Source organism: Alkalibacillus haloalkaliphilus, assembly GCF_007991275.1.
GTDB classification, from domain to species: domain Bacteria; phylum Bacillota; class Bacilli; order Bacillales; family Alkalibacillaceae; genus Alkalibacillus; species Alkalibacillus haloalkaliphilus.
This window is the reverse complement of record NZ_BJYA01000001.1, coordinates 1-57,671: the sequence shown is the minus strand read 5'-3', so window position 1 is coordinate 57,671 and position 57,671 is coordinate 1. Positions and strand designations below refer to the sequence as shown.

Below are 57,671 nucleotides of genomic sequence, written 5' to 3'. Positions count from 1 at the left end.
ACATTGCAAGAAATAGAGAACTATATAGACCAAATGGTTGCAAAGCAGGAGGGAAATTCATGAGAGTAATTATCGCATCAGACCACGGTGGCATTAATTTACGTAACGAAATCACATCACTATTAGAAGAGATGAACATTAACTATGAAGATATCGGTTGTAGTTGTGAAGGATCGGTCGATTACCCAGATTACGGTATTCCAGCAGCTGAACGCGTAGCAGACGGTGAATTTGACTACGGTATTTTAGTTTGCGGAACAGGGATCGGCATGACGATCTCAGCTAATAAAGTAAAAGGTGTCCGCTGCGCTTTAGTACATGATGTCTTCAGCGCAAAAGCTACACGTCAACACAATGATGCCAACGTGATCGCTCTAGGCGAACGCGTTATTGGACCAGGCTTAGCGCGCGAAATCATTTCAACTTTCTTAAATGAAGAGTATGAAGGTGGACGTCACGCTAATCGTGTTGCCAAAATTAAAGCATACGAAGAACAATAATGATGATCGAATCGTCGGATGAAAAGTCCGGCGATTTTTTATAGTGCGCTATTGGAAGATACTGGTTTATCAGCGAAAAGTTTGTTATTCCGGCGATTTTCTCGATAATCCGGCGAAAAATTCATTATTCCGGCGAAAATCAAAATAATCCGGCGAACTCACCTCATAATCCGGCGAACGCCGGAAAACCCAACGCACAGACCAACTCTGGATAATTTTTTCAACAGTCCAAGCAGAAAGCATATACCTATATGCGTCTTTTTGTTATACTTTAAATAGATGTTTTCCTCGCAAATTGGAGGGGTGATCATGACATTACAAAAGCTACAACAAGACTTCCAAACGATCATGACCGATTGGAAGCAATCTAATGTCGTTAAAAGCGGACAAGTAATGGTCGTCGGCTGTTCAACGAGTGAGATTGCAGGTGAAACAATTGGCTCAGCGGGAAGTACAGAAATTGCCGAAGTGTTGCACACACAGTTGAAAGCGTTTCAACAAGAAACGGGCGTACATGTTGTCTATCAATGTTGTGAACATTTAAATCGCGCTATTGTTATGGAGCCAGCGTTACAACAAAAGTTAGGCATAGATGAAGTAAGTGCCGTGCCACACCCAGCTGCAGGAGGGTCTATGGCAGCCTATGCTTATAAAAAAATGGACGACACTGTCTTAGTGGAACACATAAAAGCAGACTTAGGCATGGATATTGGCGACACGTTAATTGGCATGCATTTAAAACACGTCGCAGTCCCATTGCGTTTTTCTAAAAAATCACTCGGTGATGCACACGTAACATTTGCTTACACGCGCCCGAAATTAATCGGTGGAAACCGCGCGATCTACCAATAAACTAATAACCTAGTAAACGTGCCATTTGGCTCAATATAAATACATAGGGAGGCTTTACATATGACACATTTGCACAACCAATTAAACGAAGTAGACCCAGAAATGCTAGAAGCGATTAATAAAGAGAAAAATCGTCAAAACGACAAAATTGAACTCATTGCTTCTGAGAACTTTGTATCTGAAGCGGTTATGGAAGCAGCAGGCTCTGTTTTAACGAATAAGTACGCTGAAGGTTATCCTTCTCGTCGTTATTACGGCGGTTGTGAGTATGTCGACATTGCTGAAGACTTAGCGCGTGACCGTGCCAAAGAATTATTTGGAGCAGATCATGCAAACGTACAGCCTCACTCTGGTGCGCAAGCGAATATGGCTGTATACTTCGCTGCCCTTAAGCCAGGCGACACTATTTTAGGCATGAACTTAAACCACGGTGGCCACTTAACACACGGTAGCCCAGTGAACTTCAGTGGTAAGCTATACAACGTTGTCGATTACGGTGTTGAGGAAAGCACTGAAACGATCGACTACGATGCTGTTTTAGCAAAAGCTAAAGAAGTTGAACCGAAAATGATCGTCGCTGGTGCATCAGCATACCCTCGCGAAATTGATTTTAAAAAGTTCCGCGAAATTGCTGATGAAGTAGGCGCGTACCTTTTAGTTGATATGGCACACATTGCAGGTTTAGTTGCTGCTGGCTTACATCAAAGCCCAGTACCACACGCACATTTTGTAACGACGACAACACACAAAACATTACGCGGCCCACGCGGTGGCTTAATTTTATGCCAAGAAGAATTCAAGAAAAAGATCGACAGTAACGTATTCCCAGGCATGCAAGGTGGTCCACTAATGCATGTCATCGCAGCAAAAGGTGTAGCGTTTAAAGAAGCGTTAGACTCGTCATTTAAAGACTACTCACAAAAAGTGATCGACAACGCTAAACGTCTTGGCGAATCACTGAAAAAAGAAGGCATTCGTTTAGTATCTGATGGCACAGACAACCATCTATTATTACTAGACGTTCGTCCATTAAATTTAACAGGAAAAGTAGCAGAAGCGGCACTTGATGAAGTCGGTGTCACAACGAATAAAAACACAATCCCATTTGATCCTGAAAGCCCGTTTGTCACAAGTGGTGTTCGTATCGGTACAGCAGCTGTTACATCACGTGGTTTTGGCGACGCAGAAATGGATGAAATTGCATCAATCATTGCCTTTACATTAAACAATCATGAAGACGAAGCTAAATTAGAAGAAGCTAAAGCACGCGTTCAAGCGCTAGCTGACAAGTTCCCAATGTATAAGTAACATAAAAAGTGGTGAGTCAAATCACCACTTTTTGTGTGCTTACATTTAAATAATTTAGCTTATATTAAAAATATAAGTTGCATATAGCGACAGTTTTCGCTACAATTCAAGAGATATTTTAAAAAGGAGCTGTTCGTTTTGGGTAAAGTTTACGTATTTGATCATCCTTTAATTCAACACAAAATCACATACATTCGTGACAAAAATACTGGTACAAAAGCATTCCGCGAGCTCGTCGATGAAGTATCAGCATTAATGATGTTTGAAATTACACGCGAGCTACCACTAGAAGAAGTTGAAGTAGAGACACCAGTCGCTACAGCAAAATCAAAAGTTCTAGCAGGTAAAAAGCTAGGAATCATCCCAATCCTACGCGCCGGATTAGGTATGGTTGACGGCATCGTTGATTTAGTCCCAGCAGCAAAAATTGGCCACGTTGGACTTTACCGCGACCCAGAAACGCTAATGCCAGTTGAATACTACATCAAGTTACCTTCTGACATTCATGAACGTGAATTAATCGTGACAGACCCAATGCTAGCAACAGGTGGTTCAGCAATCGAAGCGATCCACTCATTGAAAAAACGCGGCGCAACACAAATTAGCCTCATGTGCTTAATCGCAGCACCAGAAGGCGTTGAAGCCGTACAAGAAGCACACCCTGACATCGACATTTACGTAGCAGGCTTAGATGAAAAACTAAACGAAAAAGGTTACATCATCCCAGGCCTAGGCGACGCAGGAGACCGCCTATTTGGAACGAAGTAATTTTTTTAAAAAAAGCAGTAGCCATGAGCTGCTGCTTTTCTGTTTGGGAGGGTAATTGTCGGACGAGTCCCACTTAATGTCGGACGAAGCGTCATAATTGTCGAACGAGCTCCACTTAATGTCGGACGAAGCGTCATAATTGTCGGACGCACCCCACTTAATGTCGGACAAAGCGTCATAATTGTTGGACGACCACCACTTAATGTCGGACAAAGCCGTATAATTGTCGGACAAACTCCACTTAATACCGAACACCCCCAACTTCTCTCCCACCCGCACGCATTATTTTCCTTTTTATGTATAAACTAACGAAAATCGGAGGGATTCACATGCGTCTAATCATTTCACTCACGTTTTTCATATTGCTCCTCACTCAAATCACTTACCAAACCCACGCCGACTCAGACGTTTGGATCGTCGAACTTGATGAGAAGCTAGAAGTCGTTGTCGAAAATATTGAGCGTGACTATCCTTTTGTTGAGATTTTATATACATATGACACATTGCTTCAAGCAGTTGCTGTAAAAGGTGCTGAGCGCCATATGGAAGACTTACACCAAGAAGAATGGGTACAAACTTACTCAAAAGCAAGCACATACACCGCACCGCAAATTCAAAACACGACAAGTCCAACACAAATGCCTGACTACCACGATCACCAGCATCCGTACACAGGAAAAGGAGTCAAAATTGGCGTAATCGACACGGGGATTGACTACAACCACCCAGACCTCACCGAAAATTACAAAGGTGGGTTTGACGCAGTCGATTTTGACGGCGACCCGATGGAGACAACGGCAGATGAAGGGATGCCGACGAATCACGGGACTCATGTAGCAGGCATTATCGCGGCTAATGGAAGTTTGCGTGGTGTGGCGCCAGACGCTGAGATTTATGCATACAGAGCGCTTGGCCCAGGAGGTTCAGGTACGTCGGCACAAGTGTTAGCGGCATTAGAACAAGCGGTGAAAGACGGCATGGACATTATAAACTTATCATTAGGCACAGACGTGAACAGCCCCGATTACCCGATGGCTCAAGCTGTTAATAAAGCATTCGAATTAGGTGCAGTCATTGTCGCCGCTAATGGCAATAGCGGGCCAGAAGATTGGACAGTAGCATCCCCTGCAACGGCTAAAAACGCTATTTCCGTAGGTGCTGCTTACACAGAAATCGAGCTACCCTTTATAGAAGTTTTCGATGAAGAGCCAATCCCAATCAGGTCAATCCCGTACAGTGAACCATGGGATTTCACCCAACCTCATCCAATTGAACACATTGCAACGTTAGAACAACTACCATCATCGATTCATGACCGAATCATCATCATCGAGAAGAAGCATTACAAATATGGTGAAATAGTAAGTGAAGTGTCGCAAAAAGGTGCATCAGGAATCATCATATATAGTGATGAAGAAGATGATCCTAACACGTGGGACTGGATCCTCTCGCCATTACCTGTTGCCTATATAACAACAGAAGAAGCAGAAACCCTCACAACTAACGAAACATGGTTAGAGACAATCTATTTAAAAGATGAAAACAATATCGCCTCGTTTAGCGCGCGAGGCCCAGTAACAGCGGATTGGACGATTAAGCCTGATCTTGTAGCACCGGGTGTCGATATTGTTAGTACAGTGCCAGATGGGTATGCTGCGTTTCAAGGAACGAGTATGGCCGCACCTTATGTAGCTGGTGTTTTAGCTTTACTAAAAGAACAAGAACCGGACGCTAGCCCACAAACATTAAAAGAAAAATTACTTACAGCAACAGCACCATTTGAACAAGACCCAAGCAGTCAAGGAAGTGGTTTCATACAAATGGACAACCTTCCTGATCAAAACTACCGCATAGAAAATGAAGCAATTAATTTAGGTAAAGTCACTGATTCAACCGAAAACCATAAACATACAATAACGATTCATAACGAAGATGAAGCACCATTAAACGTCACTTGGAACATTCCAAGAAGACAAAGTGGCTTAAATTGGAATATACCGCTAACAACGACAGTAGAAGGCTTCTCAAAAGAGGATTTTGAAATCGCTATCAATTTTCAACAAAAAATATTAAAAAAGGGTGTTCATGAAGGGTATATTTCATTAAAATTGAATGGTGAGGATAAACAACTTCCTTACTTGTTTATTCATGATACAGCCGACTACCCAAAAATTACTGGACTAGAAGTCGAAGCACCGCCTTTCGACGAAGAAGAGCTGCAAATGAAACTATACGTAGCTGAAGATTTAAAAGCGCTTACAATTGAGCTCTTTGACCAAGACTTAATCAGTCAAGGTATCGTCTTAGAAAGTGAAAGTATTTCGCAAGGAACGTTTGAAAAGTCACTTAACAAGAAAGCCTTAGAGAGTGGTATTTACGAGGCAGTGATTGAGGTTGTCGACGATCAAAATAACACGTTATATGAGTCAAAACAAATAATGATTCCATAAGTCTATAATTTTGTCAAAAAGTTGCCTTAAAATCATCACAAAACCAATTGACTTATATAGGGTGCTATTGTATGCTATTTTAGTGTGGAATGATTAGGTTAAAAGGCGAAAAAAGTTGAAAAAAGTCACTTTTTTTGTTTATGAAAAATCATTCTAATCTTAGTGATTTTGTCTGAAATTCTGTGATAGGTAGGTAAAATATATGAATCATCCACTAAGAGGGATGGCGATTACAACCGCGATTCTTAGTCATTTATCAGGCGCTACAGTTGTTGGGATTTTACTCGGCAGGTGGCTTGATAGTTATTTTCAGACAAGTCCTCTTTTATTATTAGTAGGGTTATTTTTAGGATTAGCCGCTGGTGTATATGGAACAATTAAGCTAGTAACTAAGTTTTTAGGAGACGACGCATCATGACATATTACAAAATCATGGTCAACCGTCAACGAATGTGGATGCTCTTTCTGTTAGCTATATCAGTTCTAGGATGGGGCTTCACAGACTACGAATCAATCTTCGCAGGTCTGATTTTTGGACAAGTCGTTGGATTTTTTAACTTATACTTATTGCAAAAGAAGATTAACGTAGTTGGAGAAAAAGCGGCTAACAACCAAGCGGCGAAGTCGTTAGGAGCTTTATCAAGGTTCGCAGGAGCGATCTTGCTCGTTGTGGTTGTCTTAAGATTTCCCGAATATTTTCATTTAATCGCTGCCATTGTAGGTTTAATGACACCTTACATTGTCATTATGATAGATTTTATTTTCCATCACAAAGAGACTACCACTACGAAAAGGGGTGAATGATGTGGATCACGGTTCTCCTATGTACGAAGATGTCTTTGGGATAAGTTGGCTAGACTTTAACTTATCAAACGTCCTTATGACATTTGTTGCGTCTTTAGTTGTGTTTCTCATAGCAGTTCTTGCTAGTCGCAACTTGCAACGTAAGCCTACGGGGGTCCAAAACTTTATAGAATGGATCTTCGACTTCGTTAAAGGCATGATTTCGAGTGCTATGGATTGGAAAACTGGTAGACAGTTTCTTCCATTGGCAATCACACTACTCATGTACATCTTTATTGCCAATATTCTTGGTATTATGTTCATGGTAACCATCAATGGTGACCTATGGTGGAAGTCACCGACAGCTGACCCAGGAATCACGTTAACGCTGGCTGTAATGGTTGTAGCTTTAACACATTATTATGGAGTTAAGTTGAGAGGTACTAAAGGATACTTAAAGAACTTCTTTTCACCTATTCCAATTTTATTTCCATTAAAAATTGTAGAAGAATTTGCCATCACCTTAACGTTAGGTATGCGTTTATATGGTAACATTTTCGCTGGTGAGGTTTTATTAGCACTACTTGTAAGCTTCATGGCTTCAGGTATGTTAGAAGCAGCAGCAGGATTTATTCCAATGCTACTATGGCAAGGTTTCAAACTATTCATTAGTAGTATCCAAGCATTTATTTTTGTTATGTTAGCTATGGTTTATATGTCGCACAAAGTGATGGAAGACCATTAAGCTTATAGAAATTATTTAAACAAAATTTATTAGATACTTAGAGGAGGATTATAAAATGGAATTATTAGCAGCTGCAATTGCAGTAGGTTTAGCGGCACTTGGTGCAGGTATTGGTGTAGGTTTAATCGCAAGTCGTACAGTTGAGGGTATTTCACGTCAACCAGAACTACGTGGTGCTCTACAAACAACAATGTTCATCGGTGTTGCCCTAGTAGAAGCGGTACCGATTATCGCGGTAGTTATTGCATTCATGGTTATGTAATTAGTTTTCTATTACATGACATCAACATAATGGCGAAGTGACAATGAGAAACTTCGCCATTCCTTTATGTTAGTTTGTGCAAAATGAATAAAAGGAAACGTAACTTTCGCGAAAGAGCGTTAACATCGTTTTTCCTTTTAAGCCTTAAAGGGATGATTAGGCGAAAGGAGTGAAGGCTTTGTTAGACCCACGTTTATTTATTTTAAACGCAGAAATTGGATTTAATGCAGGCGATATGATCGTGCAACTAGTTATGTTCGTCATACTACTAGCACTAATTACGAAGTTCGCTTGGCGTCCATTAATGAACGTCATGCAAGAGCGTGAGGAACATGTCGCAAATGAAATAGATACAGCAGAAAAGAATAGACAAGAATCTGAACGTTTAATGAAAGAAGCGCAAGACGAGTTAAAAGGCACTCGTGAAAACGCTCAGAAGATCATCGATGACGCTCGTAAAACAGCTAAATCTGAAGAAGCAGAAATGATTCAAACTGCAAAATCAGAAGCAGAGCGCATTAAAGAAAGTGCACGCCAAGAAATCGAACAAGAAAAAGAGCGTGCTGTGCTAGCATTACAAGAGCAAGTTGGTACATTATCTGTACAAATTGCAAGCAAAGTAATCGAGAAAGAATTAACTGTGGATGAACAAGAGAAGCTAATTAACGAATACTTAGAAAAAGTAGGCGAGAGCAAATGAGTAATTCAACAGTAGCGAATCGATATGCAAATGCTTTGTTTGAAATTGGAACAGAAAAGTCTAACTTACCTCAGTTAGAAGAAGAGTTAAACACAGTTATTGAAGTGTTTACTAAAGACGAAGAGCTTAAAGCTTTCTTTGAGAATCCACGCGTTTCAAAAGATCAAAAGAAAAACTTCATCCGTGAAGTGTTCAAAAGCTTTTCTCAAGAGACAGTTAACTTATTACTTGTCTTAACGGATAAAAGCCGTATGAACTCATTAAAACAAATCGTAAAGTCTTTTGTGGACATGAAGAATGAAGCAAGAGGCATTGCAGAAGCTGATGTATATTCTGTTCGTGCTTTAACTGAAGATGAACAACAACAAATCCAAAATGTGTTTGCGAAAAAGTTAAACAAAAACACCCTTCGCATTAATAACATTATCGATCAAACGATCCTTGGTGGTTTAAAAGTTCGCGTTGGTAACCACATCTTTGATGGTACGGTTGCTACAAAACTTAAACGCATTGAACAGAGTGTCGTCTCTGCAAACAAGTAAAGATAGGGGTGAAATGGATGAGCATCAAAGCTGAAGAAATAAGCGCGCTTATTAAGCAGCAAATTGAAAACTATGACTCTGATATAGAAGTAAATGATGTCGGTACTGTAATCGAAATTGGTGACGGTATCGCACGTGTTCATGGTCTTGATAACGTTATGTCAGGTGAGCTTGTTGAATTCTCTAACGGTGTTATGGGAATGGCGCAAAACCTTGAAGAAAATAACGTTGGTGTGGTAATCCTAGGACCATTTACAGAAATTCGTGAAGGTGATGAAGTTCGCCGCACAGGTCGCATTATGCAAGTCCCTGTAGGTGATGAACTAATCGGACGTGTTGTTAACTCATTAGGTCAACCAGTTGACGGTAACGGCCCAATTGAATCAACTAATACTCGTCCAATCGAAGCGAAAGCACCTGGCGTAATGGATCGTAAATCAGTTGATGAACCATTACAAACAGGTATTAAAGTAATCGACTCAATGGTACCAATCGGTCGTGGTCAGCGTGAGCTAATCATTGGTGACCGTCAGACTGGTAAGACATCCATTGCAATCGATACAATTCTTAACCAAAAAGAAGAAGATGTAATTTGTATTTATGTAGCGATTGGTCAAAAAGACTCTACTGTAAGTGGTGTAGTTGAAACACTACGTCAGCGCGGAGCAATGGACTATACAATCGTTGTAAATGCTGGTGCATCTGAACCTGCTCCATTACTATACCTAGCTCCATATGCTGGTGTAACAATGGGTGAAGAGTTCATGTACAACGGTAAGCACGTATTAGTTGTATATGATGACTTATCTAAGCAAGCGGCTGCATACCGTGAGCTTTCATTACTACTACGTCGCCCACCAGGCCGTGAAGCATTCCCAGGGGATGTATTCTTCCTACACTCTCGTTTATTAGAGCGTGCAGCGAAGTTAAGTGACGAAAAAGGTGGCGGTTCTTTAACTGCACTACCTTTCGTTGAAACACAAGCTGGTGACATTGGTGCGTATATTCCAACAAACGTAATCTCAATTACAGACGGACAGATCTTCCTACAGTCTGATTTATTCCACTCAGGTGTACGTCCAGCGATCAACCCTGGTCTATCCGTATCACGTGTAGGTGGTTCAGCTCAGATTAAAGCGATGAAGAAAGTAGCAGGTACGCTGCGTCTAGACTTAGCATCATTCCGTGAGCTAGAGTCTTTCGCACAGTTCGGTTCTGACTTAGATAAGGCAACACAAGCTAAACTTGACCGTGGTCAACGTACAGTTGAGATCTTAAAGCAAGGTCTACACCAACCACAACGTGTTGAGTACCAAGTTGCGATTATTTATGCATTAGTTAACGGATTCCTAGACGACATTCCAGTAGAAGATGTTGTACGTTTTGAAGAAGAACTACATGCTTACTTAAAGCAACACGGTTCTGAAATTCTTAACCACATCCGTGAAACAGGTAAGTTACCTGAAACTGATGAATTTAACAAAGTAATTAGTGATTTCAAAAATACATTTGTCGTTTCTGAATAATAAAGAAACAAGTCTCTAGAAAAAGGTGGTGAGACGTTGTGGCATCTTTACGTGATCTAAAGGCGCGAATTAGTTCGACCTCGAACACGAAACAGATTACGAAAGCAATGGAAATGGTGTCAGCTTCGAAACTGAACAAAGCTGAAGACAACGCAAAAGCATTCGTTCCATACATGGAAAAGATTCAAGAAGTTGTTGCAAGTATTGCTTCAGGTAATATCGATGTTGACCACCCAATGCTTATTTCACGCCCTGTTAAAAAGACGGGATATATCGTAATCACTTCAGACCGTGGTCTTGCTGGTCCTTACAACACAAACGTGTTACGTAAGCTGTATCAGACAATTGAAGAGCGCCATCAATCAAAAGATGAATATGTCATAATCCCAATAGGTAAAGTTGGCCGAGATTTCTGTAAGAAGCGTGAATTACCAATCGCGCATGAAATTACAGGTTTACCAGACCAACCGAACTTTGCTGAGATTAAAGACATTGCAAACTATGCTGTAAACATGTTTTCTAGTGAAGAAGTTGATGAATTAAACCTATTCTACAACCACTTTATTAGTGCGATCAGTCAGGAAGTGACAGAGACGAAAGTTCTTCCACTTAATGATATTGATGTCGGTGAAAAACAAAGCAGCATGTACGAGTATGAGCCAAACCAAGAACAAATTTTAGAAACACTACTGCCACAATACGCTGAAAGCCTTGTGTATGGTGCCTTATTAGACGGTAAGGCAAGTGAACACGCATCAAGAATGACAGCAATGCGTAACGCTACTGACAATGCAGAAGATATCATCGACGAGCTAACACTTTCTTACAACCGTGCACGTCAGGCAGCCATTACTCAAGAAATTTCAGAGATTGTTAGTGGTGCAGCAGCACTTGAATAGAACGTTTTTGGATATGAGCAGTTAGGAGGGAAAAGGATGAGTAACGGACGTATAACACAGGTTATGGGACCGGTAGTAGACGTAAAATTCGAAAGCGGCCAGTTACCTGAAATTTATAACGCCCTAATCGTACAAGGTGAAAGTGAAACGGACTTAGTACTAGAAGTTGCTTTACACCTTGGCGACGATGCAGTTCGTACGATCGCGATGGACTCTACTGATGGTCTAGTCCGTGGTATGGAAGTAGAAAACACAGGTGCTCCAATCAGTGTACCTGTAGGTAATGACACTCTTGGTCGTGTGTTTAACGTAACAGGTGGACACATTGACTTAGCAGAGCCAGTATCAGAAGACACACGCCGTGATCCAATCCACCGTCAAGCTCCTAAGTTTGATGACTTAGCGACTGAAACAGAAATCCTTGAAACAGGTATTAAAGTTGTAGACTTATTAGCACCTTACGTAAAAGGTGGTAAGATTGGTCTATTCGGTGGTGCAGGTGTAGGTAAAACAGTACTAATCCAGGAGCTTATTAACAACATCGCTCAAGAGCACAGCGGGATCTCAGTATTCGCAGGTGTAGGTGAGCGTACACGTGAAGGTAACGACCTTTACTACGAAATGAGCGACTCTGGTGTTATTAAGCAGACAGCAATGGTATTCGGTCAGATGAACGAACCACCAGGTGCTCGTATGCGTGTAGCATTAACAGGTCTAACAATGGCAGAATACTTCCGTGATGAAGAAGGACAAGACGTACTTCTATTCATCGATAACATCTTCCGCTTTACTCAAGCGGGTACAGAAGTATCAGCCCTATTAGGTCGTATGCCATCAGCCGTTGGTTACCAGCCAACACTATCAACAGAGATGGGTCAATTACAGGAACGTATCACATCGACTAAAAAAGGTTCGATTACATCGATCCAAGCGGTATACGTACCTGCCGATGACTATACAGACCCGGCTCCTGCAACAACTTTCGCTCACTTAGACGCAACAACTAACTTAGAGCGTAAGTTATCAGAGCAAGGTATTTACCCAGCAGTAGACCCACTATCTTCAACATCTCGTGCACTAGACCCACACATCGTTGGTGATGAGCACTATGAAGTTGCGCGTGAAGTACAGAAAACGTTACAGCGTTATAAAGAATTACAAGATATCATTGCAATTTTAGGTATGGACGAACTAACAGAAGAAGATAAGCAAACTGTTAACCGCGCACGTCGTATTCAGTTCTTCTTATCTCAAAACTTCCACGTTGCTGAGCAGTTCACAGGCCAGCCTGGTTCATATGTACCTGTTAAAGAAACAGTTAACGGATTCAAAGAAATTCTTGACGGTAAGTATGACGACTTACCAGAAGATGCGTTCCGTCTAGTTGGACGTATTGAAGAAGTAGTTGAAAAAGCTAACCAAATGGAACAATAATGGGACTTTAAGCGGCAGCTTACTGTCGCTTAAATAGTGCCCAAGGAGGGGTAAGATTGAAAACACTAACTGTGAGTGTTGTCACTCCTGACGGCCCTGTACTAGAAGAGTCATATGATATGGTAAGTGTTAGAGCAGAAGGTGGCGAGCTGGGAATCTTACCAGGTCACATCCCATTAGTTGCTCCTCTAACCATTAGTGCAGTTCGATTGAAGAAACAAGGCAATACGGATTATGTAGCTGTAAGTGGTGGCTTTTTAGAAGTACGTCCTGACAAAGTCACAATCTTAGCACAAGCTGCAGAAAATCCTTCTGATATCGATGTAGACCGTGCTGAAGCTGCAAAACAACGCGCTGAAGAACGTCTTAACGAAACAAAATCAGAAGAGATTGATTTCACACGTGCGAAGTCGGCATTACAACGTGCTACAAATCGCTTAGAAGTTGCTAACAACAAATAAGATCTGGCCGCTTTGGTCAGATCTTTTTTCCACTTAAACCAACATTATATTTCTAATACATACAACAATATTCATATTTCCGTGTCGATATTTCCTGGGTAATGCACATAATTGTCATTAATTGCTATACATAATTTAACAAAGAGGTGTTATGATGTTTATAGATAATGCTGTTGATGCTCTAATTGGTATGGCATCACATATAATATTTATCATACTAGCGTGGAAAGCGTTAGAATCAATTAATATACAAGCTTTATTTAAAAAGAATAAAGAAACAGAAAGTAAAATCTTATTAATATTCTTAACGGTTGCATTAGGTACAACCGTAAGTAATTTCTTCTTAGACTTCATTAACTGGTCACAACAACTGTCTTACTTTTTATAAGTAAACTGTCGAAACTTTTAACGTTTAAAATAACGAAGCGTGGACCATCCTTCTAATAAAAGGGGGAAGAGTCCATGCGATTCTTATTTGTTTTATTATCAGTTGTTTTACTAAGTCAAGTGATCATCTATCAATCTAGTAATCAGGCAGCAACGACTTCAGATTTTGAAGTTTTAGCCGATTATGTAATTGAACAAGATTGGGATGTTCACTCATTTAACGTAACAATGAAGCTAAATGGTGAAAAAAGTGAAATTTTGTCACTAAAAAAGGTTTTAAATAATGAAATTAAGGTTAAACACCCTCATAAAGGGGGTGTATATGACGAAACTCTATATACAGTTGAAGTTAGTCATAACACAATGCAATTAGTGTACCGAATAAGCGGTGAGCAATGGAGCGAGCGCATATACGCTGAAGTACTTGACCGCTTTGATGAACTCAGTTTAAATCAATTCTTTGAAAATGGTAAAGTGTACTCATGTTTTCAGTCATACTTAAGTGGTATTATAGATAGTAATTTGTTACTAAACGACATTAAAGACGACTTTCAACTAGAATTAAAGAATAAAATGATAGAAGAACAACTGTCTGTCTTTAGTGGATACACAAATCAAATTGAAGAGTATGTCCCATTAGAAGATGAAAAAATGAATATTCAATTAGCTATTCGTGAAGAGGATCATGGAAAAAATACAATTACAATCGGCACACCTATCCTCCTAATTGAATATTAAATAACATACGGACTATCGACACGGAGGGAAAGATATTGGATAAGATCATCGTATCTGGAGGTAATAGATTAAACGGCACTGTCAAAGTTGAAGGTGCTAAAAATGCTGTTTTACCTGTTATCGCAGCAAGCATTATGGCAAGTGAAGGAAAGACAACATTAAAACAAGTTCCCACATTAGCTGATGTGGATACAATTAGTGAAGTATTACGTTATATGAATGTAAATGTTTTACGTGATGAAAATACATTGTATATAGATGCAGCGAATGAATTAAAAACGGAAACACCATTTGAATACGTTCGCAAAATGAGAGCGTCCGTCTTAGTATTAGGACCTTTATTAGCAAGGTATGGTCATGCAAAAGTGGCGATGCCAGGTGGTTGTGCAATCGGTTCAAGACCAATTGACCAACATTTAAAAGGTCTTGAAGCTATGGGGGCGACGATTGAAGTTGGAAACGGTTATGTAGAAGCATTTGCTAACGGCCGTTTACATGGCGCACGCATTTATTTAGATTTTCCTAGTGTAGGTGCAACTGAAAACTTAATGATGGCTGCAGCTTTAGCTGAAGGCACAACAATTATGGAAAACTGTGCCCGCGAACCTGAAATTATCGACTTAGCTAATTACATTAACCAAATGGGTGGTAAAGTCGTTGGCGCTGGAACTGAAACGATCCGAATCGAAGGTGTTCCAAATTTAACAGGTGTAGAACATACCATTATTCCTGACCGTATTGAAGCAGGAACGTTCATGGTAGCAGGTGCTATTACAGGCGGCGACATCATCGTTGACGGTGCAATTCCAGCTCATTTACGTTCACTTATTGCGAAAATGAAGGAAATGGGCGTTCACATTGAAGAATATGAAAATAGTGTCCGCGTAATTGGAACTGATTTATTAAAACCAATTGATATTAAAACATTACCATACCCAGGTTTTCCAACTGACCTTCAAGCTCAGTTGATGACCCTAACTATGAAGGCGCACGGCACAAGTGTGCTCACAGAGACGGTATTCGAAAACCGTTTTATGCATGTAGAAGAATTTAGAAGAATGAATGCTAAAGCAAAAATCGAAGGACGTAGTGCCATTATTGAAGGACCAGTTAACCTTCAAGGTGCCGAAGTTTCAGCAACAGACCTTCGCGCAGCAGCTGCATTAGTTTTAGCTGGCTTAGTTTCAGAAGGCCGCACAGTCGTAACTGAACTCAAACACTTAGATCGCGGTTATGTCGATTTTGTAGGCAAACTTAAAGGAATCGGTGCTGACATTGAACGTGTTTATGAAGGAAATCAAAATCCAGCAAATGATTCTATTGTTCAGTCTAGTTAACAATCAAATTCATAGATTAAAAGAGGGAGCGAGCGTTCGCTTCCTCTTTTCGTTGTCTAATTTTATAAAAATCTAACACTTAAAGTTGTTCATATTCTTGGCTTTATACTAAATGTGACGGGTTTATTGTTACAAGAATCGTGTTGAGAAATTGGGGGGAAATGCGTTTCCACATTGGAACTTCGAAAACCATGTTTGCCTAATATGGTGGCTGTACAAGCGGAACATTTTGATGTAGCGATAGTAGGTGGTGTGAGTCTTTACACCACCACATTCAAAGTATAAATTTTTTCATTTTCCTCCTCACTTTTTCCGTTCTATTAAACTTCCTACCTGAATAAGAATGTTAATAGAAGTCAATATTCATTTATTGAAGGAGGATTTTACATTGAAACGACAAGGATTGATCCTAGGAATCATTTTACTAGCCGTAATTACAGTCATTCCGAGTTTAATCGTCATACCATTCGCAGAAGCAGCTACAGAAAACGGACATATCAACATCGAACAATCTACTGAATATGTGTCGACTAGTGGAGAAGGAGACGAAATCATCGTAAACGTGCTAAGAGATAGCACTGACACGATCGAAACAGTTCCGCTAGAAGACTATGTAGCATTAGTAGTGGCTTCTGAAATTCCAGCAGACTTTGAGATGGAAGCACTGAAAGCGCAGGCATTAGCTGCAAGAACATATATCGTACAGCGGCTCATTCACGGATCAGATGAAGAATATCACGTGACAGATACTGTCGACCACCAAGTGTTTCAGTCTGAAAGTGAACTAAGAGAAGCATGGGGCGTGAACTACTCTGGTAATATGGGAAAAATCAATCAAGCGGTGCAAGAAACATCAGGAGAAATTATAACGTATGATGGAAACCCAATTACAGCAGCCTTTTTCTCAACGAGCAACGGCTATACCGAAAACGCTGAAGACTACTGGCAAAACGAAATCCCGTATTTAAGAAGCGTATCGAGCCCTTGGGATGAACAATCTCCAGTGTACCGTGACCAAGAAATTTTCGCCTATAGTGAAGTGTTGCAACTACTCGGATTGTCAGGTCATACATTTGATGTCTCTAATATAGTAAGAACTGAAAGCAACCGTATCAAAGAACTCGTCATTAACGGCGAGACTTTTTCAGGAAGAGAAGTTAGAGAAAAACTCGGCTTACGCTCAAACGACTTTTCGATCGAAGCAGAATCCGACCACATTATCTTTAAAACAAACGGCTACGGCCACGGTGTTGGAATGAGTCAATACGGAGCAAACGGTATGGCACAATCAGGCAACTCATACCAAGAAATTGTCCAACACTATTACCAAGACGTACAAATTGAATCAATCGAAAGCATTTTATAAAGCTGACCCACCTTGATTATAAGGTGGGTTTTCGCTTTTCATCACAGACAAAAAAGTATATTTTGTCCTAAAAACTTGACTTTACTCATGTTTTTTAGAAATTTTTTCTTCTTCCATGTATATAATTTGTCATTTCGGTTCAGAATGGTTGCTGAGGTGATGAAAAATGAATGAAAAGGAAAGAAGGACTTTCCGCGAATCGAAGTGGAAAAAGCTCACACGCCAACGCTGGTTCTATCCAACGCTTTACATTACACTAGTGACTGTCGTGTTAGCAGGGGTATTGATTTATCAGATGACTGGAACAGATGAGGCAGAAGAAAATGATCACAACTGGCAAGTCGAACAAAACGACCTCATCGAACACCAGGAACAAAATGCTGATGAGGCTGAACCGGTAGTAGCAGATCAAGAAGATTTGGTTCTTCCAGTATTACTAGGAGACCGCACAGAAATCATAACTAACTTCTACGACGTCAATGCATCTGGTGAAGAGCAGGAAGATGCATTAATTTTCTACAACAACAGATACTACCAAAGCCAAGGAGTTGATATCACATCAACAGATGGCGAACCATTCGAAGTCATCGCAGCATTAAGTGGTACAGTTGTTGAAGTGAAAGATGACGATTTATTAGGTCAAACAGTTGAAATTGAACACGAAGGCGAACGCATGACAGTCTACGCAAGCTTATCTGAAATTGATGTAGAAGCAGGCGACGAAGTAAGTCAAGGCGACAAACTTGGTGTCTCAGGCGAAAATGTTTACTCAGGACCTGATGTGAGCAAAGTACACTTCCAATTAATTGAAGATGGTGAACCTGTAAATCCAGGATTCCAATAAAACAGTAAGCCATCACCCATTTAAAAGCCCCGACATTGTGCGGGGCTTTTATTTTTTTGGCGCTCGCACAGTTAATTTGGCGTTCGAGCAGGCTATTCTGGCGCTCACGCAATTAATTTGGCGCTCGAGCAGGCTATTCTGGCGCTCACGCTATTAATTTGGCGTTCGGACAAACTATTCTGGCGCTCGTGCAGTTAATTTGGCGTTCGGGCAACTTATTCTGGCGCTCGTGCAGTTAATTTGGCGCTCACACAACTTTTACCCCTCAAACGAAAATGTAGCACCCCAGAAGTTTATCAGCGCTCACGAAGATTTATCAGCGTTCAGCCTCAAGTTATCAGCGCTCACGAAAATTTATCAGCGTTCAGCCTCAACTTATCAGCGCTCAGCCGAATTTATCAGCCTTCGCAAAAATTTATCAGCACTCACAAAAATCACCAACCCCCCAAAAACATTCATATTCCCTCAACCCATGCATATAATTTCACCGAGTAAAAACTCAGCACCTACTTGTTTAAATAGCTTTCTGTAAATCACGTTTGTGTATCATATTCCTTTAGTGCAGTGAATAAAATGTACTATCTACACCTTAAGAGTGAACATCTCAGGAGGCGAGTGATTTGCACGATTACATCAAAGAGAGAACGATCAAGATTGCTGAGCATTTGTTGGATTCGCGAAATACAGTTCGCGCGATTGCAAAGGAGTTTGGTGTTTCAAAAAGTACGGTCCATAAAGATCTCACCGAACGCTTACCGGACATTAATCCCGCCTTAGCAAAGGAAGTTAAAGAAGTGCTTGACTACCACAAGTCAATAAGGCATCTGAGAGGTGGTGAGGCGACGAAAAAGAAGTACAGAGAAAAAAGCGGTGTTTAAATAGTTGTACGAACTAATTGTCTGTCACGACGTACGCAAGACTGTACATATAGGGGATTACACCCTACACACGTGACAGGCAATTTTTATTTTCAATCAAACGTTTGATTGATACAACAAAATTTGATCATACACCATCTCCCCATTAGGATCATGCCACTCTAAGATTACGTAAATTTGCCAAATATCATTTTCTGTAACTGGCTCACCATCTACATTGTAAAAATACCCACCAAGTTGTGTCTCACCCATTTCAAACTCATCGATCTCAATTTTGTTACCATCTTTCATATGAACAGAGGAAGTTGAGATCGTCTGTTGCTCACCATTCACATTCACCATCACAGTATAATAAAAATAATCCGTTTCACTATAATGCCCCTTAAATGATAAAACACCATCACCAGCGATTAACTGCATCGGCTCAATCGCAAGTTTATAGTTGGACAAGCTCCAAAACTCACTTTCTCCGCTCAGTTCAAACGATACAGGTTGTCCTTCACGAATATCGTTACGCTCATCATTCACGATTAACAATAAAGCAACCGTTAATAAGCTGAAAAACACGACGACGCCGAGATTTAACAAGACTTTTCCCAATCGAACACCCCCTATGGACAACTCTATTAATATATAATCAAAAACAAGGCTAAACATGACAAAAACTAGTTGAACTTAACGTTAACGTAAATGGTAAACTAAAAATATAAGAAAATTCCGATAACAAAAGGAGGTGCCGTCAATGTCCCACTATTCGATCTCTGAGCTTGCTGCACAATTTAACGTCTCAACTAGAACGATTCGTTACTATGAAGAAGTCGGCTTACTACAACCGAAGCGGAACAAAAGCGGTCATAGACAATTTACGAAGAAAGAAATGACCCAACTACAACTCATTTTTCGTGGTAAAAAATACGGCTTCAACTTAGAAGAAATTAAAGAAATGGTTCTCCTATTCGAGGAAGACCCTACTGGAAAAGAACAGCTTAAACGTACGATCGAATACGGTGAGGACAAAATTCATGAAGTATCAAAACGCATTCAAGAACTCGAACAAATGAAAAATGAGATGGAACAGTTTTTACAAGTGTTTCACGATGAGTTAAACCAATTAGAGGAGGAATAACGATGAATATTTCTGAACTGTTAGCTTATCAATCACGAAAGGACCCAAACCATGAAGCATTAGTGTCACCATATGGGCGTTTGTCTTACGGAGAGTGGAATGACCAAGTTAATCGCATTGCCAATAGATTAAAAGAGTTAGGGTTTAAAGAAGGGAACAAATTCGTCATTCATATGCCTAATGTTACAGAATTTATGACGTTGTATGTCGCAGTATTAAGACTAAAGGGAATCGTTATCCCAATTAACGCCAAGCTAACGCAACAAGAGATTCAGTATATTCTTGATCATAGTGAAGCGCAATTTTTCGCAACACACGAGCTGTTATTTGATCATTCACAAAAACTAACTGAATCAAACGACTTAACGTTTATTAAAACAGGTGAAGCACAAGGTGACTGGTTATCTTTTAATACGTTATTACAAGGTGACGCTACACCTGTTCATTGTGATGCGACAGAAGATGAAGAAGCATCGATTTTATACACATCAGGCACAACGGGTAATCCTAAAGGTGTTTTATTTACACACCGCAACATTTTAACGGTCGCGACGATGATCTGTATTGAAATGCCGATGAATAAACAAAGCCGCGTACTCCACATGATGCCATTAAGTCACTCAGCGCCATTGCACTTATTTATGGTCGCTGGCTTATACGTCGGTGCAACACACGTTTTAGCTCCTACATTCACACCAGACTTACTTCTCGACATGGTATCAAAAGAAAAAGTAACCCACTTCTTTGGTGCGCCTGTTGCCTACTTAATGACAGCGAAGCACCCTGACATTGAGCAGTATGACTTATCATCAATGGAATACTGGGTGTATGGTGGTGCGCCACTAGTGTCTAATGAAGTAAATCTCGTAAAAGAGAGGTTCAAAACAGACAGCCTCGTTTGCGTATACGGACTAACTGAAGCGGGTCCAAACGGTACTCTATTAAAATCTGAAGAACACGGTGACAAGTCTGGTAGTATCGGTCAAAGGGCGGCATTAAATTGCGAGATTCGTCTCGTCGATGAAAATGGCCAAGACGTCGCGCAAGGTGAGCCTGGTGAAATTATTTTACGTGGTGAAGGGACAATGAAAGGTTATTACAAAGCACCTGACAAGACGGCTGAGACGCTTAAAGACGGTTGGCTGTATACAGGTGATATTGCCATTCAGGATGAAGACGGCTACTTCTGGGTCATTGACCGTAAGAAAGACGTCATTATATCTGGTGGTGTGAACATTTTCCCAACAGAAGTTGAAAAAGTAATTATGCAACATGAAGCGGTTGAAGATGTTGCAATCGTCGGGATCCCTCACGAAGAATGGGGCGAAACGGCAAAAGCATTTGTCGCATTAAATGAAGCGCTTTCTGATTTAGAAGCGGAGATCAAATCATTTTTACAAGACAAGATCGCAAGTTATAAAATTCCAAGAGTTTACGAACAAGTGGAAGCGCTACCACGTAATGCAACAGGAAAACTATTGCGCAACGAACTACGCGAACGTCAGGAGGCATCCATGTGAGTGAAAACTTTTACACGAACGACCCATTACTGCAAAAATTACTAAAAAAACATTTACCCGCCCATTTTTTCGACTATGCTGACGAGCAGTTGACGAAATTCGGGGAGCGTGTTGCAACAGACATTGATAAGCGCGCTGTTCATACTGATCGAGAAGGGGAGCCACGGCTCATTAAGTACAATAAAATGGGTGAAGAAGTCAATAAAGTGTGGGTTAATGAAGGCTATCTTGAAACCGTTAAAGAAACGTATGAAACTGGAATTGTCGGCTACGTTCATAAAGACATTCCAGAGTTAGGGCATGCGGGCAATTACATTTACTCTTATGCGCAAGGGTATGTGTTGTCACAGTCTGAGCCCGGCTTTTACTGTCCCGTGACTTTAACGATGGCAACTGCCTATTTAATCGATCATTATGCTGATGATGAGTTGAAAGAACGCTTTTTACCGCATGTACTAGCTACTGGTGATACTGAACTGTATGAAGGAGCAACGTTTTTAACTGAGCGTCAAGGTGGATCAGATGTCGGGGCTAATGTCGTTGAAGCGGTTGAAGAAAGTGACCACTACCGTCTCCATGGTGAAAAATATTTCGCGAGTAACAGCGGCATGTGCGGTGTTGCCATGGTGCTTGCCCGAATGGAAGATGCACCAGAAGGGTCACGCGGCTTAAGTTTGTTTTTAGTGCCATGGGAAGAGAATCGAGCGGACAACAAATTATCAATCCGCCGGTTAAAAGATAAACTCGGTGTTCGAGCAGTGCCATCAGCAGAAGTCGAGTTCAATGGTGCCAAAGCTTACTTAGTCGGTGATGCATTTCACGGGTTCAAATACATGATGGAAGCTCTTAATCTATCAAGAGTGTGTAACGCGGTTGCCTCTCTTGGCATTATGCGAAGAGCTTATACAGAATCACGAGATTATGCTTTTAATCGCGATGCTTTTGGAGAAAAATTAGCAAGCTACCCTATGGTCCAAGAAACGCTTACACACTTGGCGACGAAATTAGAAGTTGAAATGACAGCCACTTTTAAACTCATCGAACAATTTGACCAAGTGATGGCTAAAAATTCACAAGCAACAGACGATGACAAAGCGATGTTACGTTTACACATTGCCCTTTTGAAAAAAGAAACGGCAGAACAAGCGATTGACTTCTCACACGAAGCAATCGAAATGCATGGCGGTAACGGGTACATCGAAGACTTCGTCACACCACGACTACTACGCGACGCACAAGTACTCACCGTTTGGGAAGGAACAGCGAATATTTTAGGGCTTGAAGTACTGCGCTTGATCAAAAAGTTCAACGTCCATGAACTATTTTTGCGCGACATAAATGAGCGAATCCATCGTTTGCCAGACCGAGTGACACCACTAGCAGCCCCCGTTAAAACGGCCATAAACGATCTTATGACTATGCTTACACAACTTAACGAATCAGACGAACAAACGATGCTCATGCACCCTAAACGCGTCGCTAACTTAATGACGCAAATATTAGAAGGAGTCACAGCATTAGAAATGGCAGAAGAAGATGACCGTTCTTACGCCGTTTGTGAAGTATTTTTAGAACAAACATTCAAAGGAGGAAACAACGTCACAGACTTACCATTAAAACATTTTAAAACAATCGTACAAGAAGAAAACCTACAACCTACCGAATCATAAACAAATCCACCGTCAAACCCAGGCGGTGGATTTTGCTTGGGGGAGTAATTAGGGTTGAGGGAAAGTGTTAACGGCGAGTGCCGACAAGTTCGGGCTGAGCGCTGATAAATTTTTGCGAGCGCCGATAAGTTCGGGCTGAGCGCTGATAAATTTTTGCGAGCGCTGATAAGTTCGGGCTGAGCGCTGATAAATTTTGGTGAACGCTGATAAGTTGAGGCTGAGCGCTGATAAAACTTTGTGAGCGCCGATAAGTTCGAGTTGAACGCTGTTGTTGTATTGTGCCCTGTGGTAAAAGCGTCCACCGAAAGACAGCTTTATAACACCACCCACCAACATCCGACTTTTTTCACTTTTACTCAAGAAAATTCGACAATCAGCTAATTAGGACAAAAAGGCTGACAACCCTAATTAACTCGTCTATCATGTCCTTTTCATAAACTTTCGACAATGGAGAAAAATGACATGACACCTTAGGAAAAAAGTGATAAAATATTACAATAGATTAATTATATTTTCGTACGTCAAAATGATGGGATATAAGTCAGGGGGATTAATTTTACATGTTCGCTAGAGATATCGGGATAGACTTAGGTACAGCAAACGTTTTGATTCATGTGAAAGGAAAAGGCATTGTGTTAGATGAGCCATCGGTTGTCGCGATGGATCGAAATACAGGTAAAGTGTTAGAAGTAGGGCATGCCGCACGTCGTATGGTCGGTCGTACACCAGGAAACATCGAAGCGATTCGCCCACTGAAAGACGGTGTTATTGCTGATTTTGATGTGACAGAAGCAATGCTTCGTTACTTTATAGAGAAAATTAACGTGCGCGGAATGTTTTCAAAGCCACGTATTTTAGTATGCTGCCCAACAAACATTACGAAAGTTGAGCAAAAAGCGATTAAAGAAGCGGCTGAAAAGTCAGGCGGTAAGAAAATTTATTTAGAAGAAGAGCCAAAAGTCGCTGCAGTTGGCGCGGGTATGGATATTTTCCAACCGAGCGGTAACATGGTTGTCGACATTGGTGGTGGAACGACTGATATTGCCGTTTTATCAATGGGTGATATCGTAACTTCTGAATCTATCAAACTAGCTGGTGACAAATTCGATCAAGAGATTTTGCAGTACATAAAGCGTAAATACAAACTATTAATCGGTGATCGAACAGCTGAAGATATTAAAATGAACGTTGCAACGGTATTCCCAGGCAACCGTGACGAATCAATGGACATTCGTGGACGTGACTTAGTGTCTGGTTTACCACGTACAATTACCGTTCACTCTGATGAGATTGAAGAAGCATTACGTGAATCCGTAAGCTTAATTGTACAGGCAACGAAGACAGTACTTGAAGCTACACCACCAGAATTATCAGCAGACATTATCGACCGTGGTGTCATTATTACTGGCGGTGGAGGTCTATTAAACGGTATTGACCAACTACTAGCTGAAGAGCTTAAAGTACCTGTCTTTATCGCAGAAGACCCAATGAGCTGTGTAGCAGAAGGAACAGGCATTATGCTTGAAAATATCGATAAATTACCTAAAGACAAAATCGTTTAAACAACGCTTTTTTCGGTTAAAAAGGAGGCCACACCATGCTAAGAGGTTTTAATACAGCTGGTGCAGGGATGATTGCTAATCAGCGTCATCAAGACTCATTAAGCAATAATATGTCGAATGCACTAACGCCCGGCTTTAAACAAGACCGTTCAACTTTTCGTGCATTTCCAGAAATGTTAATCCAAAATGTTGAAAACAGAAACATCCCGACTGAAAACGGGCTTAATTTGCCACGTAATCAGATCGTCGGTTCGATTAATTCTGGAACTTACTTGCAAGAAGACGTACCTTTATTTGAACAAGGGGACGTGCGCGAAACGAGTATGCCGACAGATGTAGCTCTTCAAAATGGGAACTTACCTGATGAAACAGGCTTTCTATTTTTTGAAGTAGCCAATGAAGACGGTGACGTTCGTTATACACGAAACGGTAATTTCACAGTTGATGCAGAAGGCTTTTTAACGACAAATGAAGGTTATTATGTATTAAATGAAGATGGTGAGCCGATCCAAACAGGCTCTGAAGCTTTTGAAGTAACCGAAAACGGTGAAGTTATTTCTGCTTTTGACCAAACGTTATTAGGTATTGGCTATCACCCGAATGCTAATGACTTTGTCAAAGAAGGCGAAAATTTATTTAACAATGACGGTGAAGATGCAGTTGTTGATGCACGTGAAGCTGCTGGAGCAGACTTCCAAGTACGACAAAACCATTTAGAATGGTCTAACGTCGACACACAGGCGACAATGGCTGACATGACACGTGCACACCGCATGTTTGAAATGAACCAACAAGTCGTCAGAACGTTTGATCAAAGTATGGAATTAGCCGCAAACGAAATCGGGCGTTTAAGGTAGTCTAGAGGAGGCATAATCGATGCGAAACATGTTTAATGCAGCAGCAACTATGGGCCAAATGCAACAACGCATGGATTTAACATCTAACAATTTATCTAACATAAATAACCATGGGTATAAAGCTAGAGAAGGGCAATTTTCGTCACTTTTGTATCATCAACATGACAACATTTTAGACTATGATCAAGGTTCACCACGTCTTACACCTGATGGTATTCGTGTAGGAGCTGGTGCTCGTTTATCAAACACGAATATGAATATGACTTCGGGTACAATCGAGCCGAGTGATCGTCCATTAGATGTTGCGATCCAAGATGACTATCGATTTTTTGTCGTTAACGCACCGACAGAAGAAGGCGAAGTTGAGGAGCGTTACACACGTGCCGGTAATTTTTACTTATCTGAACAAGCAGATGGCAGTATGATGTTAACGACGAATGCTGGATACCCAGTAGAAGGTCAAGATGGTCCAATCACACTTGATGGTGAGTTTGAAGATATTTCAATTAATGAGTCTGGTGAGATTACAGTCACTAGAGATGGTGAACAAGCTGTTGAAGCCACTCTCCAACTCGTTGATATTGAAAATTCGAGAGTCATGGAGCCAGTTGATGCGAATTCATTTACAATAAATGAGGAAGACTTAGAAGTACCCGTTGAGGAATTAGTTGCAGAAGTAGCACCAATTGATGCGAATTTAGCCCCTAGCGCACTAGAAGGGTCTAATGTTAACATGTCTAAGGAAATGACCGATTTATTAGAAGCCCAACGTGCGTATCAATTTAACGCGCGCTCACTTTCGATCGGTGATCAAATGATGGGCTTAATCGGAAATATGAGATAGCAGTAGAATCGAGGTTGTAATTATGGCTTCAGAAGATAAGCAAAACCAAAAATCGCGCAAGCTAAAAGGCGCGAAAAAGTTCAAGCCTAAAGAGAAAGAAGATACGCAAAAAGATCAATCGAAACGAAAAGCTGCCAAAGAAGAACGTAAAAAAGAGAAAAAACAAAAAAAAGGCCGCATTCGTTACATTCCAGTTTGGTTACGCTTTGTGTTAGCTATTGTTTTGAGCATCGTTGCTTTAGCAGTCGGTATGATGGTCGGTTATGGTGTCATCGGTGAAGGTGATGAGCCAAGTGCTGTACTTGACCGTTCTTTATGGGAAAGCTTATATGACTATATAAGAGGAAAATAAAATTTTATACTGCCTAACCTAGGAGGATCTTTATGTTAGATATTGAACAAATTAAAGAGATTATCCCGCATCGCTATCCTTTTTTACTCGTTGACCAAGTAACAGAACTTGAAGACGGAAAGCGCGCTGTCGGCTTTAAAAACGTCACAGCAAACGAACCATTTTTCCAAGGCCACTTCCCGAATTACATGGTGATGCCAGGTGTGTTGATCGTTGAAGCTTTAGCACAAGTTGGAGCAGTCGCGATTCTGAACTTAGAAGATAACAAAGGCAAACTAGGCATGTTCACAGGCATTGATAAGTGCCGTTTCAAGCGCCAAGTAAAACCAGGCGACACGTTAAAGCTAGAAGTCGAAATGGTTAAACTTAAAGGCCCTGTCGGAAAAGGTAAAGCAGTTGCAACAGTTGATGGCGAATTAGCATGTGAAGCGGAAATTATGTTCGCCATCGTTGATCCAGACCAACAATAACTAAGAAGCGGAAGAACTTTGCTCAGCGCAAAGTTCTTTTTTAGTTCAGCGAGCGTTATATCACGCGCGTCTTCATTATTCCGGCGAAAAATTCAATAATTCGGCGAAACCACCTCGTAATCCGGCGAAAATAAAAATAATTCGGCGAAAATCTTGATATTCCGGCGAAACCACCTCGTAATCCGGCGAACGCATATTGCGACAAATTTCGCAAGAGCACCCCACTCAAAATCCATTTATAAAATAACTAATATTGGAAACAATAAAGCGTGATCATATAAATTAGGAGGTAAGAGAAATGACAACACAAATTTGGAAGCTTTGTATGGTCGTGCTGCTAACGTTTGGTATACTGATGGGGTGTGCAACGACAGATGATGAAGATTATGAAGATCCAGGAATTGATGCACCTGAAGAGGATAGTGACATGCAGCAAGATGAAGAGTTTGATGACGAAAACCAAGAAGAAGATGACCAAATGCAAGATGAGTTTGATGACGAGTATGACCCAGATGATAACGAAGATGAAGAAGATAACTATTAAGCTTTCAACATAACCCAATCCATAACAAACAAAAATCCCAAAGCTTGTTGTGATCCCTACATAAATTAATAGGGACCACTTCATCATAAGCTTTGGGATTTTTTAACCTTTAAGATCAATGTTGTGACCTAAATTTGGATGCGACGGCACTTGGCTTGACTCGACTAACTTGTCGAACGCCTCACCTTGTTGATTAAGTTGATCCTTAACTTCTTTAGCAAGCCCAACGTTAAACTGTTGCTTCGCTTGAGCTTGGTTCATCGCAATTGACGCCTTTGCTACATCCATACCTTCACCTCGCGATCTTACTATTTATATCGACAAAATTATATTAGTTTTAACACAACTGCAATTTTTTTCTAAATTTGTGTAACAAAATAGTACCAAAATAACAGAAATTATAGTAAAATAGTTGTAGTTTGATCTGTCATTAATAATCCATTGAAAAATGAATAAGAAAGGAAGAAGTAGAAGGTGTCGCAAAACATTGACTATAAATCTGAGTATATTATTAATGATAACACTATGGCAATAAAGCATTACGATAAAAGCTCTATGTTCGGAAGTTGGATCTTAGAGGATCAAACCGTTTACTTATGCAGAAAGCAGCCAGAAGAAATACTGAATGACTCTTGTTTGAAAAAAGGACTGACGACTTTGGATGGTAGAAAGAAAGCGGTAGAGAACTTAATGGGGAGAAAAGTTAGGCTACCTGTACCGATTGAGAATGAGTATAACAGTCTTTTCATTCCAACAACGACGAGGAAGCGCACCCGATCAGATTGGATTTCATATCGTTACATTCATAGGTTCTACCCCAACGGCAATGATTTCTTTTCAATGATCGAGTTTACCAATGGGAAGACAGTCCCATTCGAAATGACAAAAGTTATTTACGACAAACAAATGTTATATGCAGGTTTCCTGCTAGGCTATTTTTATAAAAAAGATGATATTAGTTAAACAAACCGGTTGTTACACACAACCGGTTTAAATTTTCCTTAAAACAAAATTCGTCGTTTTGAATATACTGTGAACATTTTTGTGAACACTTGTAACGAGGCACTTATTTTGATAAATTTAAAAGGTGACTGACTGGTCATTCTAAAAATCTAGTAAAGAATGGATGGTCCATATGCAAGAAAAGAAAATCGAAATCATTAAAGCAAGTATCGACCTTTTTGCCGAGAAAGGTTTCCACGTCACGTCCGTGCAGGAAATCGTAGATCGAGCTAACGTAGCAAAAGGGTCTTTTTATAATTACTTTACGTCTAAAAACGACCTTATAAGAGCGATTTATGACTTTTATTTTGCTGTTTTAGAAGAGGCGATGACCGAGCAAGCGACTCAGACAGAAGACCCGAAGCAACAGTTCCAAAACCAATTAGCGGTCTTTTTCGAGTTTTTCTTAAACAATAAGCCGCTCATTAAAATGATTATGAAAGAACAAATTCCAATTGATCGCGATATGGAAACCTTCATGACCGAGATGAAACAACAACATTATGATTGGCTTAATCAAAACATTCAAAGAATATACGGTAGTGAAGTGGAGCCTTACATTTATGATGTACTCGTCATCGTTGATGGTATGCTACAAAGTTATAACAACTGGATATTAGTCGATGAAGAATCAATTGACGTTGATCAGTTGCCGAAGTTTATTATAAATCGAATCGAAACGCTTTGTGAGCAGCTTATTAATGAGAAAGAAGCGACCCCAATTAAACAGAAACCTGATTTTTTGGATGATCAATTGGTCATTTTAACTCGAATTAGGCAAAAGGTCTTTAGCGTGATGTCGCGCAATCAAAACAAAGCGTTAGAAGCATTGAGCGCGATCGACAAAGAACTAAAAAAAGAAGAACCAGAACGAATTGTACTCGATTCATTACTGATGAATTTAGAAACATATAGTGAAATTAGAAAAGACGCAAGACACTTAAGAACGAAATTGAACGTGTAGAGGTGATGAAAGATGAAAAAGTGGATGTTAATACTAGCTGTAATGAGTGTATTCATTTTATCAGCTTGTAATGAAGAACCAGATGAAGAAGAAGTTGAAACGGTAACACCCGTTGAAGTAGAAGAAGTGACAGTGGAAGATTTTTCAGTAACGAAAAGTTTTACAGCACGTTCAATGCCAAATGATCAAGTACCCGTTTTAGCTGAAGCGCCAGGTGAAGTAGAGGAATTATTTGTCGAACGTGGAGATGAAGTAGAAGAAGGAGACGTTATTGCAGAATATTCTTCTCAGTACGGTTGGATGGAAATTGAAGCGCCGATCGACGGCATCATTCAAGAGTTAAACTTACAAGAAGAGCGCATGGTGACAACCGAAGAGCCTGCAGCCGTAGTTATTAATACAGACCCACTCGTACTAAATTTTCAACTAACGGCTAACAACCGTGACTTAATTGAAGTCGGCGATGATGTGCGTTACAAAGTGTCACAAGCAGACCGTGATGGTGAAGCGGAAGTGACTTATATTGCTAGTACTGCTGGTGAGAGCGGATTGTTTGATGTGGAAGCAGAAGTTGAACAAACAGATGATCCTGTCCCATCAGGTTTAACAGCACAAGTTGAACTCGATGAAGTTATTGAGTCAGATGCTTACGTTGTTCCGACTGAAGCGATCGTTGAGCGTGGTGCGGATCAATTTGTTTATATAGTCGAGAATGATGAAGCAATTCGTGTCGATGTAGACGTCATTGCGATGCAGTCACAATATACAGCTATTGAGCCATTAGCTGACGACATAATTGCAGAAGGGGACACGGTGGTTACACGTGGCCAATTAACGATTGAAGATGGCCAAACGGTACGCATCGTTGAGGAGGACTAATCTATGCGTTTAGTAAATACATCGATCAAACGACCGGTCGGCGTGATTATGATCGTCCTCGCCATATTAGCGATGGGCTTTATTTCATTTCGTAACTTACCGGTCGATTTATATCCAGATATAGATTTACCAATTGCCGTTGTCGCGACGTCATATGACGAAGCAGCGCCACAAGAAGTCGAAGAACTCGTCACAAGACCTGTAGAAGATTCTGTTAGCACGATTGAAGGTGTCGACACGGTCCAAGCACAATCTCAGCCTGGTAGCTCATTAGTCGTCATTATGTTCTCAATGGACACCGACCTCGACCAAGCGTTACTCGACGTTCGTGAGTCGGTCGATCAAGTGACAGGCTTCTTGCCAGAAGGAGCGAATGACCCGAGCGTCTTACGTTTCGACCCACAACAAATGCCAGTTATGTGGGTAGGCTTAACAGGTGATGACCAAGCAACGTTACAAAACTTAGCCGAAGAAGAAGTCGAGCCTACTTTTGAACGTCAAGAAGGCGTTGGCTCAGTCACAATCGAAGGTGGCGAAACAGAAGAGATCCAAGTTGAATTAGATGACCAAAGACTAAGCCAGTTCGGTTTAACATCCCAACAAGTGATGGAAGCTGTCCAAAGCGCGAACCAGTCCGCATCAGTTGGAGTCATTGACCGCGGTACACAAGAATTACAATTCCGTATTCCAGGTGAATACGGATCAATCGATGAAATTGGTGAGACGATCATTCAAACAGGCGAAGGTGATTTCCTCCGGTTAAATGATATTGCAACAGTCGATCAACGAACACTCGATTCAGATGAAAGGACATTAGTTAACGGCCAAAACGCTGTCGTTATGAGTATCCTTAAACAAACAGATGCCAACACAGTCGGCGTCTCTGATGAAGTAATCGGCTCGATGGATGACATCCGAGGTAATTTACCGGAATCTGTTGAAGTAGATGTCGTGTTTGATACAGCAGACTTTATCCGTGAAGCAATCGATTCAGTCTTTCAAAATATTTTAATTGGTGCGGCATTTGCTGTCGTCGTATTATTACTATTTTTAAAGAGCTTTAGAGCGACATTAGTCATCGGTTTATCGATCCCAATAGCCGTTATTACAGCCTTTACACTCATGTACTTTACAGGAGAAACGGTCAACATACTCACAATGGGTGGTTTAGCCCTTGGTATTGGTATGATGGTCGACTCCTCGATCGTGATACTCGAGCACATATACACCTACCGAGAACGGGGTTACGGTATAAAAGAGGCAGCACGGCGAGGCGCATCCGAAATTGCACCAGCCGTTATTGCATCAACGACAACAACATTAGTCGTCTTTTTACCGATCGTTTTCGTAGATGGTATAGCGTCCGAAATTTTCACACCACTTGCGATCACCGTCGCCTTTGCGTTAATAGCGTCACTCGCAGCATCTGTCACACTCATTCCGATGTTGTCATCGAAGCTATTAACTAAAGCAGTCAACCAAGGTGGAAGACGCTATTGGTTCGACCGCTTTTTAAGCCGTGTGATCACGATTTATCAAAAAATGCTACGCGGTGTACTGAAATTTAGAAAGACGATGATCCTTGGAACTTTTGCGATTGTAGTCGGAAGCTTATTCTTACTACCACAGTTAGGTGCAGCCTTTATTCCAGAAGCGGACCAAGGCCAAATCGAAATTTCAGTCGAAACACCGTCAGGAACAAATTTAGAAACAACTGAAAACGTCGCAGACCGCGTCAACGAAATTATTCAACAAGATGAAGACATCATCGAATCCAACTTCGTGACAATCGGTGGTGGCGGCGGAATGGGCTTCGGTGGCGGTAACAATGGTGCCGATTATATGATCCAGCTCATTCCAAGCAGTGAACGAGAACGCACGACAGAAGAAGTGATGCGCGATTGGGACGAACAAGTCCAAGACATCGCCGGAGCAGACATTACAGTCAATGCCATGGGAGCGAACATTAGTGGAGGCGACCCAATCCAACTTCAACTAACAGGCGATGATTATGAAGTATTAGATGAAATCGCTGATCAGTTCGTCGATATTATTTCAGAAATTGAAGGCGTGCATAACCCGACGACTTCAACTGAAGAAGGACGCCCTGAAATGCAAATCCAAGTTGACCGAGATGTAGCAAGCGAATACGGTTTAACGTATGACCAAGTGATGGGTCAACTACAAATGGAACTAATGGGTCAAGTCGCTACACAATACCGTAGCGGCGGTGAAGAACTAGACGTTCGCATTATGACACCAGAAGACCAACGCTCAACCATCGAAGACATCGAAAACTTGACAATCCAGTCGCCTACAGGTGCGAGCCTTGAACTGTCTGAAGTTGCACAACTTGTCCAAGTAGAAGGACCAGCAAGCTTAAGTAGACAGAACCAGCAACGCACAGTTAATGTCACAAGCGGCATTGACGGCCGTGATTTAGGTAGTGTGACAGGAGACATTGAAAGTGCCCTTTCAGGTGTCGACTTACCAGATGGCTATGATTGGTCAATGGGCGGAGAAGCAGAAGACATGGCAGAAGCCTTCGAAGACTTAGCCATCGCGCTGCTATTCTCGATCTTCTTAGTTTACGCCGTCATGGCCGTCCAATTTGAGAACTTTTTACACCCGTTTGTCATTATGTTCTCACTGCCAGCAACAATCGTTGGTGTCATTTTAGGACTATTTGTAACAGGATTACCATTTAGTATTCCGGCCTTTATCGGGATCATCATGCTCGCCGGAATAGTTGTAAACAACGCCATCGTGCTCGTAGACTATATCAATATACTACGAGATAAAGGAAAAGAACGTTTCGAGGCCATTTTAGAAGCCGGAGCCAACCGTCTACGTCCAATCTTAATGACGACTTTAACGACGGTACTCGGTATGATTCCATTGTCACTCGGCTTAGGTGAAGGTGCAGAAGCCCAACAACCACTAGCCGTAGTCATTATATTCGGTCTAACCGTCTCAATGTTCTTTACACTACTACTCATTCCAGTCGTTTACACATTGTTTGATGATTTATCAGCGAAGTTTACGAGGAGAAAAGTAGAAGAATAAAAAGTCTTATGGATACAAAAAAGCCTTGGTGCGCCATTCTAATCGGCCGCATCAAGGCTTTAATACATATGTATGAGATCAAATTCAGCTGTCTTATCCAAAGAACGCATCAAACAAATCACTCCACTCAAAATAACGGCGAAACAAGTCAGCATCAGTCACCGTAAAATACAACGTCGTAATCACGACACCGAAAATAATATAAATTAAACAGCCAATTTGTAGCTTTTTCATGTCCATACCCGTCACTCCTTTTAACAGTTTAATGGTACTATGGTTTTCACAGCTTGTCGACTGCAAAAAATCTCCTCAAAATTTCAATAGTTTTTAATCAAATTTTAATTTTATAAGACAAAATGTGTAGTATAATGTCATTAGTTAATATTTAACAGAAGGGTTGAAAACAAAATGAGCAGCCGAATGGAAAAAAGGAAAAACAAGCCGAAACGAAAAGGATTAAAAATCACGTTATCTATTTTAATTGTATTGTTGCTAGCTTTAGGTGGCTACGGCATTTATTTATATACTCAATTAAATCAAACCGTATCATCCATGTATAATCCGTTAGAATCAGATAAAGAAAAGCGTCAAGAAATAGAGAATCGACTGCAAGCAAAAGACACCATCAACGTTCTATTGTTAGGTGTAGATGCACGTGAAGGTGATCGAGGAAGATCTGATACAATCATATTTGCATCACTTAACCCTAATACAAACGAAATGCTAATGTTTAGTATTCCACGTGATACACGAGTGGAAATACCAGGACGAGGTCAAGATAAAATTAACCATGCTTATGCATTTGGCGGAGCAGACTTAGCAGTTCAAACTGTAGAAGAATTTTTAGATACGACCATTCACTTTTACTCTGATGTAAACATGGATGGTTTACAAGATGGTGTAGATGCATTAGGTGGAGTGACAGTAAATAATAATATGTCATTTGACCAAGGGGGATACACTTTCTCTGAAGGTGAACTGCATTTAAGTGGTTCAGAAGCGTTAGAGTATTCACGAATGAGAAGCAGTGACCCAAGAGGCGATCTTGGTCGTAACGATCGACAACAACAGATTATAGATGCAATGGTACAAGAGGCGATGTCATTTGATTCATTTACGAAGATCGATAGCGTCTTAGAAGCAGCAGGTGATAACGTACAAACGAACATGCAAATGAATGAAATGCGTCAAATGTTCATGAACTACCGTGGCACACGTGAAGAGACAGTTCGTGAAGAAATAAGTGGTAGTGGTGATCGCATAGGCGGGATCTGGTACTACATCGTTTCTGAACAAGAAAGAAATCGAATTCAAAATGTCATAAATGAGCATATGGATGCGAAATAATATAATATTAAACAATTTTTGTCTCGGAGAAAATTATCTGCTAAAATATTGAAACATTAACTATAAGTGAGGTTTTAGTATGTCTAAAATAAAGAAAGCAATTATTCCGGCAGCAGGGTTAGGAACTCGTTTCTTGCCAGCTACAAAAGCATTGCCGAAAGAAATGCTTCCAATTGTTGATAAACCAACGATTCAATATATCGTGGAAGAAGCAATTGATTCAGGTATTGAAGATATTATTATCGTTACGGGTAAAGGTAAGCGTGCGATTGAAGACCATTTTGATCACTCTTTAGAGCTAGAAGAAACGCTAGAGCATAAAGAGAAGTTTGACCTGCTTGAAAAAGTTAGGAAATCATCTAACGTCGATATTCACTACATTCGCCAAAAGGAACCAAAAGGTCTAGGCCATGCAGTATGGTGTGCCCGTAAATTTATCGGCGATGATCCTTTTGCCGTTTTACTTGGTGACGATATCGTTCGTTCTGAAACACCTGGTTTGAAGCAGTTAATTAACCAATATGATGACACAGGTAAATCAATTATTGGTGTTCAAACAGTACCAGATGGTGAAACAGATCGCTACGGCATTATTGATCCATTAGAAAAAGATGGCCGTCTATATAAAGTGAAACAGTTTGTTGAGAAGCCACCTTTAGGTGAAGAGCCATCAAACTTAGCGATTATGGGACGTTACGTTTTAAACCCAGAGATTATGGGATATTTAGATGATCAAGAAATTGGCGCTGGTAATGAAATTCAGTTAACAGACGCCATTCAACGTTTAAATGAATCACAATCAGTTTATGCATATGACTTTGCAGGTCGACGCTATGACGTTGGAGAAATAAAAGGATTCTTGAAAACGATGATTGAAATGTCACTAGAACGAGAAGACATACGCGAAGATTTATTACCTTTCTTAGAAAACTTAGTCGAAAACGAACGAGTCAAATAGTACAAATGACCCCCAATTGCCATATTTTTGGGGGTTTTGTTGTTACATAATCTAGTAGAAAATAGTATAATTAAAGTTTGGGAAACACTATAGGAAAATAGATGAAGGAGTGTCTTCTGCATGGATTGGAAAGACCACTACAATAGATGGATGAACTTTGAAAAACTAGAAGCGACATTAAAAGGACAACTACACAATCTAACTGAAACTGAGCAAGAAGAAGCGTTCCATCAACCAATCTCTTTTGGAACAGGTGGTATGCGTGGCGAATTAGGCCCAGGCATTAACCGAATGAACGTTTATACGATTCGTAAAGCGACTAAAGGCCTTGCATTACATATAGAAGAAAAAGGTGAAGAGTGGAAAGAAAAAGGAGTCGTCGTAGCCCACGACCCACGTCATATGTCGAAGCAATTCTCACTTGAAGTTGCCAAAGTAATGGGTGTACATGGTATTAAAACATATCTGTTTACTGACATTCGTCCAACACCACTTCTATCATTTGCAGTAAGACATTTAAAGACAGCTAACGGTGTCATGATTACAGCTAGTCACAACCCACCTGAGTATAACGGATTTAAAGTCTATAACGAAGACGGTGGTCAATTACCGTTAGAGCCATCAGAGCAACTAATGGAGAAAGTAAATAGTGTTGAAAATGAGTTAACAATTCCTGTCTTATCAGAAGAAGAATTGAAAGAGCAAAACTTATTAAACTGGATTGAAGGTGAAGTTGACCAAGCCTACTTACGAAAAGTTGACTCAATGTCATATGATCACAGCATGCCTAAAGATGACTTAAGTATTGTGTTCACACCATTACACGGTACGGCGACTTCATTAGTCGAACAAGGGTTAAAACAGCAAGGCTTTTCTAACTTAACGCTAGTTAAAGAACAAGTTGTCGCTGATCCGAACTTTACGACAGTAGCTTCACCAAATCCAGAAGAACACCAGGCGTTTGCTAAAGCGATCGAATATGGTAAGCAAAACGATGCCCAATTACTGATCGCAACAGACCCTGATGCAGACCGTTTAGGTGTAGCAGTTAAAGATGACTCTGGCGAATACCGCGTCCTTACAGGTAACCAACTTGGGGCTTTGTTGTTAGACTATGTTTTACGCCACGAATCATTTAACGACGGTGTTATGATTAAAACAATTGTAACCTCAGAAATGGGGCGTGCTATAGCGAACAGTTATGGCGTAGAGACACAAGATGTTTTAACAGGCTTTAAATTCATTAGTGAAAAGATTAAACAATTTGAAGAGACGAATGAAAAGCAATTCGTTTTCGGCTATGAAGAAAGTTATGGTTGTTTAATTAAACCGTTCGCTCGTGATAAAGATGCAGTTCAAGCAACGGTCATGACAGCTGAAATGGCTGCTTATTGGCAGAAACAAGGTTATAATTTATATGAAGCTTTACAACAATTGTATAAGCAACATGGCTATTTCTTAGAAGACCTCCATTCAGTCAAGTTAGCTGGCCTTGAAGGGCAAGAAAAGATTAACCAGATCCTTGAAGACTTCAAACACATAAATGAATTCAATGTGGATGGTTTAAAGCTTGAGTATAAAGAGGATTACTCAACATTACAACGCACTAATGTACAAACCGGTAACGAAGAAACAATAAACTTACCAAGGACAAATGCAATTAAATTTAAATTTGACCAAGACACATGGTGCTGCTTAAGACCATCAGGCACAGAGCCAAAAATTAAGTTCTACTTTGCTGTAAAAGGTGAAACAGAACAACAAGCGAAAGATAAATTAAATGCATTAAAACAATCGATTTTAGATCATGTGAAGGTAGAGGTGTAAAGCATGAACATTGCAGTTGTAGGAACAGGATATGTTGGCCTAGTGACAGGTACGTGTCTAGCCGACATTGGCCATCATGTAACATGTATTGATATTGATGAAGAGAAGGTCGCCAAGCTGAAACGAAGCGAATCACCGATTTATGAGCCAGGACTAGAAGAATTACTAGAACGCAATATTAACAGTGGCAACCTTACGTTTACAACAGATTATGAGCAAGGTTTCAAAGATAAAGATGTCGCTTATATCGCAGTAGGAACGCCAGAAAATGACGATGGATCAGCAAACTTAACATTCGTTGAAACAGTCGCTAAACAAATTGCAGAAACAGCACAACAAGACATCATTGTTGTAACGAAAAGTACCGTCCCTGTTGGAACAAACCATCACGTACTTGAAGTTTTACAACAACATAAACAAGACCATGTTAACGTAAGCGTCGTTTCAAACCCAGAATTTTTACGTGAAGGTTCAGCCATCTACGATACATTCAATGGTGACAGAATTGTCATCGGAGCAGATGATCAACACGCAGCTGACACAATTGAAGAAATTAATCGTCCATTTAATGTATCGGTTTATAAAACAGATGTTGCAAGTGCAGAGATGATTAAGTACGCTTCAAACGCCTTTTTAGCGACGAAGATTAGCTTCATTAACGAAGTGGCGAACATTTGTGAGCGTGTCGGTGCGAATGTAGAAGATGTAGCAATAGGCATGGGGATGGATGACCGAATCGGAAACAAGTTTTTAAATGCAGGAATCGGATATGGTGGTTCGTGTTTCCCGAAAGATACGAAAGCTTTAATCGACATTGCTAAACGCGTTGATTATGACTTTAAAATTTTAAATCAAGTAGTCGACGTTAATACACAGCAGCAACGTTTGTTAGTTGATAAAGTAAAAGATCACTTCAACGGTAATTTACAAGGCAAAACGTTCGGTGTATTAGGCTTAGCCTTTAAGCCGAATACTGATGATATGCGTGAAGCAGCATCAATTGTCGTGACGAAAGAATTACTTGATGCTGGTGCGACTGTTAAAGCATTTGACCCAATCGCGATGGACAATGCAAAACAAGTTCTTGACGACCGCATTAATTATCAAAACAACAAAGAAGATACCATTCAAGATGTCGATGCGATTTTAATTTTAACGGAGTGGGATGAGTTTAAATATCTATTTAACAATGAAGCTTTCAAAGAGATTCAGAACCCAGTCGTTTTCGATGGGCGTAACATTTATAACGCTGAAGAAGTAAGTAGCATGACTTACTATTCTGTCGGTCGTTAATCAAACTTTTCCCAATAAAGGATGAAGCATATGAAACGTAAAAAAATACTCTTTTTCATATATACGATGGGAAAAGGTGGCGCAGCAAGAACGTTATTAAACGTCATGAACAATCTTGACCGCAATAAGTTCGAGCCAATGTTAGTCACGCTGAATCACGATGGTGAGTACGAACAATACGTTAATGAAGACGTCCAGTTTATTAAGTTAGAAGCTAAACGGTTAAGAAGCGGAATATTACCTTTAGCGAAAATCATTCGTAAAGAAAAAGTCGATATCGTCTTTAGTACGATCCCGAATTACAATATGGTCGCGATCTTAGCGAAAATGTTGTCATTTACAAGAGCTAAAGTCGTTGTACGAGAAGCGGATCACGTCGGTGGTTCGCTCCTCGGCAATTTGAAGTGCTTAGTCTACGGCCGTTTTTATAACAGAACAGACCAAGTCATTTCATTGTCAGAAGGTGTTAAACAAAACTTAGTCGAAAAATACAAACTGAAACCGAATGCTATAGAGGTTGTTTATAACCCTTTAGATATAGAAAATATAAAGCAACAAATTGAAATAGGCGAACTATCAAAAGAAGTCGCGCCAATTTTTAACCAAAATGAAAAAGTGATCGTAACAGCAGGACGACTCGTTAAACAAAAGGATCATGATACATTAATTAAAGCTTTTGCTGAAACAAACGAACAAGTCAAATCACAACTCGTCATTTTAGGAGAAGGGCCGCTTGAAGAAGAGTTAAAAAGTTTAGCACAAAAGTTAAACGTTGAAGATCGTGTGCATTTCATCGGTTTTCAAGACAATCCATATATTTTCTTTCATGAAGCGGATCTGTTCGTTTTAACATCCATACATGAAGGGTTTAGTCACGTTATTGCTGAAGCATTAGCGAGTGGAACACCTGTTGTTTCAACGAACTGTAAGTCGGGACCGTCAGAAGTGCTAGCAAACGGTGAATATGGTGACTTATGTCCAGTTGGCGATCCAAAGTCTATTAGTGAGGCGATGACTGAGACTTTAACTTTACCACCAGAAGCATTACAAATGAGAGTAAGTAAGGGTGAAGAACGCGCACAATTCTTTAACGCGAACAAAATAGTTTCACGCTATGGACAAGTGATCTTAAATACATTTAAAAAATAGAAAGGGGGCGCTTCAATGTCAGCAAAAGTCGCGCACTTAACGACAGTCCATCACCCGTTAGACCCAAGAATTTATTATAAGCAATGTCAGTCTCTAAACAAGGCGGGCTATGATGTGACGTTAATCGCCCCTGAAGCAAATGAACATATAAGTGAAGATGAGTTACAAACGATCACCATTACAAAACACAACAACAAATTCAAACGGATGATTTTCAGTTCACTCGAATTATACAAACGAGCAAAACAGCTTAAAGCAGATTATTACCATTTTCACGACCCAGAACTTCTACCGGTTGCATGGTTACTGAAAAACAAACATAATACGGTCATCTATGATATTCATGAAGATTATGAAACAGCTATGCTGCAAAAAGAATACTTGCCAAAACCGTTAAGACGAGTAGTCGCAAAAACTTTTAAATTGGTAGAGAAGTTATTCAGCCGTAAAATGGAGAAAGTCATTGCTGAAAAGTATTATAAAGAGAAGTACCAAACAGGACAAGACATTTTAAATTATCCGATTATAAGTGAACGCATTTTAAATAAAGAAATTTTAGGAAATACTAAAACTAATAAACTATTATACACTGGAAACGTAACGCTAGAACGCGGTGCGTTACACCATGCCGAATTACCAATAATAGATGAACAAGTCGAAATGCACTTTGTCGGGTATTGCCGTAAACCTTTTGCAGAACAAATAAAAGAAATCGCAGGAGATCACGCAAGCCGAATCTATTTTAAAGGAATTGACGAATATGTTCCGAAAGACGAGATAGAGGATGCTTACATGCAAGACGATTGGCTAGCAGGTGTCGCAATCTTTCCACCGACTGAACATTACGTAAAGAAGGAGCTAACGAAATTCTTTGAGTATATGGCAGCAGGTTTACCAATTATTTGTTCAAACTTTGAAAAATGGGATGAATTTATCCTAAAACATAATTGTGGTATCACAGTTGACCCTGATCACCCAGATGAAATAAAACAAGCAATTGAAACGCTCCGCAACAAACCAGAATATGCAAGACAGTTAGCCGAAAATGGAAGAAAGGCTGTTTTAGATGGGTTGCATTGGGGCGTAGAAGAGAATAAACTTATTAAGTGGTATGAAGAAATCAAACCACACAAGTAAAGGTGTAGGTGTATCTTAAATGGAACAGCAATATGAATATGTCGATTCAATTATTTCGGTGATCACACCGACTTATAACTCAGAACAATTTATCGAAGAGACGATTAAATCAGTACAAGCACAAACAATCGAAAATTGGGAAATGGTTATAGTCGATGATTGTTCAACTGACAGAACAGTTGAAATCATTGAATCGATCCGACAACATGATTCACGAATTAAGTTACACAAATTGGATGAGAATAAAGGCGCTGGTTATGCAAGAAATGTAGCAATGGACCTAGCTCAAGGTCGCTTTATCGCCTTTTTAGACAGCGACGACCTGTGGCTACCAGAAAAGCTTGAAAAACAATACCGTAACATGAAAATTCGCGATATCGCCTTTTCGCACACACAGTATAAAGTCATCGATGAAGATGGTCATCTGACTGGTGCACCATACGAAATTCCGAATGAGTTAAAGTATGGAGACTTACTAAAGTTTTGTCATATCGGTTGCTTAACCGTTATGCTTGACCGAAAAAAAGTCGGCCATGTTCAAATGGACTTAATGAGAAATAGACAAGATTATTTGTTGTGGTTAGATATTACAAAAGAAGGTTTCAAAGCCTATGCCTTACAAGAAGTGCTGAGTAAATATCGTAAAGTATCAAATTCGATCTCCAGTAACAAATTAAAAGTAGCAAAACTCAATTGGAGAATTTATCGAGAGCGCTTCGGAATGAATGTGTTACAAAGCGCATGGTACTTTACCCACTACGTCTATTTCTATATAAGAAAGATGCAGCAACAGCGCAAGTACAAGATATAATGTCATGGGATGTGTGAGGAACGCTTATGAGAACTTATTTTCAAGAAATGCTTAAACGAAAAGATTTATTATATTACCTCGTTAAATCTGGACTAAAAGCTGATAATCGTAATAGTTACTTAGGCTATTTTTGGTGGTTGTTAGACCCACTATTAAACGTCCTAGTCTATTACTTCCTATTAAAAATTGTTCTAAATAGAGGGGAAGAAGAACCATTCGCCGTATTCTTAGTTATTGGTTTAGTGGCATGGCGTTGGGCCCAGACGACAATTAACTCGTCTGCGAAATCGATTATGAAGCATGGTTCAATTATTAACCAAGTATATTTACCGAAGTCGATCTTCCCAATTTCAGTAGCTTTTACACAAATGGTGAATTTCTCGTTCGGTTTAATTATTGTCGCAACATTTTTAGCCTTCTTCGGTGTCATGCCAGGTTGGCAAGTGGTTTACATTCCGCTAATAATTCTGACGCAGTTAGTCTTTTTATTAAGTATTGGGATGTTATTAGCATACGTTACGGTTTTCGTTAGAGATATCGATCATTTATTAACTCATTTGACACGTGTCTTATTTTACGCGTCACCGATTATATGGGCAGGTGGACGCCTGAAAGGTCAAGAGATTGAAATCGGATCTAACGTTATTACTCTCGATTTTCTCGTTGACTATAACCCTATAGCAATTATAGTCGAGTCGTATCGTAATGTACTAATGTATCAAACGAATCCAGACTTTTTAGGGTTATTAAATGTCTTTGCAATTTCTTTCCTACTGTTTTACGTTATGATCTATTTCTATAGTAAGAATGAACACAAAATTATTAAAGCATTGTAAATGAGGTTGTTCGATGGTACAAGAACAAGTTACACATGAAAAACAAGAGAATAGAGAAGTCGTTTTAGAAGTAAAAGACTTAGGTGTCTCATTCCGTGCAGGGACAACAGAAGACTACAAATCTAAAGTCTTTAACTTATTTTCCAAAAAAGACGATGAGCCTAAAGAAAAAGAATTTTGGCCGCTTCGTAATCTTGACTTAAAAGGTTATCAAGGCGAAATCCTCGGTATAATCGGTTCAAACGGCTCGGGTAAAACGACATTATGTAAGCTCATTTCGGGCATTTTAAAACCAGATGAGGGAAGTGTGTATACAGATGGTGAAGTATCGGCACTTTTCTCACTCGGGATGGGCTTTAACAAAGAATTAACGGGCCGAGAAAATGTTTATTTAAATGGGATGATGCTAGGCATCCCGAAAGATACAATCGATGAGTATTTCGAAACGATCCATGAGTTTTCTGGTTTAGGTGAGTTTATTGAACAGCCTATGAAGTACTATTCCAGTGGTATGAAAGCGAGATTAGGGTTCAGTGTCACATCACACTTAAACCCAGAAATATTAATACTTGATGAAGCGCTTAATACAGGTGATGCACAGTTCGGTAAGAAAGCTGCTGACAAAATGAAACAACTCGTTAAGCAAGCGAAGATGGTTATTATCGTTACCCATAGTTTGAATTACGCTAAGCGTAACTGTGACCGTCTAGTTTGGCTTGATCAAGGTGAAATTAAAGGAGACGGCGACCCGAAAGAAGTAGCCAAAATGTATCGCGACAGTGTTCCAAAACGGCCAAAACGTCAGCGCAGCTTTGAACTAGTAAAAGCAAACGCTGAAGTGAAAGACAATGTCATCGTCAAAGCAGATGATGCAACGGTTGAATATAAACTTGGACGTAAACCGTTTCACGCGTTAAAAGACCTTGACTTCGAAATTCGTGAAGGCGAAGTTGTAGGCATCATTGGACATAACGGAGCTGGTAAGAGTACATTGTGTAAGTTACTGACGAATATTTTAAGACCTGACCAAGGTAGTATTCTCATTCAAGGTGACACATCCGCTTTACTCGGTTACGGTACAGGGTTTAACGCCCAACTATCTGGACGTGACAACATTTACTTAAACGGAATGCTATTAAATATTCCAAAAGATGTCGTAGACCGTGAATTAGAGAACATTATTGACTTCTCAGGTATTCGTAAATCAATTGATAAACCAGTTAAGTACTATTCAAGCGGGATGGCAGCGCGTTTAGGCTTTAGTATTGCCGCTCAATTAAAACCGGATATCTTCATTATTGACGAAGCATTATCAACAGGAGATATGGCTTTTAAAGAGAAAGCTAGTGAGAAGATCCAAGAAATGATGGAAAGCGCTAAAGCCGTCATTATTGTTTCACACAGCATGCGCTTCGTTAAACAAGTATGTACAAGAGCGATTTGGATGGAACAAGGTCAAATCGTTTCCGATGGCGAAGCTGAAGAAGTCGTTGAACAGTACAAAGAATCTGTGAAGAGAAAAGGTTAATTATAAATCAAAGTTGGAAGTGGTTAACGTGTTACGAGCGGTCAAACGAGCAGTGTCCAAAGCCCTTGATTGGATCCTATATACATTGCTCAAACCATCACAAAAAGAAAAGCTAAGCAATTTACTAACAGACAATCAAAAAGCAAAAGTGAAATCAGTATTGAAACCCGGTAAAAAACAACAACAAGTTCGTAAAATTGAACGAGCGAAGTTCAAGCTTTACGAGCTTGGTTTTTACGAAAAAGCAATCGAAGAACTAAACGACTTTTTTAAACAAGACGATAATCAATTTTTAAAAAAGCTGGCTGGAATAGAGCTGGCTCTTTGGCATGCCAATAAATATACAGAAGAAGACGACAAAGAAACACTCTCAATATTAGAGGAAATTAAGCCATTAACTAAAGACGAAACAGAACAACAACGGATCGCTATTATGGAAGCAGAGTCATTAAGAAACTTAGGTGAGTACAACCAGGCAATTAACACACTTGAGCCTTACAAGAATACTAACAATCCTGACATCTTCTTAGCTATGGCTAATGCTCATACCAATGAACAAGACCAATTAAAGTGGATTAACAAAGTATACGAACAGCATGGTGAAAAGACAGTCCATTTCACGGACAAAAATTACGATTTATACGACCGCCTTGATGTGACAGATGATCAATTACAGCCAGTTGATGAAGAAGGAAAAGTGTCCATTATTGTTCCAGTTTATAATGCCGGTAACATGATTGAAATTGCTATTGAATCGTTAAGGAAACAAACTTGGCGTAACCTTGAAATTATCGTCGTTGATGATTGTAGCCAAGACGATACGTTTGAATTAGCCAAACAATATGAATCAATTGATGACAGAATTAAAGTGATCCAAACAGAACAAAATGGTGGAGCTTATACAGCCAGGAATACAGCACTTAATGTAGCAACGGGTGACTTTATTACAATAAATGACGCTGATGATTGGTCACATCCACTTAAAATTGAAACACAAGTACGCGATCTAATTGAAAACACTAATATTATGGGGAACTTTTCACAACAAGCGCGAGCAACAGAACAGCTTGAATTTTATCGCCGCGGTAAATTCGGCCAGTTCATTTTCCCAAACATGTCATCTTTCATGTTCCGTAAAGAAGTACTTCATGAATTAGGCTATTGGGATCAAGTCCGTTTCGGTGGCGATGCCGAGTTCGTCAAAAGAGTGAAAATCACATACGGTGAGAAGTCCGTTAAGTACTTAACGACCGCACCACTCTCATTCCAACGTCAATCGAGTGGTTCGCTGACGGCTAGTTCAGCATTCGGCTTTCCAGGTTACTTCATGGGGGCAAGAAGAGAATATCGTGATGCTCAAGCAGCTTATCACGAGCAAAATCCAGATCAGTTGAAATACGATTTCCCAATGACAACTCGACCTTTCCCAGTACCTGAGCCGATGAAGCCAAACCGTGAATCGAAACAAAATGGTCGACGTCACTTTGATGTTATTATCGTGTCAGAATTTCGCTTACTTGGCGGAACGAACATGTCGAACATTGAAGAGATTAAAGCACAAAGAGACTTAGGTTTGATAACAGGACTCGTTCAACTATCAAGATACGAGCTCAATTCATTAAAAGAAATGAACCCGAAAGTACGAGAACAAATTGACGGTGAACAAGTCCAACTAATCGTTTATGGTGAGAAAGTAAGCTGTGACGTCTTAGTATTAAGACATCCACCGATTTTAGAAGAACGTCAAACGTATTTACCTGACATAGAAGCGAAAAGTGTCCAAGTCATTGTTAACCAGACACCAAAGCGAGATTATAGCGAAACAGGCGAGACACTTTATGAAATCCCAACAAGTGTGAAACGGTTAAATGAATACTTCGGAACAGCTGGCACATGGTCACCTATTGGACCTGTTATGCGAGATGCGTTACTAACTTATCATAAAGAAGATCTCAATCTCATTAATCTATCAGACGAAGATTGGATTAACATTATTAACATCGATGAATGGAGACGTGACAAGCGACCTAACCATGACAAAGTAGTGATCGGTCGCCATTCAAGAGACCATGCTGTTAAATGGCCAACGTCAGAAGAAGAACTGTTTAAAGTTTATCCAAACACTGACCCTTATGAAGTGCGAATTTTAGGAGGGGCTAAAGCGCCAGTTGAACTGTTAGGAAAACAGCCAGATAACTGGACAATCTATCAGTTTGGCGACATGCATCCTAAAGAATTCCTTAAAGAGATCGATGTATTTGCGTACTACACTCACCCAGAGCTTAAAGAAGCCTTTGGTCGAGTCATTTTTGAAGCGATGGCCGTTGGGGTACCAGTCATTTTACCACCAGTGTTCGAACCCGTCTTTAAAGAAGCAGCGATTTATGCTGAAACAGATAAAGTACTCTCAATTGTCGATCAATTAATGGCAGGCGACGAGATGTATGAGAACCAAGTGAACATTGCTTTAGAATACGTCGAAAAGCATTTCGGATATCAAAAACACGCCGACCGTTTAAAGGAGTGCCGAAAAGATGTCTAAACAAGACACTAACCATGTTGAAAAACAACTCGAAGAAGCAAGACAACTTAATGAACAATTAACAGTCGAATACTATTCGAAAAGAAGGCATTACAACACCGTCAGACATAACATGGTTAGTCGTCTAGTATCTGAAAGGCTACCCGTCGTGAAGCGGAATATCCGCTTGGCGAAAAAGTATGCAACGCGTAAACGAAGCCCTAGAGAGTTCATTAACCCAAAGATTAACGAACAAAAAGCAACGAAAAAAGTAAACAAAGTCAAATATCAACTATACGAAATGGGCTTTACGTATAAAGGTTTAGAAGAACTCGACTATATGTACAACAAGTCAGATATAAAAGCTGTTAGAATGCGTGCAGGATTCGAATTAGGCTTATGGTGTGCGAACCAATACGACCAACAATCAGCGTTAAAAGCAATTGACTATTTAGACACAGTTATTAAAAAAGACCGCAATGCTAAGCGTAAAGAGCAAGCAACGGTTTTAAAAGCTGAGTCACTGCAATTATTAGGACAGACTGAAGAAGCAAATGAGCTCATTGATCAAGCACTTAAATTAAACGTACATGCCGATCTGTTATTAGCTAAAGCAAGTTTAGCATCAAACTTTAGCCGAAAAATCGTCTATATTAATAAAGCATTAAAACAAACTAACCTTAAACCATTACTTAGTCAAAAGAGCCAAGACACGAACGACTACAACGCATTACTTAACGTAACACCTGATTTACCAAAGAAGCTTTACGATAAGCTCGTCACAGTCATTATTCCAGCTTATAACTCAGCTGATACAATCCATGTTGCGATTGAATCGATGCTGAAGCAAACATATGAAAACTTAGAAATTATCATTGTCGATGATTGCAGCCAAGATGAAACTTATAAAGCTGCGAAACTTTATGAACAACGTGACAGCCGAGTGAAAGTAATCCAAACGAGTCAGAATAGTGGCCCTTATGTTGCAAGAAATGACGCCTTAAACATCGCAAACGGTGACTTCATCACCATTAACGATGCTGACGACTGGTCACATCCTGAAAAAATCGAAATTCAAGCGCGTCATCTAATCGACAACTCTAAATTCATCGCTAACACGTCAGAACAAGCAAGATTAACTGATGAGATGGAGTTTTACCGACGTGGTCGACCAGGCACTTACATTTTCCCAAACATGTCATCACTCATGTTCAGAAAAGAAGCATTAGACAAACTAGGCTATTGGGATAGCGTACGTTTTGGTGCTGACGGGGAGTTTAAAACAAGACTTAAACTCATCTTCGGCAAGGAAGCAGTCCACGACATGAAATCAGGACCACTTTCTTTTCAAAGACAATCATCAAGCTCACTTACAGGCAGTTCAGCTTTCGGTTATCCAGGATTTTTCATGGGAGCACGTAAAGAATATAAAGAATCGCAAACGAACTATCATGAAACGCATCAAGACAATTTATATTACCCGTACCCAATGGAGAATCGACTGTATCCAGTACCTGAACCAATGAAGCCGAACCGCGAGTTAAAACAAAACGGCAGACGTCACTTTGATGTCATCATTGTGTCTGACTTCCGTTTACTCGGCGGAACGAACATGTCGAACATTGAAGAGGTTAAAGCACAAAAACAAGCTAATTTAAAAACAGGACTCGTCCAACTTAATCGATTCGATGTCACATCTTCAAGACAAATCAACCCACAAGTTCGAAAGCAAATCGATGGCGAACAAGTGTCGATGGTTGTTTATGGAGAGCAAGTGAGTTGTGATCTACTCATCGTAAGGCATCCGCCGATCTTACAAGAATGGCAAAAGTACGTACCAGACATTGAAGCTAAGCAGCTTAAAGTCATCGTGAATCAAACACCGAAACACGAGTACAGCGAAGGGGCTCGAACGCTTTACGATATTAAAAAAACAGCGAAACGAGCACAAGACTATTTCGGTAAAAAAGGCATTTGGCATCCAATCGGACCTGTCATGCGAGAAAGCTTAGAAAAGTACCACCAAGAAGACCTAAAGCACATTAATTTATCGAAAGAAGACTGGTTAAATATAATTAATCTTGAAGAATGGAAACGTTCAAACAAGCCAAACAATGATAAAATAAAAATAGGACGACACTCACGTGACCATTACGTAAAGTGGCCGAACGACAAACAAGTCTTACTATCGGTTTATCCAGAGAAAGATCCGTTTGAAGTACACATATTAGGTGGCGCAAAATCACCAGTCGAATTATTAGGCTACCAACCTGATAACTGGACGATTTACGCATTTGGCGAAAAAGATCCTAAAGAGTTTTTAAAAGATCTCGACATTTTCTTATACTATACACACCCAGACTTAATGGAAGCATTCGGTCGTGTTATGTTTGAAGCGATGTCAGTAGGCATTCCAGTCATTCTGCCACCAATCTATAAGCCAGTATTCGGTGAAGCGGCGATTTATGTAGAATGGCCAGATGTACAGAAGACGATTTTAGATCTTATGGACAACCCCGAATGGTATGATCAACAAGTACAAACAGCATTCCATTATGTTGAGAGAACATTCGGTTATTCATTACACCACAACCGAATTGCAGGTGCTTTAACAGATTCAGAAGGAATTTAACTTGAAGGAGGGAAGGCCATGAGCCCTGACCCTATTAAAGATCAGATGGAGCTTAAAAAACTAAAAAATGAAAACAAACAGCTAGAGAAAGACATTAATCAGATCGAAAAAAGCCGTTGGTACAAAATCGCAAAGGTGCTCGCTTGGCCTTCTAAACTATTCAAACCATCTAAAGAAATAGCGGCTTATAAAGAAGCTTACAAGCAAGCATTAGAAGAGAATGAGGCGTTGAGGCAAGAGGTCGCTCAATTACAAATAGAACATCCAGAAGTTGATCAAGCGCTGAATTATAAAGAGCTAAAACAGACAGGTCAGACATTAGCGTTAACCGAGAACTTACTTGAGCAAAAGCAAAAAATAGACAATCAATATAATGAAGCGATGAACAAGCTAGCTAGGTCTTATCACAACGAACAGAAGCCGTTTAGACGTGAACTATATCAAACAATGATTGATCACCTAAACGTAGAAGAAATACCAGAGTATATCATTCGCTACGGCAATTTAGACCGGAACGTTGACTTAAGTAAAATGTCATCTTTCACAGCATTACTCAACTTACAAGCTAGCCGTTCACAACAGCAACAAAACCCGATTGAAAAGCAACTAGACGATAAGATGGCCGCTTATAATTTAGCTGATATGCTTAGATTAAACAGACCTTGGACAAGTCCAGTCTATATAGGCTTTGAAACAGTACCAGAACAGTATCCAACAGTGATTAAGCCAACAGAAGGAGCAGGTTCCCGCGGTGTTTATTTAGCGATGGAACCTAATCAAATCATTAATATTAAAACAGGTGAACTCCTTAATAATTGGCAACAATTAAGTCAATCTATTAGTGAAGACTTATCTAAAGGACACGTACTAAAAGATGAATGGTACATGGAAGAGCTAGTAGAAGAGAATGGGAAATCGACAACAGATTATAAATTTTATACATTTTATGGAGAAGTTGCACTCATATTAGAAATAACAAGGGTTCCTGAGGTGAAATATTGTTGGTGGAGTAAAGACGGTAAACGTGTTAGCTTAGCCAAGTATGATGATAGATTATACAAAGGTAAAGGCGTTTCACAAGAGATTATTGATCAAGTGGAAACAATTAGCCAAGAAATCCCTTTACCGTTTATGCGTATAGATTTCATGAAGTCAGAAGAAGATTACATTTTTAATGAGTTTACACCTTATCCAGGTAATTACGATGAATTCGATCGTGAAACAGATCAGAAGTTAGGACAATATTATTTAAATGCAGAAACAAGAATTAAAGCTGATTTATTAAAAGGGAAAGAATATAACATCTTTCATCAATGGAATTATGAATTAGCAACATCCGAGGAGGACCAAGATGGATAATATCAATGAGGAATGGCTACCCCATCTACAGCCATCAATGATTGAAAATGCACAAGGTTATCAACTTGATGCATACTTAATGGCTTTAGAAGGTTGGAGAAGAGGCCTGACTCTTAAATGGCATGTTAAAGATTCTGAGAAATTTAAAGATATAAGAACTTGGTACGTAGAAAAGCCAGGACATCTCTTTTCATTAAGTTCTAAAGAACGTGTTCATTACTTCTTTAAAACAAGAGGTGACCTCGTTTCTAACGGAGCAGTCGATATTGGTAAAGACAAACAACAGACGAAAGTTCACTTAGAACGAGAAGGAGTTAGAACACCTCAAGGCCAAGAACTGACACAACTTGAGTCAATTGACCTTGCTAAAGAAGTTGCTAATAAAGTAGGGTATCCAGTCGTTGTGAAACCTTCAGATGGAAGTTACGGTAGAGGGGTTTTCACTAACATTGGTACAGAAGAAGATTTAGAGAACGCTATTACCTATATCCAGAAAACTCTTGAAACAAATGACATTATAATTGAAGAGCACATCCCAGGTGACGAACATCGGCTATATGTAGTAGGCGACAAAGTCGTTGGAGCGATGTTAAGAGAACCGGCTAATGTGACTGGTGATGGCGAAAATACAGTAAAACAGCTAATCGGAATAAAAAACGAACAAAAGAAACGCAACCCTAGACTAGTTAGTTGTTTAATTAAGCAAAATCCGGAGACACGACACTTTATTGAAAAACAAGGTTATACGCTACAATCAGTGTTACCAGAAGGCGAGAAGCTATACTTAACTGATAAAAGTAATATCTCAATTGGTGGTGACCCAATTAGTGTAACGGATGAATTACCACAAACAGTGAAAGATGTAGCTGTTGCAGCAGTAAAAGCCATTCCAGGGTTAGTGCACAGTGCAGTCGATTTAATTGTAGACCGAAGCGGTGATCAAGTTGAAGGGGTCGTTTTAGAACTAAACCCGACAGCTCAAATTGGTGGACTTGTCTTCCCGATGAAAGGTAAGCCAAATGATATTCCAAAAGCAATCATTGATTACTACTTCCCGGATACAGAACCAATTACTCAAGATTCAAGTAAACTTTACTTTGACTTAGAAACAGTACTTGAGCCTTTATTGACTCGTACGGCTAAAGTTGCAGCTATGTCACCAACTCCTAAAGGTGAACTACATGCGAAGAAGTATATCGTAACAGGTGATGTGAGTAACCACGGTTTCCACTTAGGACTACGTAAACAATTATTTGAGCGTTACTTATTCGGACGAATTGTCATGCTTGAAGACGATAGTATAGAGGTTATTGCAGCAGGTACCGACCCTGAAGCAGTCGAAGAATTTAAAGAAGCAATATACGAAGACCCAGAAAGGTCAGAAATTGAAAGTGTAACTGAAGAAGCGTATGATGGAGCATTAAATATCGGTGTCGAGATCAAAACAGCTAAACACCTTCAATTAGAACGTGCACAAGAATTACAGCAATCATTAGAGTTAATTAACCAAGAGCTACATTCACTCGAAAAGAACTACAAGACTTACTTGAAAAGCTTCTCTTGGAGAATATCCTATCCTATTCGACTGGTCGGTGCTATTTTTAAATCGATCAGAAGATCTTAATTAAAATTAGGGAGTAATGAATAATGAAAGACCAACAAATGATTACATTACCTCATTTAACAAATGACGTAGTGCGACAAGCGAAAAAAACAAAACTATGCGCCTACTCCGTTGCATTAGAAGGATGGCGACGAGGTCTTAACTTAAAATGGTATACGAAAGATTCTGAGCACTTTCAAGACATGGTGATCTTCGGCGTAAACCCACCAGGACGACTTTTTTCTTTAAGTAGTGGTGAGCATACACACTATTTCTTTAGAACACGCGGGGATAAAATAACGAATGAAGCAGTAGAGATTGGATCAGACAAAGATGAGACGAAACGTTATTTATTAAACCAAGACGTTCCATGTCCAATAGGGAAATTGTTTAATGGAGAGCATTCTGATGAAGACATTGTTAAACAAGCTTCAGAAGAGATCCAGTACCCACTTGTTATAAAGCCTGTAGACGGAAGTTTAGGAAATGGTGTTATTACAAACATCCGAAACGATGAAGAGCTATATCATGCTTTACGTTATGTCCGTGATGAGTTAGGCTATCAAGACATCATTGCCGAACGTTATATTACAGGTGAAGAATATCGAGTTTATGTCATTGAAGACGAAGTTGTAGCAGCTTATAACCGAGTACCAGCGAACGTTGTTGGAGACGGTGAACATACAATTGAACAATTAATAAACCGCAAAAATAAAGAACGACGTAAAAATGCTCGACTTCACAGTTGCCTAATAGAAGTCGATATAGAAATTACCGAGTTTATTGAAAAAGCAGGGTACAACTACGATAGCATTCCAGAAGAAGGAGAATTAATTTACCTTCGCGAGAAAACGAATGTATCTTCTGGTGGAGACCCAATAGATGTGACAGACACTATTCCTACTGAGATTAAAGAAGTAGCAGTTAAGTCATTAAAAGCTGTACCAGGCCTTTACCATGGTGGGGTTGACATTATTTACGATGAAAACACTGGTATACCACCAGTCGTCATCGAATTGAACCCAACCGCACAAATTGGAGGAATCCTTTACCCTTCAGAAGGTAAAGCACGTGACATTCCAAAAGCGATTGTCGATTACTACTTCCCCGAAACGAAAGAGATCGACACAAGCAAGTCGAAAGTCTATTTCGATCTAAATGCAGTACTAGAACCCTTAACAGACCGCTCAGCAGTTGAAGTTGAAGTTAGTGATGCTCCTGATGGCAAACTTTACGCGCGTAAGTACACACTAAAGGGACGTGTGCGACGTAACTCATTCCATCAATGGATGAAAGAACAAGCCCAATCACTTGGCCTTCATGGTTACGTGCAACGATCATTAAAAGATGAAGTTGAAGTTGTTGTGGCCGGTACGAGCAGAGAAAAGGTTCGTGAATTTAGAGAGCTATTAAACAATCCACCGAAGAAAGTGAAGATCCGACAAATTGAATCAGACCGTTATGAGGATCCGATTAAGATTGGGTTTGAAATAGATGAGCCATATAATCCTAAAAGTTTCAAGTCACTAGGGTCTGCAATCTATAATATGGAGCGTGAACTTCAAAAGAGTCATAAGAGAAAAGAGAAGTTAGAGAAAGAAATAGATAAGATTATCACGAGTACATCTTGGGAAAAAACTAGCAACATAAGAAGTATAACCCGAAAGTTAAGACCTTCAAAATAACTTGTTGCATCTCTTACTTAGAAAGGTGATTTAAATGAATCTTGACAAAGTTGAAAGGTATGATTGGTTACCACACTTAGAAACTTCAATTCCTGAGTTTGCTTTTGGAGATAAAATCGATATGTACGTTATGGCTTTAGAGGGGTGGCGTAGAGGCTTAACTTTAAGATTTGTAGGAATAGGTGAAAAAAGCCTAGTTCGTTTTAAATTAAGCGATGGAAAAAAAGAACACAGTTTTTCAGTAACAAGAGGGGACTTAGTATCAAAAGAAGCTGTAAACATTTGTGTTAATAAAGATCTTACAAAACAGTACTTAGAAGGTGCAGAGGTTCCTGTACCGAAAGGGTATAAATACTCTAAAGAAACCCCTCTAGAAAACATATTAACTGATTTATCAGAGTTAAACTTTCCGTTTGTTGTTAAGCCAATTGATGGTAGAAGGGGTAAGGGTGTTATCTCAAATATCCAAAATGAACAACAGTTAATAGACTCTATAAAGTACTTAAGAGAAGATTTATTATGTGATGAGTTTATTGTGGAAGAACATTTTAATGGTGAAGAATACAGAGTTTATATCGTTGGTAATGATGTTGTAGGTGTTATAAAACGAGAACCGGCCAATATAATGGGGGATGGTCATAGTACAATTAGAGAACTGATCAGAATGAAGAACGAGCGAAGGAAAAAGGTCCCTAACCTTTATGCAAGGTTAATAAAAGTTGATAAGGAAACTGAAGGGATACTCAAAGAAAAGAATTATAATTTAGAAACTATTCTTAAAAAAGATGAAAAGCTTCTCCTAAGTCATAAGGCTAATCTTTCAACTGGAGGAGACTCAATAGACTATACGGATGAGTTGCCCTCTTCAGTTAAAGAGATTGCAATTAAAGGTCTAAAGTGTGTGCCAAATATGCCACATGGTGGTGTAGACATCTTATATAATGAGGAAACTGGAAAAGCAACGATAATTGAAATTAATAGCAGAGCTGGTGTAGGCGGGCACTTGTTCCCTTTAGAAGGCAAAGCAAGGGATATACCTAAAGCAATTATGGATTTTTATTTTCCTAACACCGTGGAATTTAAAAGGAATGAAAAGTTACACTTTGACTTGGAACAATACTGGAATCTAATTAAAGGTGGAAAAGCAAAAGAGATAGTTGTTCCTAATGTTAATATCAAAAAGAATAAAACTCAAAAATTCATCATTGAAACAGAATCTAAAACCCCTGATTTTCGTAAGTTTATCAACCAAGTAATTCTAAAACGTTACTCTAATGTGAGTATTACTATTTTTGGACAAACCAAAATTGAAATAGTGTTGAATGGAGAACAAGAAGTGCTAGGTGGTCTAAAAGTAAGTATACATGACTTCTTTAGCAGGAAAAAAGTAGAGTATAATATGAGTGAAAAAGAGTACCCAAACTCTATCTTACAAGGGGTTAATGTTAGGCATGTTGCGAAGAGAAATAATTTACGTAAACAAATAAATGAAAACGAAAAGCTAAGGAAGGAGATCAATAACCTACAAGATTTATTGAAAGAAAAATCTAATGAAGTTGAGAAACTACAAACTAGTAAGAGTTGGCGCTACACCAAGCCGATGAGAGCGGTAATGGGCTGGAAGCATAAACGTAATTAAAAAGGTGTTGTTATATCGTGTTAGTAGGAATGATGAGAAACTATAAAAATCCCACGCTATTAGCCAAATTAATAGCAATGAACTGTTGTTATTATGGTGTTGATTTTATTTATTTTAGGCCTGATGATGTTGACATGACATATAACAGTGTAAAAGGAAAAGTATTCAAGGGTGGGAAATGGCAAGTGGTCGAAAAACCGATTCCTGATTTTATAGATGTGACAAAATATGTTTTTAAACATAAAGAAGTGGTTAACTATCTAAAGAAAGTTACTACTCTTTCCGATAATGGACAACAAATGGTCAATAAAGAAATATTGTATAAACATTTAGAGCAAGATCCCGACTTAAAAGATATCATAATACCCAGTAAAGTTTATGAAGAGAAAAAAGACTTAATGGAATTCTTAGATCTTTATAATGAAATAATTCTTAAACCTATTGATGGTCAGAAAGGTAAGGGAATTAAATATATTAAAAAAGTAGGTAATGAGTATGAGTTGCTATTTCAAAAACATTCAAAGCAATTATCATATTATGAATTGATAGATTATTTAAATAACCTACCAAATGTTAATGATTTTGTTATACAAAAATATATTAGAGCAAAAACAAAGGAAGATGTACCTTTTGATTGTCGCGTTCACATGAACAAAGACCATAGTGGTGAATGGCAAATAGCAAAAAAATATATGAGGGTTGGATTAGGACAAAGAATATTATCAAACTTAAGCCAAGGCGGTGGGGTTGTTAATAGCAAAAACTTCCTGAAAGCTAATTACGGTACAAATTGGGAATTTATAAATGAAGAATTAACTAGATTATCTTTTGAATTATCAAAAAAGGTGGAAGTTATTAGGGATCAAAACCTTATGTCATTAGGGATAGATTTTGGTATAGATAAAAATGGAAAAATATACGTTTTCGAAACTAATTCTTCCCCTGGTGTTCAATTTATTGAGGCAAATGTCGCCTTGTTAAGAGCACAATATTATAGGTACATTATTGGAAGATTAAAGAATAAAATTTAAGTAAAAATCTCTATTTTTCGACAAGATGGTTTGAAGTATAATAAAGAAATAAAGGAGGGTAAATTTGAAGAAAAAGGTATTTTTATTGATTGCATTTTATTTGATGATTGTTAACATACCAATACATGCGGACGACTCAGAGCAAAATCATGAAGTAGAAAATGAAATACAAGAAGACGTTGATGAGGTAGAAAGTGAACCTAAAGATCAGGAGTCTCAAGAAGAGCTAGAATCTAGTGTAGAAACAAAGAGTACACACGGTGTATGCAGTGAAGAAAATGAGGAGTTTTGGTTTGGTCTGGAAAAGTTGAACTTCTTAAGTTCTTTAAATTCAGGCGAATGTGATTCTGAAAGGGTAATTGAAGCATTATCCTCTTTTCAAGAATATTATGAATTAGACGTAACAGAAGAGTTTGATGAAGAGACGGTTGATACCTTAAACAATGTTTTAGCAAGCCCGTTACAAAGTGGTAACTATCATGAAGATTCTGTAACTATTAAAGGTTATTTAATGTTACTAGGTTATGGGGAATTCTCCCAAACAACATATTTTGGTCCACAAACAGAATCAGCAGTTAAAGCTTTTCAAAGAGATTATAATCTAGTAGAGAACGGAATAGTAGATGATCCAACGCTATCAAAACTAGAATATGAGGCAACGAAACCTTTAGAAGAAGGG

General features: G+C 39.5%; 57 protein-coding genes (1 of these 57 running past the window's edge). 52 read left to right on the top strand and 5 right to left on the bottom strand.

Features of this window, described 5'->3' with window-relative positions:
• The 5 genes from AHA02nite_RS00275 to upp form a co-directional block, all read left to right on the top strand.
• Nucleotides 1–63 carry the 3' end of a low molecular weight protein arginine phosphatase gene (locus AHA02nite_RS00275; RefSeq protein ID WP_307724913.1) on the top strand. 372 nt of this gene lie to the left of the window's left edge, so only the last 63 of its 435 coding nucleotides appear in the window; its start codon lies beyond the left edge, outside the window; its stop codon occupies nt 61–63.
• Nucleotides 60–500 carry a ribose 5-phosphate isomerase B gene (rpiB, locus tag AHA02nite_RS00270; protein ID WP_146813240.1) on the top strand — a complete coding sequence of 147 codons (441 nt, stop codon included), beginning with the start codon at nt 60–62 and terminating at the stop codon, nt 498–500. Before AHA02nite_RS00275 ends, rpiB begins: the two co-directional genes overlap by 4 nt.
• Before the next feature lie 309 nt (nt 501–809).
• Nucleotides 810–1,352: a TIGR01440 family protein gene (locus AHA02nite_RS00265; protein ID WP_174758169.1), complete on the top strand. Its 543-nt coding sequence runs from the start codon at nt 810–812 to the stop codon at nt 1,350–1,352.
• A gap of 60 nt (nt 1,353–1,412) precedes the next feature.
• On the top strand, nt 1,413–2,660 hold the full coding sequence (glyA, locus tag AHA02nite_RS00260) for a serine hydroxymethyltransferase (protein ID WP_146813236.1): 1,248 nt from the start codon (nt 1,413–1,415) through the stop codon (nt 2,658–2,660).
• A gap of 138 nt (nt 2,661–2,798) precedes the next feature.
• Nucleotides 2,799–3,428: a uracil phosphoribosyltransferase gene (gene upp / locus AHA02nite_RS00255; RefSeq protein WP_146813234.1), complete on the top strand. Its 630-nt coding sequence runs from the start codon at nt 2,799–2,801 to the stop codon at nt 3,426–3,428.
• Between the two features lie 5 nt (nt 3,429–3,433).
• On the opposite strand, the gene AHA02nite_RS15010 is transcribed toward upp, so the two are convergent.
• Nucleotides 3,434–3,607, bottom strand: coding sequence for a hypothetical protein (locus tag AHA02nite_RS15010; protein WP_170235929.1), 174 nt, complete (start codon nt 3,605–3,607; stop codon nt 3,434–3,436).
• Nucleotides 3,608–3,757: 150 nt separating this feature from the next.
• Here AHA02nite_RS15010 and AHA02nite_RS00250 point away from each other — a divergent pair, with 150 nt between their 5' ends.
• The 17 genes from AHA02nite_RS00250 (at nt 3,758) to spoIIID (ending at nt 18,780) form a co-directional block, all read left to right on the top strand.
• Nucleotides 3,758–5,878 carry a S8 family peptidase gene (locus AHA02nite_RS00250; protein ID WP_170235928.1) on the top strand — a complete coding sequence of 707 codons (2,121 nt, stop codon included), beginning with the start codon at nt 3,758–3,760 and terminating at the stop codon, nt 5,876–5,878.
• Nucleotides 5,879–6,080: 202 nt separating this feature from the next.
• Entirely contained in the window at nt 6,081–6,296 is a 216-nt protein-coding gene (locus AHA02nite_RS00245) for an AtpZ/AtpI family protein (protein ID WP_146813230.1), read from the top strand.
• On the top strand, nt 6,293–6,682 hold the full coding sequence (locus tag AHA02nite_RS00240; protein ID WP_146813228.1) for an ATP synthase subunit I: 390 nt from the start codon (nt 6,293–6,295) through the stop codon (nt 6,680–6,682). Before AHA02nite_RS00245 ends, AHA02nite_RS00240 begins: the two co-directional genes overlap by 4 nt.
• Nucleotide 6,683: 1 nt before the next feature.
• Nucleotides 6,684–7,406, top strand: coding sequence for a F0F1 ATP synthase subunit A (atpB, locus tag AHA02nite_RS00235; protein ID WP_146813226.1), 723 nt, complete (start codon nt 6,684–6,686; stop codon nt 7,404–7,406).
• Between the two features lie 55 nt (nt 7,407–7,461).
• A complete protein-coding gene (gene atpE / locus AHA02nite_RS00230) occupies nt 7,462–7,668 on the top strand; it encodes a F0F1 ATP synthase subunit C (RefSeq protein WP_146813224.1) in 207 nt (68 codons plus the stop codon).
• Between the two features lie 178 nt (nt 7,669–7,846).
• Nucleotides 7,847–8,368 (top strand): F0F1 ATP synthase subunit B, encoded by a 522-nt coding sequence (atpF, locus tag AHA02nite_RS00225; protein WP_146813222.1) that lies wholly within the window; start codon nt 7,847–7,849, stop codon nt 8,366–8,368.
• Nucleotides 8,365–8,910 carry a F0F1 ATP synthase subunit delta gene (locus AHA02nite_RS00220; RefSeq protein WP_146813220.1) on the top strand — a complete coding sequence of 182 codons (546 nt, stop codon included), beginning with the start codon at nt 8,365–8,367 and terminating at the stop codon, nt 8,908–8,910. Before atpF ends, AHA02nite_RS00220 begins: the two co-directional genes overlap by 4 nt.
• A gap of 17 nt (nt 8,911–8,927) precedes the next feature.
• Nucleotides 8,928–10,436, top strand: coding sequence for a F0F1 ATP synthase subunit alpha (atpA, locus tag AHA02nite_RS00215; RefSeq protein ID WP_146813218.1), 1,509 nt, complete (start codon nt 8,928–8,930; stop codon nt 10,434–10,436).
• A 38-nt stretch (nt 10,437–10,474) separates the two neighbouring features.
• On the top strand, nt 10,475–11,335 hold the full coding sequence (atpG, locus tag AHA02nite_RS00210; protein WP_146813216.1) for an ATP synthase F1 subunit gamma: 861 nt from the start codon (nt 10,475–10,477) through the stop codon (nt 11,333–11,335).
• Nucleotides 11,336–11,371: 36 nt separating this feature from the next.
• Nucleotides 11,372–12,769, top strand: coding sequence for a F0F1 ATP synthase subunit beta (atpD, locus tag AHA02nite_RS00205; protein ID WP_146813215.1), 1,398 nt, complete (start codon nt 11,372–11,374; stop codon nt 12,767–12,769).
• A gap of 56 nt (nt 12,770–12,825) precedes the next feature.
• Entirely contained in the window at nt 12,826–13,230 is a 405-nt protein-coding gene (locus tag AHA02nite_RS00200) for a F0F1 ATP synthase subunit epsilon (RefSeq protein ID WP_146813214.1), read from the top strand.
• A 154-nt stretch (nt 13,231–13,384) separates the two neighbouring features.
• Complete coding sequence (locus AHA02nite_RS00195) at nt 13,385–13,618, top strand: DUF1146 family protein (RefSeq protein WP_146813212.1); 234 nt, start codon at nt 13,385–13,387, stop codon at nt 13,616–13,618.
• 74 nt (nt 13,619–13,692) lie between these two features.
• Nucleotides 13,693–14,355 carry a YwmB family TATA-box binding protein gene (locus tag AHA02nite_RS00190; protein WP_146813210.1) on the top strand — a complete coding sequence of 221 codons (663 nt, stop codon included), beginning with the start codon at nt 13,693–13,695 and terminating at the stop codon, nt 14,353–14,355.
• A 35-nt stretch (nt 14,356–14,390) separates the two neighbouring features.
• Nucleotides 14,391–15,692: a UDP-N-acetylglucosamine 1-carboxyvinyltransferase gene (gene murA, locus AHA02nite_RS00185; RefSeq protein WP_146813208.1), complete on the top strand. Its 1,302-nt coding sequence runs from the start codon at nt 14,391–14,393 to the stop codon at nt 15,690–15,692.
• 388 nt (nt 15,693–16,080) lie between these two features.
• Complete coding sequence (gene spoIID / locus AHA02nite_RS00180) at nt 16,081–17,058, top strand: stage II sporulation protein D (RefSeq protein WP_146813206.1); 978 nt, start codon at nt 16,081–16,083, stop codon at nt 17,056–17,058.
• Between the two features lie 166 nt (nt 17,059–17,224).
• The gene (locus AHA02nite_RS00175; RefSeq protein WP_146813204.1) at nt 17,225–17,902 is read left to right on the top strand and encodes a M23 family metallopeptidase; all 678 of its coding nucleotides are present in this window, start codon (nt 17,225–17,227) and stop codon (nt 17,900–17,902) included.
• Nucleotides 17,903–18,522: 620 nt separating this feature from the next.
• A complete protein-coding gene (gene spoIIID / locus AHA02nite_RS00170; protein ID WP_017187531.1) occupies nt 18,523–18,780 on the top strand; it encodes a sporulation transcriptional regulator SpoIIID in 258 nt (85 codons plus the stop codon).
• Nucleotides 18,781–18,876: 96 nt separating this feature from the next.
• On the opposite strand, the gene AHA02nite_RS00165 is transcribed toward spoIIID, so the two are convergent.
• Nucleotides 18,877–19,380, bottom strand: coding sequence for a hypothetical protein (locus AHA02nite_RS00165; protein WP_146813202.1), 504 nt, complete (start codon nt 19,378–19,380; stop codon nt 18,877–18,879).
• A gap of 142 nt (nt 19,381–19,522) precedes the next feature.
• Here AHA02nite_RS00165 and AHA02nite_RS00160 point away from each other — a divergent pair, with 142 nt between their 5' ends.
• From AHA02nite_RS00160 to AHA02nite_RS00150, 3 genes are read left to right on the top strand one after another with little or no spacing between them, the layout of a single operon-like run.
• On the top strand, nt 19,523–19,906 hold the full coding sequence (locus tag AHA02nite_RS00160; protein ID WP_146813200.1) for a MerR family transcriptional regulator: 384 nt from the start codon (nt 19,523–19,525) through the stop codon (nt 19,904–19,906).
• 2 nt (nt 19,907–19,908) lie between these two features.
• The gene (locus AHA02nite_RS00155) at nt 19,909–21,426 is read left to right on the top strand and encodes a class I adenylate-forming enzyme family protein (RefSeq protein WP_146813198.1); all 1,518 of its coding nucleotides are present in this window, start codon (nt 19,909–19,911) and stop codon (nt 21,424–21,426) included.
• Nucleotides 21,423–23,096 carry an acyl-CoA dehydrogenase family protein gene (locus tag AHA02nite_RS00150; protein WP_146813196.1) on the top strand — a complete coding sequence of 558 codons (1,674 nt, stop codon included), beginning with the start codon at nt 21,423–21,425 and terminating at the stop codon, nt 23,094–23,096. Before AHA02nite_RS00155 ends, AHA02nite_RS00150 begins: the two co-directional genes overlap by 4 nt.
• Before the next feature lie 48 nt (nt 23,097–23,144).
• Here AHA02nite_RS00150 and AHA02nite_RS00145 read toward each other — a convergent pair whose 3' ends face one another.
• Nucleotides 23,145–23,456 carry a hypothetical protein gene (locus AHA02nite_RS00145; protein ID WP_146813194.1) on the bottom strand — a complete coding sequence of 104 codons (312 nt, stop codon included), beginning with the start codon at nt 23,454–23,456 and terminating at the stop codon, nt 23,145–23,147.
• A gap of 200 nt (nt 23,457–23,656) precedes the next feature.
• Here AHA02nite_RS00145 and mreB point away from each other — a divergent pair, with 200 nt between their 5' ends.
• From mreB to AHA02nite_RS00115, 6 genes are all read left to right on the top strand, one after another.
• Nucleotides 23,657–24,658 (top strand): rod shape-determining protein, encoded by a 1,002-nt coding sequence (mreB, locus tag AHA02nite_RS00140; protein ID WP_146813192.1) that lies wholly within the window; start codon nt 23,657–23,659, stop codon nt 24,656–24,658.
• 35 nt (nt 24,659–24,693) lie between these two features.
• Entirely contained in the window at nt 24,694–25,515 is an 822-nt protein-coding gene (locus AHA02nite_RS00135; protein ID WP_146813190.1) for a flagellar hook-basal body protein, read from the top strand.
• A gap of 19 nt (nt 25,516–25,534) precedes the next feature.
• Nucleotides 25,535–26,359 carry a flagellar hook-basal body protein gene (locus tag AHA02nite_RS00130; RefSeq protein ID WP_146813188.1) on the top strand — a complete coding sequence of 275 codons (825 nt, stop codon included), beginning with the start codon at nt 25,535–25,537 and terminating at the stop codon, nt 26,357–26,359.
• Between the two features lie 22 nt (nt 26,360–26,381).
• Nucleotides 26,382–26,711: a DNA-directed RNA polymerase subunit beta gene (locus AHA02nite_RS00125; RefSeq protein WP_146813186.1), complete on the top strand. Its 330-nt coding sequence runs from the start codon at nt 26,382–26,384 to the stop codon at nt 26,709–26,711.
• 32 nt (nt 26,712–26,743) lie between these two features.
• Nucleotides 26,744–27,181: a 3-hydroxyacyl-ACP dehydratase FabZ gene (gene fabZ / locus AHA02nite_RS00120; RefSeq protein WP_146813184.1), complete on the top strand. Its 438-nt coding sequence runs from the start codon at nt 26,744–26,746 to the stop codon at nt 27,179–27,181.
• Nucleotides 27,182–27,479: 298 nt separating this feature from the next.
• Complete coding sequence (locus AHA02nite_RS00115; RefSeq protein ID WP_146813182.1) at nt 27,480–27,725, top strand: hypothetical protein; 246 nt, start codon at nt 27,480–27,482, stop codon at nt 27,723–27,725.
• Between the two features lie 102 nt (nt 27,726–27,827).
• Here the strand turns inward: AHA02nite_RS00115 and AHA02nite_RS00110 are convergent, their stop codons facing one another.
• A complete protein-coding gene (locus AHA02nite_RS00110) occupies nt 27,828–28,013 on the bottom strand; it encodes a YjfB family protein (protein ID WP_017185345.1) in 186 nt (61 codons plus the stop codon).
• Between the two features lie 186 nt (nt 28,014–28,199).
• On the opposite strand from AHA02nite_RS00110, the gene AHA02nite_RS00105 reads away from it, so the two are divergent.
• The 4 genes from AHA02nite_RS00105 (at nt 28,200) to AHA02nite_RS00090 (ending at nt 33,636) form a co-directional block, all read left to right on the top strand.
• Complete coding sequence (locus AHA02nite_RS00105; RefSeq protein WP_146813180.1) at nt 28,200–28,688, top strand: competence protein ComK; 489 nt, start codon at nt 28,200–28,202, stop codon at nt 28,686–28,688.
• A 172-nt stretch (nt 28,689–28,860) separates the two neighbouring features.
• Nucleotides 28,861–29,691, top strand: a complete 831-nt coding sequence (locus AHA02nite_RS00100; protein WP_170235927.1) for a TetR/AcrR family transcriptional regulator — start codon at nt 28,861–28,863, stop codon at nt 29,689–29,691.
• Between the two features lie 12 nt (nt 29,692–29,703).
• Nucleotides 29,704–30,570, top strand: coding sequence for an efflux RND transporter periplasmic adaptor subunit (locus AHA02nite_RS00095; RefSeq protein ID WP_146813177.1), 867 nt, complete (start codon nt 29,704–29,706; stop codon nt 30,568–30,570).
• A 3-nt stretch (nt 30,571–30,573) separates the two neighbouring features.
• On the top strand, nt 30,574–33,636 hold the full coding sequence (locus AHA02nite_RS00090; RefSeq protein ID WP_146813175.1) for an efflux RND transporter permease subunit: 3,063 nt from the start codon (nt 30,574–30,576) through the stop codon (nt 33,634–33,636).
• 93 nt (nt 33,637–33,729) lie between these two features.
• Here AHA02nite_RS00090 and AHA02nite_RS15005 read toward each other — a convergent pair whose 3' ends face one another.
• Nucleotides 33,730–33,876 carry a hypothetical protein gene (locus tag AHA02nite_RS15005; protein ID WP_170235926.1) on the bottom strand — a complete coding sequence of 49 codons (147 nt, stop codon included), beginning with the start codon at nt 33,874–33,876 and terminating at the stop codon, nt 33,730–33,732.
• Nucleotides 33,877–34,056: 180 nt separating this feature from the next.
• On the opposite strand from AHA02nite_RS15005, the gene AHA02nite_RS00085 reads away from it, so the two are divergent.
• The 17 genes from AHA02nite_RS00085 to AHA02nite_RS00005 all read left to right on the top strand — a co-directional run.
• On the top strand, nt 34,057–34,983 hold the full coding sequence (locus tag AHA02nite_RS00085) for an LCP family glycopolymer transferase (RefSeq protein WP_246118786.1): 927 nt from the start codon (nt 34,057–34,059) through the stop codon (nt 34,981–34,983).
• 79 nt (nt 34,984–35,062) lie between these two features.
• Complete coding sequence (gene galU, locus AHA02nite_RS00080; RefSeq protein ID WP_146813173.1) at nt 35,063–35,941, top strand: UTP--glucose-1-phosphate uridylyltransferase GalU; 879 nt, start codon at nt 35,063–35,065, stop codon at nt 35,939–35,941.
• Nucleotides 35,942–36,061: 120 nt separating this feature from the next.
• Entirely contained in the window at nt 36,062–37,768 is a 1,707-nt protein-coding gene (locus AHA02nite_RS00075) for a phospho-sugar mutase (protein WP_146813171.1), read from the top strand.
• 3 nt (nt 37,769–37,771) lie between these two features.
• Entirely contained in the window at nt 37,772–39,061 is a 1,290-nt protein-coding gene (locus AHA02nite_RS00070; RefSeq protein ID WP_146813169.1) for a UDP-glucose dehydrogenase family protein, read from the top strand.
• 30 nt (nt 39,062–39,091) lie between these two features.
• Entirely contained in the window at nt 39,092–40,210 is a 1,119-nt protein-coding gene (locus tag AHA02nite_RS00065; RefSeq protein WP_146813167.1) for a glycosyltransferase, read from the top strand.
• A gap of 15 nt (nt 40,211–40,225) precedes the next feature.
• Nucleotides 40,226–41,347 carry a glycosyltransferase gene (locus AHA02nite_RS00060; RefSeq protein WP_146813165.1) on the top strand — a complete coding sequence of 374 codons (1,122 nt, stop codon included), beginning with the start codon at nt 40,226–40,228 and terminating at the stop codon, nt 41,345–41,347.
• A 19-nt stretch (nt 41,348–41,366) separates the two neighbouring features.
• The gene (locus AHA02nite_RS00055) at nt 41,367–42,158 is read left to right on the top strand and encodes a glycosyltransferase family 2 protein (RefSeq protein ID WP_146813163.1); all 792 of its coding nucleotides are present in this window, start codon (nt 41,367–41,369) and stop codon (nt 42,156–42,158) included.
• Nucleotides 42,159–42,184: 26 nt separating this feature from the next.
• Nucleotides 42,185–42,994 (top strand): ABC transporter permease, encoded by an 810-nt coding sequence (locus AHA02nite_RS00050; protein ID WP_146813161.1) that lies wholly within the window; start codon nt 42,185–42,187, stop codon nt 42,992–42,994.
• Nucleotides 42,995–43,007: 13 nt separating this feature from the next.
• Nucleotides 43,008–44,522, top strand: a complete 1,515-nt coding sequence (locus tag AHA02nite_RS00045) for an ABC transporter ATP-binding protein (protein WP_146813159.1) — start codon at nt 43,008–43,010, stop codon at nt 44,520–44,522.
• Nucleotides 44,523–44,550: 28 nt separating this feature from the next.
• Nucleotides 44,551–47,064, top strand: a complete 2,514-nt coding sequence (locus AHA02nite_RS00040) for a glycosyltransferase (RefSeq protein ID WP_146814075.1) — start codon at nt 44,551–44,553, stop codon at nt 47,062–47,064.
• Nucleotides 47,057–49,675 carry a glycosyltransferase gene (locus AHA02nite_RS00035; RefSeq protein ID WP_146813157.1) on the top strand — a complete coding sequence of 873 codons (2,619 nt, stop codon included), beginning with the start codon at nt 47,057–47,059 and terminating at the stop codon, nt 49,673–49,675. Before AHA02nite_RS00040 ends, AHA02nite_RS00035 begins: the two co-directional genes overlap by 8 nt.
• An 18-nt stretch (nt 49,676–49,693) precedes the next feature.
• Nucleotides 49,694–51,034: an ATP-grasp fold amidoligase family protein gene (locus AHA02nite_RS00030; protein ID WP_146813155.1), complete on the top strand. Its 1,341-nt coding sequence runs from the start codon at nt 49,694–49,696 to the stop codon at nt 51,032–51,034.
• Nucleotides 51,027–52,658, top strand: coding sequence for an acylphosphatase (locus AHA02nite_RS00025; protein ID WP_146813153.1), 1,632 nt, complete (start codon nt 51,027–51,029; stop codon nt 52,656–52,658). The genes AHA02nite_RS00030 and AHA02nite_RS00025 overlap by 8 nt, the downstream gene beginning before the upstream one ends.
• A gap of 23 nt (nt 52,659–52,681) precedes the next feature.
• Nucleotides 52,682–54,322, top strand: a complete 1,641-nt coding sequence (locus tag AHA02nite_RS00020; RefSeq protein ID WP_146813151.1) for an acylphosphatase — start codon at nt 52,682–52,684, stop codon at nt 54,320–54,322.
• A 34-nt stretch (nt 54,323–54,356) separates the two neighbouring features.
• On the top strand, nt 54,357–55,961 hold the full coding sequence (locus AHA02nite_RS00015; RefSeq protein ID WP_146813149.1) for an ATP-grasp domain-containing protein: 1,605 nt from the start codon (nt 54,357–54,359) through the stop codon (nt 55,959–55,961).
• 17 nt (nt 55,962–55,978) lie between these two features.
• Nucleotides 55,979–56,992: a YheC/YheD family protein gene (locus AHA02nite_RS00010; RefSeq protein WP_146813147.1), complete on the top strand. Its 1,014-nt coding sequence runs from the start codon at nt 55,979–55,981 to the stop codon at nt 56,990–56,992.
• A 64-nt stretch (nt 56,993–57,056) separates the two neighbouring features.
• On the top strand, nt 57,057–57,671 hold a 615-nt coding region (locus AHA02nite_RS00005; RefSeq protein ID WP_170235924.1), incomplete at its 3' end, for a peptidoglycan-binding domain-containing protein.

Coding starts and splice junctions, on each gene's coding strand:
- rpiB (WP_146813240.1), top strand. CDS start 60: ATGAGAGTAATTATCGCATCAGACCACGGTGGCATTAATTTACGTAAC.
- AHA02nite_RS00265 (WP_174758169.1), top strand. CDS start 810: ATGACATTACAAAAGCTACAACAAGACTTCCAAACGATCATGACCGAT.
- glyA (WP_146813236.1), top strand. CDS start 1,413: ATGACACATTTGCACAACCAATTAAACGAAGTAGACCCAGAAATGCTA.
- AHA02nite_RS15010 (WP_170235929.1), bottom strand. CDS start 3,607: ATGACGCTTTGTCCGACATTAAGTGGGGTGCGTCCGACAATTATGACG.
- AHA02nite_RS00250 (WP_170235928.1), top strand. CDS start 3,758: ATGCGTCTAATCATTTCACTCACGTTTTTCATATTGCTCCTCACTCAA.
- AHA02nite_RS00245 (WP_146813230.1), top strand. CDS start 6,081: ATGAATCATCCACTAAGAGGGATGGCGATTACAACCGCGATTCTTAGT.
- AHA02nite_RS00240 (WP_146813228.1), top strand. CDS start 6,293: ATGACATATTACAAAATCATGGTCAACCGTCAACGAATGTGGATGCTC.
- atpE (WP_146813224.1), top strand. CDS start 7,462: ATGGAATTATTAGCAGCTGCAATTGCAGTAGGTTTAGCGGCACTTGGT.
- AHA02nite_RS00220 (WP_146813220.1), top strand. CDS start 8,365: ATGAGTAATTCAACAGTAGCGAATCGATATGCAAATGCTTTGTTTGAA.
- atpA (WP_146813218.1), top strand. CDS start 8,928: ATGAGCATCAAAGCTGAAGAAATAAGCGCGCTTATTAAGCAGCAAATT.
- atpD (WP_146813215.1), top strand. CDS start 11,372: ATGAGTAACGGACGTATAACACAGGTTATGGGACCGGTAGTAGACGTA.
- AHA02nite_RS00195 (WP_146813212.1), top strand. CDS start 13,385: ATGTTTATAGATAATGCTGTTGATGCTCTAATTGGTATGGCATCACAT.
- AHA02nite_RS00190 (WP_146813210.1), top strand. CDS start 13,693: ATGCGATTCTTATTTGTTTTATTATCAGTTGTTTTACTAAGTCAAGTG.
- AHA02nite_RS00175 (WP_146813204.1), top strand. CDS start 17,225: ATGAATGAAAAGGAAAGAAGGACTTTCCGCGAATCGAAGTGGAAAAAG.
- AHA02nite_RS00160 (WP_146813200.1), top strand. CDS start 19,523: ATGTCCCACTATTCGATCTCTGAGCTTGCTGCACAATTTAACGTCTCA.
- AHA02nite_RS00155 (WP_146813198.1), top strand. CDS start 19,909: ATGAATATTTCTGAACTGTTAGCTTATCAATCACGAAAGGACCCAAAC.
- mreB (WP_146813192.1), top strand. CDS start 23,657: ATGTTCGCTAGAGATATCGGGATAGACTTAGGTACAGCAAACGTTTTG.
- AHA02nite_RS00135 (WP_146813190.1), top strand. CDS start 24,694: ATGCTAAGAGGTTTTAATACAGCTGGTGCAGGGATGATTGCTAATCAG.
- AHA02nite_RS00130 (WP_146813188.1), top strand. CDS start 25,535: ATGCGAAACATGTTTAATGCAGCAGCAACTATGGGCCAAATGCAACAA.
- AHA02nite_RS00125 (WP_146813186.1), top strand. CDS start 26,382: ATGGCTTCAGAAGATAAGCAAAACCAAAAATCGCGCAAGCTAAAAGGC.
- fabZ (WP_146813184.1), top strand. CDS start 26,744: ATGTTAGATATTGAACAAATTAAAGAGATTATCCCGCATCGCTATCCT.
- AHA02nite_RS00115 (WP_146813182.1), top strand. CDS start 27,480: ATGACAACACAAATTTGGAAGCTTTGTATGGTCGTGCTGCTAACGTTT.
- AHA02nite_RS00110 (WP_017185345.1), bottom strand. CDS start 28,013: ATGGATGTAGCAAAGGCGTCAATTGCGATGAACCAAGCTCAAGCGAAG.
- AHA02nite_RS00100 (WP_170235927.1), top strand. CDS start 28,861: ATGCAAGAAAAGAAAATCGAAATCATTAAAGCAAGTATCGACCTTTTT.
- AHA02nite_RS00095 (WP_146813177.1), top strand. CDS start 29,704: ATGAAAAAGTGGATGTTAATACTAGCTGTAATGAGTGTATTCATTTTA.
- AHA02nite_RS00090 (WP_146813175.1), top strand. CDS start 30,574: ATGCGTTTAGTAAATACATCGATCAAACGACCGGTCGGCGTGATTATG.
- AHA02nite_RS15005 (WP_170235926.1), bottom strand. CDS start 33,876: ATGGACATGAAAAAGCTACAAATTGGCTGTTTAATTTATATTATTTTC.
- AHA02nite_RS00085 (WP_246118786.1), top strand. CDS start 34,057: ATGGAAAAAAGGAAAAACAAGCCGAAACGAAAAGGATTAAAAATCACG.
- galU (WP_146813173.1), top strand. CDS start 35,063: ATGTCTAAAATAAAGAAAGCAATTATTCCGGCAGCAGGGTTAGGAACT.
- AHA02nite_RS00075 (WP_146813171.1), top strand. CDS start 36,062: ATGGATTGGAAAGACCACTACAATAGATGGATGAACTTTGAAAAACTA.
- AHA02nite_RS00070 (WP_146813169.1), top strand. CDS start 37,772: ATGAACATTGCAGTTGTAGGAACAGGATATGTTGGCCTAGTGACAGGT.
- AHA02nite_RS00065 (WP_146813167.1), top strand. CDS start 39,092: ATGAAACGTAAAAAAATACTCTTTTTCATATATACGATGGGAAAAGGT.
- AHA02nite_RS00060 (WP_146813165.1), top strand. CDS start 40,226: ATGTCAGCAAAAGTCGCGCACTTAACGACAGTCCATCACCCGTTAGAC.
- AHA02nite_RS00055 (WP_146813163.1), top strand. CDS start 41,367: ATGGAACAGCAATATGAATATGTCGATTCAATTATTTCGGTGATCACA.
- AHA02nite_RS00050 (WP_146813161.1), top strand. CDS start 42,185: ATGAGAACTTATTTTCAAGAAATGCTTAAACGAAAAGATTTATTATAT.
- AHA02nite_RS00045 (WP_146813159.1), top strand. CDS start 43,008: ATGGTACAAGAACAAGTTACACATGAAAAACAAGAGAATAGAGAAGTC.
- AHA02nite_RS00035 (WP_146813157.1), top strand. CDS start 47,057: ATGTCTAAACAAGACACTAACCATGTTGAAAAACAACTCGAAGAAGCA.
- AHA02nite_RS00030 (WP_146813155.1), top strand. CDS start 49,694: ATGAGCCCTGACCCTATTAAAGATCAGATGGAGCTTAAAAAACTAAAA.
- AHA02nite_RS00025 (WP_146813153.1), top strand. CDS start 51,027: ATGGATAATATCAATGAGGAATGGCTACCCCATCTACAGCCATCAATG.
- AHA02nite_RS00020 (WP_146813151.1), top strand. CDS start 52,682: ATGAAAGACCAACAAATGATTACATTACCTCATTTAACAAATGACGTA.
- AHA02nite_RS00015 (WP_146813149.1), top strand. CDS start 54,357: ATGAATCTTGACAAAGTTGAAAGGTATGATTGGTTACCACACTTAGAA.